Genomic DNA, 57,413 nt, shown 5'->3' with positions numbered 1-57,413 from the left:
CCGTCCGATCCGCGCGGGACGGCGACCTCGATCAGGATCGGTTGATTGGCGGCGAGAGCGCGCTCGAGAACGGGTCTGAGCGCGACCGGTTTGTGCACGCGATGCGCCTCGACACCACAAGCGCGCGCGAACCTCAGGAAATCGGGATTGACGAGCTCGGAACCCAGCAGACGCCCCTCGTAGAGCGTCGCCTGGTCGCGCAGGACATTTCCATAGGATCCGTTGTTGAAGACGATCGTGACGAGATTGATCCCGTATTGGACGGCGGTCACCAGCTCCTGGGCGGCAAAGAGAAAGCCGCCGTCCCCGGTGACCGACACGACCGCGCGATCCGGGCACGCGACCTTGGCCCCGAGCGCAGTCGGAAATCCGAAGCCAAGCGTGCCCTGATAGCCTGCCGATATGAGCGTGCGCGGCTGATAGACGGGAAAGCCGAAGATCGAGGCAAACCCGACCTGACTGAGCTCGTCGACGAAGATGCCGTCGTGCGGAAGCACGTCGCGGATAGCGCGTAGATAATCCACCTGCGGCTGGACGCCCTGAATACTCAACGCTGCGGCCGACTTGGCGGCGGCGATCAGCGCCTGCCGCCGTGGTGCGACCCCGCCCATCTCCAGCGCGCACAGCAGGGCGCGAGCCCCGCCCGCAGCATCCGCATGCAGATCGACATCGGTCTCGATCCGATCGAATTCGGCCGGATCTATATCGACACGGATGATCTTGAGATCCTTCGGACGCCAGCGCCAACGAATGTCCAACAGTTCGAAGCGTGATCCGATGACGATGGCAAGGTCGGTTTCCGGCCAGAGCCTTTGACCCGCGGCAACGGTGAACCCGAGCGGATGATCGTCCGAGACGACACCGCGTCCGCCCCGGAAACTGACGACGGGCGCGTTCAAACGTTCGGCGAGCGCCGTAACCTCGGCGTTTGCATCGAGCGCTCCGGATCCCACGAAGATCATCGGTGCGTTGGCCGCATTGATCAAACGCGCAGCACGAACGACTGCGTCGTGGTCTATTTCAGGCGCCTGCAACAGCGGAAGTGGTGCCTGAGGCGCGATCTCCGCCTGCCTGTCGAAAAAATCCCACGGCGCCTGGATCGCGGCCGCCCCGCGCCGCCCTGACTGCATCGCTTGGAAAGCGTCAGCCACCGCGCCAGGCGCCGCCTCGGGCAACGCGACATGCGCTGCGTATTTGGTCATGCTGCGCAGAATTTGGAGCTGATCCGGCAGTTCGTGCAGTGCACCGCGTCCTCGATCCTTAAAAGCCGAGGGCACGTCGCCGGTCAGCGCCAGGATCGGTGCATTGCAGCTATGGGCCGTGAGCAAGGCGGCCGACGCGTTCAGGATACCCGGCCCAGGCACCACGGCGAAGACGCCCGGCCGCGCGCTCGCTCGCGCGTATCCATAGGCCATGTAGGCCGTCGTCTGCTCGTGGCGCGCGCCGATCGTCCGGATCGCTGCAGCTTCGCGAGCGAGCGCATCGCTCAAGCCGTAGATCTGCGCGCCGGGCAAGGCGAACACCGTATCGACACCATGGGTCTTTAGTCCGCGTACCAACGCGTCTCCACCGGTCATGGTCTCGGCCGCCGGCCCCTCTTTCTTCGCCATCCTTTTCCCATCCTGCTCGATGTCATGCGCCATGGACGATCCAGACCGATTTTTCGTGCGTATAGCCATCGAGCCAGCGCGGCCCGAAATCCTGACCGATGCCCGATTGCTTGAAGCCGCCGAAGGGCACGTTCGGGTCGATCGGCAGGTGACTGTTGACCCAGACGGTGCCCGCCTCGATCCGCGGTATGAGTGCGAAGGCCGCATTCAAATCCCGTGTCCAGAGGCTCGCGGCCAAACCGAGCTCGCTGCCATTTGCGAGCCGCAGCGCTTCCTTCACATCAGCGACCGGCGTCAGCGCAAGCACGGGGCCGAAAACCTCCTCGCGCGCCAGCCGACTGTCTGGAGAGGGGCTAATGACGAGCGTCGGCGGTACGTAGAAGCCGGAGGGGTTGGGACCGCCTTGCCCCTGGATCAACTCCAGGCGATCGTCTCGCGCCTCGCTCAGGAAACGCATCACCTTATCGCGGTGCACGGCTGAAACGAGTGGATTGATCTGTGCCGCAGGGTCCAGACCCGGCCCCACGACCATGCCGCGCACCGTCTGCTCGAGCCCGGCGGCAATCTGATCGAAAATGGAAGCTTCGATATAGATGCGGGACGCGGCCGCGCAGACCTGCCCCTGATTGGCGAATGCGCCAGTCGACAATCCTGCCACCGTGGTGTCGACGTCCGCGTCGGCCAGAACGATGGCCGGGTTCTTGCCCCCGAGCTCAAGCGTGACGTGCGTCATGGTGTCGGCCGCTCGGCGGCCGATGGTCTTTCCGACGGCGGTCGAGCCGGTGAAGCTGATCTTGGCGATCGATGGCGATCCGACCAACGCGTTGCCCGCCGTGGCCCCATCCCCCGTAATCACGTTGAAGACCCCTGGCGGCACGCCGGCCTCGATCGCCAGCTCGGCCAGGCGCAATGCCGTAAGAGGTGTGAATTCGGACGGTTTGAGGACGATGCTGCAGCCCGCCGCGAGCGCGGGCGCGATCTTCCAGATTGCGATCGCGAGCGGAAAATTCCAGGGAACGATCCCTGCGACAACACCGACAGGCGCACGCTGGGTATAGGCGAAGGCCCGCGATCCCGGCGGTGCACCCGAGACGTCGAGCGTCATCCCGGTGATCTTGGTCGCCAATCCCGCCGCGTACCGCGTCCACTGGACCGCTCCGGCAACTTCAAGATGCCGTGCGATGATGATCGACTTTCCCTGCTCCAGCGTCTCGAGCTGGGCGAGCGCGTCGGCGTGGCTGTCGATGAGATCAGCAAAACGCAGCAGAATGTGCTCGCGGGCGGCCGGTGTCAGCCCACGCCATCGAGCGTCCTCGAATGCACGCCGTGCAGAGGTCACAGCTTGGTCGACGTCTTGGGCGGTCGCCGCTGCGACCCGGGAGATGGCGCCGCCGGTCGAAGGATCGTGGACTGCGATGCCCGCTCCGCCCTGCGACGCGGTTTTCCCCTCCACGAACGCGCCATGGTCTCGTGCGAGGAACGCCTGCACACCAGGATCCAGAACGAAGCTTTTGCCCCCACTCATTTGACACCTCTCAATCCTCGGCCATCGGACAACGGTCGCGTTGTCGATCGAAGAGCAAATCCTACCCGGTAGAAGACGACGACGCTGCGGACGCTTGTCCCCGCGTGCATCTGGTCTGGAACGGCGCGTCCTCGCGGATCTTCGCCACCGCGATCTCGCAGCGCGATGGAGTTCGCAAAGGTCGAGCAGCCCATGTAGTGGAAGATCGGCTGGCTCCTGTAGCTGAACCGCGTCGTGCCGTCGGGCATCAGCCCCTTGCCCTGCGTGGCGCGGATCGCGGTGCACAGGTTGGTCTTGCCGCTCAGGCAGCTTTTGCACTGCCGGCATTCGGGCGTGTAGAGCGGGATGACGTGATCGCCGGGCTTCACCGAGGTGACGCCCGCGCCTACCTCGCGCACGATGCCGGCGCCTTCGTGGCCCAGCACGCTCGGGAACAGGCCCTCGCTGTCGAGGCCGTCCAGCGTATAGGCATCGGTGTGGCAGATGCCCGTCGCCATGATCTCGACCAGCACCTCGCCCGCCTTCGGGCCTTCAACATCGAGTTCGACGATCTCGAGCGGCTGCTTGGCTTCGAACGCGACGGCGGCACGAGACTTCATGACGATTCCAGCCCGTTGCGACCTACGAAGGCAATGCGTGTCTTCACTTTCAGCGAGCGGCGTCGGAATCATAGATCGGGAGCCGGAGCGTTTCGTATCCCGGAATGATCGACGCCAAACTGACTGCGAACCATCGATGGCTTGCAAGGCCTGCCAGTCTGGACCGCGAGCCAGACGCGACCGGGCTCATGACGGCGCCTCGTTCAACCTATCCCGGCTACGAAATACGCGATCCAAATTGGCTGTCGAGGGTGATTTCCGGATCGCCGAACCACGCCGCCATCGCCTGAGCGATAAGGGTCGTGCCGGAAGTCGCCGCGTGCGCGCAAAGCGGCACGGATGACCTCACTCGTTGCTGCAGCCTTGGCGAGATAGCGTTCCTGAAGCGCGGGTGCGGACGCGACTATCGCGCACGCTGGTTCGTTCAGTGGGTGATTTTTTCAAACAGAGGGACAAGGGACAGAAAAGCGCGGCGGACATGGTCGATCGGCGAGAGTCCATCGGGTGCGCCGCATATCGCGTCGTTATATTAAAAACCCCCGGAAACTAAAGGTTTCCGAGGGCCTATGATCCCTCGAGATTGCGCTGTGGCGGGCCCGACAGCAACCGAAGCTAGGGGAGATAATTTGTTGATTTGCAAAAATATTTTAAAATTTTTATTCACGATACCCCAGTAAATACTCCAATATTTTTCCAAGAATCCGTGAGAATATATGATAAGGCAGTTCGGTTGCGATGCCAGAAAGTCGCACCCAAGCCACCCTATCATCAATTATTTTTGCATATTTTCCGTCTTATCACGGACATCCTTCGCTTATCAGGTCGGCCCAAGCTTGAAAGAGAGGGGCGCGCGGTCTCGTATATTTAGCACGATTATAGGTCCATTCTGAGGCCGATAAGCCAATTGGCAGATGGCCTAAAGCCATATCGATCGATAAGCGATCCCCTTCGCGTCCCTCCAGAGCGGCGCGTTCATTCAGAATAGTCGGGAATGCCGATCGCCATCCACGCGGGACCATGCGGTTCTGATATCGACCGGCCTTTATTCTTTTGTATAGCGAGCTGAGAGCCGCATCCGTCATCGGCGCACGACACGAACGTCGACTGGTGAACACAAACTCGAAATCACCGGTGAGACGCCGAACGGCACGCAACGTCTCGATCGCCTGTCGGGACAGAGGGACGAGGTGGTCAAACTCAGGATTCTCCTTGTTCCTACGCTGACGATTCATGCCCGATGCCGGAATCCGCCAAATCGGATTGAGGTTGGGATTCGTGCATCGCCCCCAATCGATCCCCTCGAAATCCGACCATCTCGCCATGCAAAGAGCTCCCACACGCACCACCGTCAGAGACAGCAACCTCGAAGCGAGCTTGATCATATTGCTGGCGGTGGACTGATCGGCGGCCTGTTGAAGCTCTAACAGATCGCGGACCCTGGTCATTGCGGGCTGCCGAGTTACCGACGGTGTGGGTTTCAGCGCTGATACCAGATATTGAACGGAGAGCACTGGCTCAAGCGGGATAATTGCCTTGGCATGTCCCCGTTTCAGGATTGCCAGGATATATCCCCGAACCCGCTTAGCCGTTTCGATAGACCCGCGCGCCTCGATGCTTCGCAGCAAGTTCAGAACCGCCTGACCGTCGACATTTCCAACGGCCCTTCGGCCAATGAACGGAAAAACGTGCTTCTCGAGCCGGCTTCTTGCCCGAACTGCATTGGCAGGCGACCAGAGCGCCTGGTGATCCGAAAGCCACTCCCGAGCTAAAGCTTCGAACGTACGCGGCACGATTGGGAGCGGCGATTGCCATTCTGTACCTGATCCCGAACCGGGTTGATGCCGGACTGCAGCATGACGCGGGCCTTATCGCGCTTGCTGCGTGCTTCCTTGATCCCGACGTCTGGGAAAAGGCCGAACCGGAGCCCCCTTCCCGCCCCGCGTATCGATATTTGAAACGCCAAGATTTTGAGCCTGCTGGGGTAACATAGAGATAGAGCCCGAGTTGATCCGCTAGCTTGTAGCCACGCTCTCGCGCTTCAGCCTGGCGCACCTGTATTGCCGTCAATGCGATATTCGCCTCCTCTTGTTACGCAGGGGGCGATCAATCTCAAATACATTGACGGTCTCTTTGCGTGGGAGAAAAGCGCAAACCCGGCTCGCCGCTCGCACGATCTAAGACAGCTCTTGGCCGTTTGGAGACTGACGGTTTCCAGGAAGCTATCGAGGATAGCGGTAGCTCGCGAGCCAGGCCGGGACGCATTTTGGTTCAGCGCGAATGCTCACCGTCGCAGGCCGCCCCTCAACGAGATGCCAAGACAGTTTGATCAACTTTACGAGACCGCACACCCTTTCACCTTCGGATTTTCGATTTGCTTTGGCTGCAATTTGCCTGCAGAATTGCGCCAGTTTCTGCCCTCTTCCGAATAGTGGATCTTCTGGCGCCAGGCCATGGACGCATGCTTGCGAGCCCAACGGCAACTCCGTGACCAGTCAGCGAAATTCGCCAACCGTCCTTCGAAGGCTGAATCGTGCAAGCACATCGATCATGATGCCTTGTTCGTGCTAAATCAGCACGCCGTCGATCCCATGGATCGCGATGACCGCCTGTTTGCCGGCCATGAAGCTTTCGTACTCCCATCGAGGCGGACCGAACGCCAGGAACCTTTCCTCGTAGTCGCCGGCCTTTGCGATCTGGCCGATCGCGAAATAGCAGTTCGCCAGCGTTGCAAAGATCCACTTGCGGTCGGATCGCTCTTCGAACGTCGAGGACCGGACGAGATCTTCGGCGATGTCGATCACCGCGCTGCGTACCTTCACGGCGCTCATCAGGTCGAACCGCGCCTCGTCCGGATCAGTCTGTCCGGGAGCGCGAAGCTCGTAACACAAAGCGAGATTCTCGCCGTTATAATAGTCGTTCCTGATCGTGAAGCCGCGACCGTAATATCTGATCGCGAGGTCGATCTGCCGACGCTCCCCGGTGAGACGCCACAATCGCTTGCAGATCGCTCCCATCAGGCCGGTCGTTTCGGGATCATTGGAGGTTTCGGGATCGAGTTGCAGCAGGATTTTCCTCGCTGCGACCAGCGCTTCTATACTGTCCGGCTCCTGCGACTTGTACGTGGCGAGCGCGAGCCGCTGGATCAAATAGGGCTCGACGATCGCCCCGGGCTCACCGGCCTTGAGGTCGATAGCACGGGCGAATGCCGCTTTTGCCTCTTCGAAACGGTTCGCTTCGATGGCGCTTTCGCCTTTTCGCATGAGACTCATGCGCTCGTCCTGCGCCATCTCGGCTCTTTCGACCAGCTTATCCAGCTGCGCAGCGCTGAGAGACGGCTGCGTCAGCTTCGGCAGGAAGGTATAAACCGGGCTGTCGGTCGCCATGCCGGCCAGAACCTTCCCGATCAAGGCCGAAAGCGCCGCTTCGGCGGTCCTGGCATCCCTGACGCCGATATCGTCGCCGAGATGGCGATATTTGAGTGTGTTGATATGGTTGAGATCAAAATAGACCCGGCCCTTGTCCTCGCTCATGATGATCGTCGCACGCGGCTTCAGTGCATGGCGAACCCCCAACTCGTAGATGGCGTTTACGTTGCCGGTCGAGATGTCGGCGATGACGAGGTCGGCATGGTACAGCATCTCGTACATGGGCAGATCTATCACGCCCGAATGCATGACCTCGTCGGCCCGGATGCATCGCATGCCGTGGGATAGCACGGCTGGCTCGATGATCGCCTCGTAGGTGGCGTCGAGATCCAGCGTCCGCCCGGATTCATAGTCGGTCTTGCGGCCGAACCCCATCACGACGAAGCAGATCTTCTCGGCGCCCTCAGGCATCGCGCTGTCTCCTTTATCGGTTACCCAGAAACTCTTGAAAATTCGGCCAACAAAACGGCGGCAATGTATCGTCATATCTCTTCCGATTTCAAGACCGATCTTCTACGATGAAGGATCTCTATTTGAATTTCGGGTCGTGTGCGGATCGGATTAACATGATATCCTAAGTGCAGATTCGAACAGCACGAATCATCCGCGAGGATTTCGACGTGGCCGATATCGCTCTGCAACATATTGATATCTCTTCCTCTGCGACGAGCTGCACGCGCTATGGGATTCCCGCGCTTCCGCGATCCACCCAGATTCTGCTGGTTGGCGAGAACGCGACGATGCCGGTTCTCCATGCGTTGTCGCCGGAACTGGATAAAGCGCTCGCCGACTTGCCGGGAACATCTTCCACGCCATGCAACGGCCCCGGTGGCCTGAATTGTGCCACATGGTCCGATCCGGCCTGCCAGCACCTTGTAGTTCTGGTCGGCACGTCGACGGGCCTCACGACCGGCCTCAAACGATATGCGCAGCGTTTGGCGGCAAGAGGCGGCGACTATGCGATCGTGCCGCTCCTCCCGCCCGGCGCGCCGGCCAAGGGGATTCCAGACAACTGGCAGATCCTGCGCCACGCAGGCGACGATGCCGTCGTCGCGGCGAACATCCTGCGTGCAGCCGGCATCGCTCGGGATCGGCCGCTGTTCCTGAGCTACGTGCGGTCCGACGCGCAGGCGCTGGTCGACGATCTCGCCGATGTCCTGACCCGGCGCGGTTTCCGTCTCTATGTCGATCGCTTTTCGGCGCAGCCGGGCACACGCTTTCCCGAAGAGATCGCCGAGGCGCTGACCGATGCCGGCGCCATGCTCCTCATCGAGAGCGCCGGCCTCCCTCGATCGCGCTGGACGCAGTGGGAGATCGCACTCGCCGCGCATTGCCGGATCGGCCGGATTGCCCTGACCATTCCTCAGGCACCTCAGAGCCCGGGCATACGGGCGCATGATCGCCACGCTTTGCCTCCATTGCTGCCCAACGGCTCGTTGAGTCCGGCCGATCTGGATGTGGCGGCCGATTTCGTGACGAAACGCTACAATATCGCGGCGATGGTCCGTGCCGCTGAATATCGCGCGCTGGTCGACCGGCTGATTTCCCTGCGGTATCACGGCCTTACCACGAGCAAGCTAAAATCGGGGGTTCTCGGACTCAGGCCGGACACCGCGCTGCTGGCGACAGGGCGGCCCGGCGCGGCGAGCGAGGCCCGTATGCTCGACGAAGCGGCGCCGCATCACCGCCATCGGATATTGCTCGGCCAGCATCGCTACATGAACGTTGATCGCCGCCGCGACCTGGCGTGGCTTGCCGGCAAGGCAAATCTCAAGCTTCGTCAACCAGGGGACTTGCCTGTCATGCTGGCCAATCTTGCCGCCGGGACAGCGCCATGAGCATCGCCCTGCTGATCGAGCCCACGACCGACGATCCGGCCGATGCCGTCGAACTGGCCGGCCTGATCGTCGAGGCGCTGTCGCGGCGGGGCAAGGGCGTGGTGCTCGTGTCCGACGCCTCCACCGCGCTTGCTGTGGGTTTGGCCCGTTATGGTGGCGCGTGGAGTGACGAGGCGGATGCTGTCGTCGCCTATGCGAGCCTGATATTGCTGCCGATCATTCCGGATCGGGACACGTTCGGTCAGGTGCTGCGGGGGGGTGACGGAGACGATCCGGTCGCAGGGCTCCTGCAACTGGGAAGCCTGACCGAAGCCGTCGTGGTGCCGGCGATTGGTCCGGCTAAGCCTGCCGATCTGAACAGACTCCTCGGTGCGAACGACGCCCATCCTGGCATGATCCTTTCCGGTGACGCCGGCCCATGGGCCATGCAATTCAAGGACGGCCAATGGTCGAATTGGCAACCGTCCGATGCCGCTGCGGAACTCGAACCGGGCATGCCTGGCGGGATGCGCGACGCCGTGCCGGAGGATTTCAGGCCGGCTGTCGAGGCCGCCTACCGGCGAGGGGCAATCGCCGCCGCCTGCCTCGCCGCGATCGACGATCTCCTGCGTGGCGCGGAACCCTGATCGGCGCCGAACGCTAGGCTCCGCCCGAGCCGAACCAGATTTCGTAGTGCAGTGGTCGGATCTTCGCGTCCGCATAGCGGCCCGACTGGTCGCTGAGATCGAAGGTAATACCCGTCGCCTTGCCGATCTCGGCCAGCAGCGACGGCGCCAGCGCGCAATCGGAGGCCGTGAAACAGCGCAACTGCGAGATCTGCGGTGAATTTGGCCTGAACTGGATGCCCGGCACGACGATCTTCTGCCCGTTCAGCGGCAATCCGGCGATCTTCGCTGCGACCGCCTGAGCCGCCAGACGCTGTGCCTCGGCCGCGATATGGAGATAGACACGCGGCGCCGGACCGGATGCGGCGGCATCCGGCTCGGGCGTCGGCGGGACCAGGGGCCGGGACTGGGCAGTCTGGACCGGACCGCCCGCGACAATTCGAAACGCCGCTGCAGCCTGCGCATCCGCCCCACGCGCGCCCCGCCGGATCGAGCAGGATCGACTATCTGCCTGCGCATCGCGGTTCGCACAGACCCATTCCCCCTCGCTCGGTACGGCGTTATCGGGTGCGATCAGGGTCGATTCGGCCCGGCTCGCAATCCATATCTTACGGCCGGTCCGGCTGCTCAGCCACACCAGCAGCGGCTTTACGAGCGCGGGATCCTTGATCAGGAGGCTGCCGTCATCTCCTGAGGTCGGCTGGCCGACACATTGACCATCCTTCTGGCACTGACCCCAGACGCTGCTCGCCACCGGCTTGGCGCCGATCGCGAGATCGTCGATGCGTGCCAGGCGGCGCATGTCGTTCCAGTGCCAGCCTGATTGCCACAGGCGTGCGCCATCGAATGTCCAGCCGCCCGCGACCTCCACCATTTCGGGGCAATCGCTGCACGCGCGGCCCCGGCCGATGAGGCGCGGGCGGCTGGCCGCCGGCAGATCGAGCGCTTCGACCTGCGCCACGATGCCGAGCGCCCGGTTCGCGCTGGGCCGGAAGAGAGGCGCCCAGGCAAGGCGACGCCAGTTGGCGAGTACCGGATCGACCCAGCCGTAGGACAATGTGCGTGGCCCCGGCCGGACGGCCGCCACGCCGCCACGGGCATCGGCGAACAGCATCCAGTGATGATAGGGCGACAGCCGCACCGGACCGCCAGGCTGATCCGGCGAGCGGGCCGTCCCGCCCCCTCCGCCGATGAGCGCCATGCCCTGCGCGGAGGCGGTGAGCATGTTCGGCGTCTGGCCGTCCATCACGACATCCGCGCCAACCGGATCGGACGCAGACGTACCCGCCGCGATGGCGTCGTGCAGGGAAAGGTGGGCAAGTAGGTGCAGAACGATCGCTGCCACCACCAGCAATCCTGCGCCGATGATCGAGAAGCCGAGAAAGAGGTAGCCCCTCCCGTCGTCTGCGGGTTCGGCGGGTACCGGGGCGGGCACCAGGTTCGGCTCCTGCCCATCCTTACCCTCCGGCATGGCCACCATTGCTTCCCTCCCCGACGCCATCCTTACGGGCGCCACCAGCGCCATGAAGGCCATCGGCACGCAAGAATACGTCTTTTACTAGAGAGACAAGCATAGCATAATTGTCGCGCCGGGGGATTCGATAAAAATTATGCCAGTCGAGAACGTGTCATTCATGTTCGGTTGTCCGGGGCGAGTGGCGACGTGACCGTCTTCCTGAGCCACGCCGGGGCGGACAAGCCTAAGTTGGCATCGCTGGTTCGCGCCCTGGTGATGCGAGGCCTTCCCCTGTTCATCGATCATCCGGAAAAGATCGATCCTGAATATTCCACGAAGGACATGTGCGACCGATGCGGCATCGAAGCCCTCTGGACCCAGGCACAGGACCAATGGGACGAGGCACTCAGGGACAAGATCGACGAAGCGGAGTGCGTGCTCGCGATCCTTTCCAAAGAGGTCATCAATGAGCATCGTGAGATGGTTCTGGAATGGGGGGGCGCTAACCAGCTCCGCAAACTCGTGCTCTGCGCTATTGAGGAGTTCGATATAAGCAAGCTGCCGTCGGCGATACGCACGACGGACGTCTTCGAGCTCTGGAACGTCCCGGAAGGCAAGATGGAGGCGGGCTACGATCGTCTGTCCGATCAATATATCAATCGCGTCATCAATCGCGTCCGCGCTGGCGGATCAGCCCAGGACCGGATGCGCCAGCTCGGCGAGCAGCTGCCGGCCGGTGTCGCCCGCAACGAACAAAGGAAGGCGATCCTGCGATCCTGCGATCGGATCAGGAACGGGCGGGGCATCGTGCCGGTGATCGTGGTCGGCCCGCTCAACGAAACTCCGAACGGCTTCATGAAGGCGCTGGGCCTCAGTGACGACGGCTCGGGCAGCGAGGATCATTTCACGCTCAAGAACATCAGCTGGCCAGAGGGCCCGATCAAAGACGACGCCTTTGTCCGCAGCTATGCCGAGAATGTTGGGAGCGGCATCTGCGGTTCGATCAGCGCCGGCGTGCAGAGTGTGCAGGAACAGATCGGAAAGATCGGTCATTGGGTGGTTGCCCATTCGCGGTGCGATATCCTGGTGCGCGACCTGTCCACCGTCCAGATTGCCGACTGGCTGCGCTATTGGTCCGACTTCTCGGAAGAGGCGCCGGCCACGAAGATCGTGCCGTTCCTAAGCCTGTTCCTCAAGCGGGCAAAGCCCGGCTGGGAGGACTGGCCGCCGACGGAGGATGAGAATGCCACCGAGCGCGAACGCAACGCATTCATATTGCGGCAATTGCGGGAGGCGAGCAAAGGCGCGCCGCCGATCGAGGTACGTTTCGACCTTCCCGATCTGACCAGACCGGTCAAGCTCAGCCATGCGCAATCGTGGGCCGAAAATCTCGCCGAGACGATCGTCAGTCCCCAGCGGCGCGATCTGATCTTGGACGCAATCAACGGTGAGCTCTATGGCGACGACGATGCGGTGAATTTCGGCGTCAATTACGAGGCGTTCGTCAAGGTCATGAAAAAAGCACTGACGGATTGAGCACCCGAAAAACGGTGGAGGACAAGATGGCGGCGATCAACTACTTCACGCTCGGTCTAAAGGATGTGGATCCCGTCCAGGGGACGCAGATCGGGACGATCGATCGCACCCCGCCGACCGGCAGCTACCGCCCCTCGGACGGCTTGCGCAAGGCGGTGGATACCGCGCTGATCCTTGGCAAGCCGCTGCTGCTGATGGGTCCGCCGGGCACGGGCAAGACCCAGCTCGCACCCGAGCTCGCCGCCAACCTCTCCTGCGCCTTCCGCAAATTCGAGACGAAATCGACCAGCGAGGCGCGCGACCTGTTCTATACCTACGACAACCTCTCGGCCTTCAAATCCGGCACCGAGCCGTTTGATGCGCGGCAGTTCATCACCTTTCAGGCGCTCGGTACGGCCATACTCGACGCGTTTCCGCGCGATCATCCCCGGGTCGAGGCGCTGCTCGGCCTGGCAGACGACAAGAAAGGTGACGGAAAGGCGCGCCTTCGCCGGCGCACCGTCGTCCTGATCGACGAGATCGACAAGGCGCCGCGCGATTTCCCCAATGATCTGCTCAACGAGATCGACCGGCTCTATTTCAAGGTGCCGGAGCTGGGCAACGCCATCTCGCCCGGCGGCGAAGGCGATGCGATCGACCCGAAATATCGCCCGATCGTGATCATCACCTCGAACGACGAACGCGGCCTGCCAGCCGCTTTCCTGCGCCGCTGCCTGTTCTTCTACATCGAATTCCCGACGGAAGAGGAAATGCGGGAGATCGTTACCTCGGCGCTGGCCCACCGGCTCAATCTGAAGCCGGGAGACGATCTGCCGGTCGCGATCAGGGATGCCGTCGCGCTTTTCTACAAGCTGCGTGGCAGGGCGTCGACCGAGGGGCCGAGCACCGCCGAGCTGATCGACTGGCTGGAGCTGCTGCTCGTCCGCAGGCTGGACCCCAAGCAGCCCCTCGCTAGGCAAGCCGGGGGGCTGATCGAAACGATCGAGATCGTGCTCGCCAAGACCGTCGATGCCCAGCGGCGGATAGCCGCCGAACTCAAGACCGCCATGCCGAAAGCAGGCTGAGGCGATCGTGCCGGAGGACCCGCCGCCCGACCCTTTCCCCGGGCCCGCCGCCGGATTTGCCGGGACGGTCACGATAGATCGGCCGGCGGCCGAAATACCGGTGGAGCTCGCGCGCGAGTTCGACATCCTGCTTCGCGCGTTGCGGGCCAACCGGATGCCAACCTTTGCTATCGGGCCGGAAGAGGAGACGAGTGCGCGCCAGATCATGCTGACGCTGCTCGCGCGAGCCGGGTCCGACCGGCCTTTTCGAACCCTCTCCGATTTCGCGCCCTATCTGTCGCCATTGCTGGCGCGCAGCGTGGAGGAACGCGGCGCTCTTGCGCGGATATTCGAAAGAAGAGCGCCGGCCGCTCCCCTTCGCGGGGATGCGTCGATCGCGTCGCCTCCGGTGTCGACCGATACGGAGCCGCTGGTCGAAAAGAAACCCGGACCGTTCGCTCGTTTCCGCTCATGGACTGCACGACATCCGATCATCCTCATCCTGCTGCTGCTGCTGCCCTTCGCCTTGTGGATCGGGAAGCGCATCAGCCAGCAACCGCACACTCCCCTCACCGTCGCACAGGCCGTGAAAGCATCGTCATCCGATCCAAATTCGCCGAACACGCCGCCGTCACCGCCGCCAGTCGTGCATCCGGAAACGGTTCCGGCACCGCGGCCTGCCGCTGGATCGCCCGGCGGCGTCGCGCGGCTGATCCAGGCGTCGGAGCTTCGCGACGGGGCGCCGACACTGGCGGAGCTTGCGCGCTCGCTGGCACCCAACGCGCCGCAGCCAATCACCGCCGTGGAATATCTGCGTCGGCTCCGCGACATCACCGGCCTGCCCACCGAGACGCCTATCGCGATCGGCCCCGCTGGCGCGCTCACGCAGCTGCCTGGCGGTGACCGGATGAATGCACCGGTGCGCATCGCCTGGGCGATCCAGCAGATCGAGCAGCCGGGGTCCTTCGATACGGCATCGATCGCCACGGCCATCGACAGGAGTTTTCCCTCAGATACGCTTGGGAATATCGGCAATCCGGCGATAAACCTCGCGCTCCTGCACCAGTCGGAATGGCAGGCGCAAGGGTGCGACAATGTGCGGGCCGCGGACGCCGGTCGAGCGAGCCAGGCGGCTGATCTGCAGCGTTGCTTCGCGAAATATGCGCCCGATGCCAGCATCACCGCGCGCGCCTTCTCCATCGCGACCGGGTGGAGCCCGCCCAATGCCCCGTGGCGGTCGCAACCACCGGCGGTCGGGCACGTCGCGTCTCACGTGGCGATTCTTGTCGCCATCGCGGTGGCGGTGTTCTTCGCCCCTGTCATCCTGCATCTGCTCGATCCGCATCGGGCGTTCCTCAGACATCGGCAGCCCCGGGTGCGGCCCCACCAGTCCCCGCTGCTGCGATCGCTGCCTGATGCGCCGCCCGGCGCACCCGATCACTTCCGGGAAGCCCGCCGCCTCATGCAACGCCGTGAGGCCCGGCCGACGCGCGTGATGGATATTCCCGCCACGATCCGGGCGACCATCGCCGGGGGCGGGGTGGTCGACCGGCCGCGCTTCGGCCTGCAGCGCCAGACCCCCGATTATCTCGTCCTGATCGATCGGCACGCGGTGAACGATCTGGAGGCCGATCGCCTCACCGCGCTGATCGCCCCGCTCCAATTCGGCGGCGTCGGCATCGATACCTATTTCTACGACGGCGATCCGTCCTGGGTCTATCCGCAGAACGGTGATGCCACCCTGCACATCCGGCAAATGCGGGCGCAATTTCCGTTCCATCGCCTGCTGGTGCTCACGGCGGGCGAGGCGCTCATCGATCTGGCGAACGGACGGGCGCGGGGCGGCTATGCGGAGCTCGCCCACTGGCGCAGGCGCGGCCTGCTGACACCGGTTCCGCGTGCCGAATGGGCGCGCGACGAACTGCTCATGGCACAGGCGCTGGGCGTGCCGGTAGGCCGTGCGACGAGCGGCGGACTGGTCTCCTTCGCGCGCCGGCTTCTTGCCGACCATCCCGATCGCCTCGTGCCGCTCGACAGTTCGGGGGACGAGCGCGCTCCGCCGCTGCCGGACAGCCTGAGGACGCTGCTGGACGACGTGTCCTACAGGAGCGACGACGACGGGGAGAGCGAGGGCAAAAGCGAAGCTGCGCGCGCGGCCACGATCCTCGACGAGCTCTCATGGTATCTCGATGGGCCGGCGTTCGAATGGCTCTGTGCGATGGCGATGTATCCGGTCGCGACTTTCGATCTCGCGCTCTATCTCGGCCAGCGGCTCCGGGAGAAGGCGGACGATCGCACTTCTCCTCCGCTCTACACGCCACGGCGGCTGGCGATGATCACGCGCCTGCCCTGGGTTCGGCTGGGCCGCATCCCGGTCTGGTTGCGGCGTGCCATGCTGGAGAGCTTTGCCCCGGCACGCGCGACCGAGGTTCGCGCGGCGTTGGTGACGCTGATCCAAAGTGCGCGCGCGGATACCGGCCGCGTTGCCGGTAACCGCAGTCGCTTCGGCGAGGAGCGCAACGTCGATCCCGCGCCGGATCGCGTGCTGGACGACGAGGTACTGCTCGAATTCCTGCGGCAGGGTGAACCCGAGGATTTCGAGATCGTCATTCCGCGCGAGCGCGCGCGGACTCTGGTCGAGAGGTTCAAGGAACTCGACTGGCTGTTGATCGGCACGGTGGTGATTGCGCTCGGCTACGGGATCGCGGCTTATTGCGCGGCGCCCGGGCAGAGTTCCGGCCCGCCGTCGCGCGGGCTGTGGCTCGGTGCCGCAGCGGTCGGCATGGGGGCGATCGTTTCCGTCATGCTGATGCGGCCAATGACGGTCTGGCGCGGAGCGCGGGCGGCCTTGATCCGGCTCGCACCCATGCTGCTGGTGCTGGGCCTGGCATCCATCGGGGCAACCCTGATCAACCTGCCGTACTTGTCCGCCCTCCGTATTGGCTCGATCGACGCCCCGCTCGCGACGGATCTGAGCCTGCTTGTATTGCTGATGCTTGCGCCCGCCGTCTATCGCCGGCTCGGTGGCAGGGAGCTGCCGCCGCGACGCTGGTTCGCCCTGTTCACCGTGCCCCTGCAGGTCCTGCTCGTCCTGCTGATCGTCGGCGCCGCAGAGGCTGTGCACGCCTGTGTCGGGCCGGCGGTCGTGGCGATCGCCAGTCTGGCGTCCTTCGTGGCAATCTGCTGGCGGTCGCGGCATCCCTTCGCGAGGATCGAGAGCGACGAGAGCCGGATGCGCCGCGCCCGGCCTGCCATGGCGGGCATGCCGCTGGTGTTGGCCCTCTTGCTGCTCGTTCCGGGCGCGTGGCTTGCATGGCGTTCCCACGCCGATCGCCAGATCGTCGATTCCACGCCGGACGTCGACCGCGTGATCGGGGTCTCGGCCGGGGGGCTTGCCGCGAGCACGACGAAGAATGGCCACGCTGTCATCGTGCAGCCGATCGACGGGCGGGGAAAAGCCGAGATCTGGAACGCGGCACCTTCCGATCCGGCTCTGCCAGGGCAAGGCCCGGAGGAGAATCGTATCGTCGCGCTGGCGGTGTCCGGCGCGTCCGGGGCGATCCGTCTCGCGGTCGGCATGACGGACGGATCCATCCAGATGCTGCCGCGTGGCGGGCTCGACAATTGGGACCCGCCTCGGAGCGATGCGAAGCCGGACGCGATCGCCGCCCCGCGCCTTGCCTTCGCGAGCGACGGATCGCTGGCCTTCACCCGCGTCGGTGCCGATGGCCGCGGCTGGATCGGCATCATCCCGCCGGAGGGCGGGCCGTACCAGAGGATCGACGGCGATTGGCCCCGCGTGACGGCGATCGAGGGGATCGGCAAAGACACGATCGTCGCCTCGCTGGCCGACGGGCGGATAGTCGCCCTCGTCAAGGCGGCGGGTCAGACGACCTGGCAGATCGCCGGCGACACCGTCCTGCAGACCCCGCTGCCGGGCGGCGCGCGCCTGATCCGGGCTGCGGGCACAGGCTTCGTCGCCATCGCCGATGACGGCACGGCGGTGCGCGGCGATGTGATGAATGGGACGCTCGCGACCGGTCCCGCAGTTGCGATGAAAGAACTCAACCTCGGGCCAGTGGTGACATCATGGACGGTGATAGCGGCGGAGGCACCGCCGCCGCCCGTCTCCCTAGTGGGAAACCCCTCTGCCAAGGCACCGCGACGCACGATCGCTGGACGCGGCAAACGCACAACCCCGCCTCGTGCAGTCGACCTGCCCCCGGGGGGGCATGTTGCGCCGGTCGTTACCGGAACGGGGGGTGGTGTCGAGGTGGTGCCGACCACCACCGGCACTCCACCACAGCAAACGATCCTGTCTTTCGATGACGCGGTCTCGCGAATTCTCCAGACCAAAGGTTCTCAATATGAGATACCACTCGGCGCCGTCATCCATGGTGGGGCTCAGGCCGCGGGTTTGACAACACCGGAACGAATGGCAGCGTTCCTTGCGGTGACTGCCCAGAATACAGCTGACTTCACAACCCTCACGGAAAATCTGAACTACCGTTCCGATCAGCTGCTGGCGCTTTTTCCGTTCTCTTTCAATGCGGAGCAGGCGGCCAGCTATGCGGGCAACCCTGAAGGGATCGCCAACCATCTGTATGCCAATAAGTTTGGTAATGGCGACGAGGCCAGCGGCGACGGCTGGCGTTACCGAGGGCGTGGGTTGGTTCAGATCGCCGGCCGAGACCTTTATCGGAGAGCAGGTCAACCGTTGGGCATAGATCTCGTCAATGATCCGGACTTGCTCGCAGACCCCACGGTCGCGGCGAGACAGGCGCTCAACGACTGGCAGTCCTGCAAATGCTCGGCGATCTCCGATTCCGGCGGCATCACTGCGATCTGGCGATACGTGAATGGCTCGTCCCAAGTTGGATTGAGCACCGTCAAGCGACGCTACGACACTTATCTCCAACAGCTCCGGGCAGCGCAGACGCCAGGATCGAATTAGAGCGCGCCGCGATAGTCAGGGCGTGAAAACCCCCGGATTCCAGTCTGCGATCCTGAGCTTCTGCTTCGCAACAGCCTTGCCGATATCGAGCAGATCCTTGATCGTATCGGTCGCGTCCATGCGCTTCACGCGCTCGGGATCGATTTTGTGGAGTCCGAGCGCGTCCAGCCCTTCCCGCGAGAGATCGGCGTTGTAGCGGGCATAGCGGAACAGTTTCTGCCCCGACGGGCCACGCGCGCCGTGGAGGTCGCCCAATTCGCGGTCGATCAGGTCGCCCGCAACACAGTTGCCGAACATCCGACACAGCGTATCCTGCTCGTTGAGCGCAGCGAACATCAACGCGGACGGGATTGTGCCCGCGTTGAACAGCAGGTTCATGTCGCGCGGCGCGAGGTCGGCATGCGCATCCGGGCTCGATCCGGTGCCGATCGAGACGAGCAGCAGCTTATCGTCACCGGTCACCCAGCCCTGGCTCTCCGCCGGTGCGAACGGCCAGTAGCATTCGGAAGTCGCCATCAGCGCCATCTGGAAAGCAGGATTGTTATAGGTTGTGACGCCACCGTCGACGAATACGAAATCCTTCTGCGCGCCGGTCTTGTTGATCGTGATGACCTCGGGCGGGAAATAGGTGGGCGCGGCGGTGCTCGCCCGGATCAGCTGCCAGAGCGGCAGGCTTAGATTGCAGTCGTCCCGGTCTGTCCTGTTGTATTTGGCGAATGGATTGTTCGAGATCGGCCATGGCGAATCGGTCGTCGCATTGCGCATCACCAGCAGAAGCAGCGTGCGAAGCCGGTTCGAGCCCAGTCGGGTATCCCTACCGAAAACCTTCTGTAGCTGCACGGCCAGGGGCTCGGACTCAAAATGATACCTCAGGCGGCGCAAAAGCGACGCCGGCTCGAACATCGCGGCACCGTTGTTTCGATAAAAGGCGAGGACCTCTTCAACCGTCAGGCCACAGGAAAGCCCCGCGGCAATGATGCCGCCGGTGCTGGTGCCAGCGATGTAGTCGAAATAATCTGCCAGAACGAACTCGGGCTTGCCGCTCAAATTCTTCAGCTCCTGCTCGATCGCCGCCAGAATCCCGAGCGATAGCACGCCGCGGATCCCGCCTCCGTCGATCGACAGCATCTTCTTGGGCCCGGGTTTCAATATCCGGTACGCAAGATCGATCGCCTTCTCGTCCGACATGATATTTTTCCTAATAAAGCGATACGAAATGCCGTTCATTCGCCTGTTGGTCGCCTTATATACAATATTCGGATAAATCCATAGCTAGGCAAACAGGCCACAAGTCAAATTCGCATTTACATATTAATTAACGTGCGAGTCTTCGGAAGATACGGCGATTACCCAAACCCTAGAAAAGCGCCGGATCCTGATCATTTGAGCGGCGATCCAGCTATCCCGTTTGTGGGTGTCGACCAAGTGCTGACCAAGCGAAGCCACCGGTCATCTCTAGCTTGCACTGCCAGGCGTGAGAGCTGGCCGTCGGCTATTAGGAAGCGCTCAAAGCTCGGGAACGGCCGGGATTGGGCGCGGAGCGGATCGGCTCCTCGCTGCTGGCGAAGAGCCGACGCCTTCAAATTCCAGTGCCCTCCGCGAGGGTCGGGGCAACATCGACACCGAGATACCGAACCGTGTTGTCGATCTTACTGTGACCGAGCAGGATCCGGACTGCCCTCAGATTTCCGGTCGCCTTGTAAATGATCGACGCCTTGGTCCGCCTCGGGGAGTGCGTACCATAGTCCTCGCGCCGAAGCCCGACGCCAGTTACCCACTCGTCGACGGAGAGCGTATCGCCGCGTGCTAAGGTGGTCGGAATGATCGACGCGGCTCGGGAAAACATAGGCGCCCAGCGCACCGCCGCGACGCTGCAACCAGGCTCGAGCATCCGACAGCAACTCGAACTGCACCGGCCTCCCAGTCTTCGTTTGCGTCACGGTGGCCCGCGTTCGGATCTGGCCACCGCTAACGATGTCGCCGATTTTGAGGCGTACGACGTCGCACCCCCGAAGTTTGCTGTCGATCGCGACATCGAACAGCGCTCGGTCGCGAAGGCGACGATGATGATCCAGATAGAAGCGGATGCCCCATATCTGTTTCGGTTTCAGCGCACGCTTCGCACCAACGTTGCGCCCGGCGTTCCAAGGCTGCCGGTCGCCAGCGCCGGATCATATTCTGAAGTGCCCATCGTTCTTCTCCTACGGCCAGATCGGCCAAGGCAAAAACGCGGAGGCAGTCTCTCCATCGCTATCGAGAAGACCGGACCGGACCTGCGGGTGACGACCACTTGTCGTCGTTCCTCCCCCCAGATCGCGATCCCGAAAGCTGACCGGCAGCTTTGCCAGTCCCTCGCGATGGCCATCGGTTCAGCGAACGGCGTGGCCTGGTGGTTAGCTGTCAGGCGACTTTTCGGAGAGAAGGGTAAGCAAGCGATCACTGAGCGATGGGTCCGGATCGGGCTGATGCAAACCTCAAACGAGTCCTAACTCAACGAGGCTGCGTCACCGTCTCTAGTGTCACATGCAGCGTGCGGGATGGCCCACTCTGTAAAGGCGCATAATGAGCGCTACTGACGAGGCCGCTCGGATCGCAGAAATCCAACATAAAGCTGGTCGGGGTATTGTTCTCTTCCTTGCGACAGCTCTCGATCTTGCCGGCTGGATTAATCACAAGAGTCCAGCGGCCGAGGATATTTCGAAGCGCGGCTGCGGGAATAGGGTCGGCTACGGCAGGCCGACCAGAGGCATCTTGTACGAAACGCACCTCGACGGAACGCAGCTTGGCGAGGGGGCTGGCAACAACCTGAGAAAGCAAAGCCGCTCGACCGAACGCGGTGCATCCGCCTATTCGGCTGACCTTTGGTGGCCCCTCGGTGCAATTGATAACACTGCCGTCCCCATTGAGCTCGACATGGACGAAGGCGACGGAACTTTCCCAAGGCATCGCATCTTCCGGAAGTGTCCATCGCACGACAGACGAGTAATATGCCCGAATTGGCTTGCTGTCCTGACCGATCGCCGGTTTGAAATGGGCGTTGGTCAGAACGGCGTCGCAGGTAGCAACATCAAGCTCCTGAGACCCGGAGGAGTTCAGGATGCCGCAAGCATCCGGTTTACCGTTCACATCGATTTCTACTCGGAACGCAACATCGCCTTGAGTTCGGTCGGCCATCGCTTTGGCAGGATAATCATCCGAGCTTACCCAGTTGCCGGGCTCGATCGGAACAGCGGCTGCGCTCGCGCTTATTGCCGCTGCGGCCAGCAGAAGCGGCAGCACAATCAAGAGCCCGCTCCGGGAATTTGCGGGGGCGAACAAATCGTGGGGGTGGCGAGCCAATCCACATCATCATCGAACGGTAGCTGCTCCGATGCTTTTAGGGTGGCACCAGGCATTTCCTCCGCGATGTTCGACATGTTGTTGTTGAAGTTCGGAATGACCTGATTGACGATCACAGCCTCCTGCGGCGATGCCTCGGGTTCATAACTGTGCGTGCTCATCACCGTCCGCACGATGTTCCCTTTCATGCCCGATGCGCGCCAATAGGCTACACCTCCAAGCCGAACATTCATCGGGTCTGCATAAAGCGACCAGCGGAAGGATGATCCTGCGGGCGGCAGGTGGATCGTGGTCGCCCAGCAGTGAAAACGCGGAAAGATCACGCTCCAATTGGCATGTTGATCTTGGTCGGCCGGACGTCGCTTGATATCCGGTGCGTAGAAGCCAGCGCCCATGATCGTGAGGTTGTGCCCCGACTTCGTATCGCCCTTCCAGCCGGGATTGCCACGCCCCGTGACGCCAAGGCTCAAGGCCATCCGCTCATTGTCGTAGCTCCAAGTGACATTGTCGGGGGTGAGCCAATCCACTTGCTGGCGCCAATAGGCCTTCAGCTGTCGGTCGCGATCGTCTTGGGAAAGCGCGGCCAGATTGGTATCCAAAGCGAAAGCCTCGTCTCCCCGCAGGATCGTTCGGATCGACACTTTGGCATCCTTGTCGAAACCGGCAGTCGCATCGATGTCATAGATGCCCGTAACCTGCGGGAAGGCGACATCGCTCGGCGCGATGTGCTCCAGCCCGACATTCGGGGTAGCAAGCGGCAAGGCCCAGCGCCAAGGCACCGGAAGGGTCTGAAGGCTGTGATCACCCATGCGCGTCCCGTCGAGCCAGACCGGCTTCCCGCCGATCATCGCGCGAACAACTGCATGATCGAACAGCTGCGGATTGGGCAGCCGCTCATCCAATCCGTCGCCGCCCTGCGAATTGACCAGCACGACTTCGGCCTCGATTCCCATTGCGCGGAGTATCGCGACCAACAGTACCGATTTCGCCTTGCAGTCGCCGAAACGCCGCTGCCATGTAACGTCGGCCGCTGCGGGCATGTAATTGCCGCCGTTAAGCCCGATGAATACGTAGCGTATACGGCTCTCGACCAGTTCAAGCGCTGCCAGAGCGCGCTGGGAGGGGTCTAGGGTTCTAGCGGCGATCGCGGCCACTTCTGTTTGAATTGGCGATCCTGGGGCCAGAACGGCAGCATTTTCGAACGCCGGCGCCATGCTGCTGCCGACGTCGGCCCAGTTTCCGAAATCGGAGAACTCGATGAGTCTCCGGATGTTGTTGCGAGGCGGCGCGCCATCCGTCGGCAGCGCGCCGTCGGGATGGCGTAGCACAACCTCCGCGACGCGCTCTCCACCTTGCGTCAAGGGAAGTACTGGTCCCAAATCTTTGGTCGTCTGCAGCCTTATCGCGCCATCAACGGGCCAGATAAGGCGGTTGCGGAAAACACCTGGGGAACCAAGCACGGGCAGCGCCATCAGGCCGGCAACCTTGCCACCGAAGATTGGCTCGCGACTGGTGACGGTAACAGCAAACGCAATCTCATCGCCGACCTGCAGCCCCGGCACCTGAAGCGTTGCGGTACGCTGACCGTCCAGCATCGACTGTTCGAGTTGCACTTCGCGCTGTAGCACCGTGAATTTGGCCGTGGCCAGCACGTTGGTTGTCTCTCCGTCGTGCATCAACTGTAGCGAATGCACGGTCAGGGATCCGCTTCCCGGCTGCCATACGGCCGTGATGTTGCCGGCCGGAAGGCCCTCAGGTTTGAGGATCTTGATACGATAGGCTGTATAGATTTCCTCAGTGCCATCTCGTGCAACGCGAACCTGATTGTCTAAGTAAACAAACTTGAACGGTGCGTCGGACGACGGCGTGGCATCGTCCCCAACCGGCGGCGGCACGACCCAGGTGGGGGCTGCTTTGTATACAACAGCCTGTGAGCCGGTAGGCGCCGGAGACCTAGCGATCACACACGATGACCAGAGCGCGCCTATCAGACCGGTGGCCGCTAAAGCGCTACGCAACAAGGCGCTCACTCCCCCTTTTGAAATTCCCCACGGCGGAGCTTCGACCAGTCTTGGGAGCAACGCAAGTACGTTCGCAGACTGCACTGGCGCGCGCTGATCTGGCCCTTCGACTCCTCAATCTAACGAGTGGCAGATTTTGGGTCAGCCGGGTTCGTCAGCAGATGGCGGCAAATGGGGCGGTAAAGGCCCGGCCGCTCTGCCGTCCGTGAGCGGTCCATCGGCTGTGCAGCGATCCGACAGACCCACCACGGCCGCGATCGGCTCGGCATGGTGGATTGCTTCCAGGCCGTTCTTGGCGATCCGCTCTCATATAGCGGTCGTTCCGGTTCAGACTGCGGTGCTGACCGCACCCGAGCAGATATCGCCGTTCCCGCTTTCGAACGGCGATCCCAATACCCGACCGGCAGCTACCCGCGCGACCCCCTTAAGCCGTCCACCGCGTTGAACGCCGCGGACTGGGTGGATATCGGCCTGGCAGGTCTCCAAAAGGCATTTGCGGTAGCTGCCGTTAGCGAGCGTTGCGAACCGACCGAGAAACGAGACGGCGATGGCGTCCCGCAAAATGCCCCCCTTCCATACCAATCATTCCGAGGCTGGTGGTGGCGCCATGTAGTCCCGAAAATGCGTTATCATTCCGCCCCGGTGGGTGATGAACCAGATATACGCAATGTCCAGCGACGTGTCGTCGGAGAGGCGATGATGGTGCCCGCTTGCCTCGACGATCAGTTCGTCGCCGGCTTCGCGCACCCGGATGTCGTCGATCGATCCGAAGCGGATCATCTCGGGAAGCCGACTCATATAGGCGGCAATCTGGTCGCGCCCCTCGAGCCTCCGCGGGCCACCGGCCGCGGCAACGGGAAATTCGTGGACGGCGTCCTCCGCGTAGATCGCCGTGTAGGCCTTGATATCGCCGGCTTGCAGCGCCTCCAGAGCGTGATCCAGCCAGTCGGGTAGGGAGTTGGTTGGCGACATGTGCAGCTCCTGCTATAACTTTCGGACCATGAGTCCGCCGCCAGATAGCATAACGGACCACGAGTCCGAAATAGGGAATGTGCGTCGTGGCCGGCCCGTGAGTCCGCCGCATGAATTGCTCGCAGCGGCCGATGATCTGTTTGCGAAAGCCGATGCGCCTGCACGGATCACGATGGACTCGATCGCCGCTTCGGCGGGTGTCGGCAAAGCCACGCTGTTCCGCGCTTTCGGCAATCGCGACGGGCTGCTCGACGCGTTGTGGGCCCTCAAACTTGCGCCCGTGGTGGAGGCGGTCGAGGCGGAAGCCGGGCTGGTCCGTCGCCAATCCGATCCGCTGGAACGGGCGATCACCTTCCTCGACGCGCTTCTCCGGTTCAAGCTCGGCCATCGCCATCTGATCCGTGCACGGGAAATCTCCCCCGGTCTGCTCCAGTCGCCTCGGTATCAATGGATGCATGCGGTTCTGTGCGAGGCGATCGGTCAAGCGGCGCCGGACGCCTCCTCAGCGCGCTGCGTCCATGCCGCGCATACACTGCTCGCCGGGCTGCATATCGACCTGATCGAAGAAATGCTCACGAGCGGCCTGACGATCGAGACGTTGACGCAGGCGCAGGCGGATCATGTTCGGGCGGTCATAACGGGCCTGCGTAGCTCATAGGGGGCACGCCCTGCGTCACGGACCTTCAGACGGTGAGCGAGCGCCTGCATGGTCAGCATAGGTGCGCCCGATTGTTCGACGGCTACGACCGGTTCCTTCAGCGCCATATCGTCAATTGGGCGAGAACCCTTAGGCCGCGATCACGAATGCGGTCCGACAGCTATCCGAGGTTCATTCCCGGAAGCTGCCCGAGCGCTATCTCCCATGAGCGGTCGTTCGAAGCAGCGCTGCCACGCTCATGAACCAACGACAGGTTTCAGGATCTCAGTAGCAGGAGCCGAATTACGATAAATGGGCGCCTTTATGTACGGCTGCTGTGTTGATCCTTGTGTTCGCGAGACCATTTTGGAGCAGCTGCCTGGACTCTGATACCTGATCGATCGGAGCCATCTATCGGTCCAGACCTTGATCGCGGCTTCAGTGCAGGGATCATTTTCACTCTTGCATCGCGTGAGCCTGCCAAGCCCAACTCCGTACGAAGGCGATCAATGCGGGTGAATTTGCGCGCTCCCATGACATCCTTCCATCGAAGTTCGTCGTGCCAACGAGATACTAGTGGGACTGACTCCAGATCGATCATCCGGCCATTTGCTGAACGATCGCCCCGGTGCAGGTTGTCTCAATATCCCCGCGATCGAGCATCGCGGCCCGTGCCTTGAGTTCCTTGCGCATATCCTCGGCGAATTCCGACCCGTATTTGCGGATCAGGACCTGCGACCTGGCAGTTACCAGTTCGAGTGCGGCGATCGCGGTCTGATTGGTGGCGTAGTGCCGCTTATGCTCCATTTTCGCGAGATCAAACCCGCAGCGATATGGCAATTGAATGCCTGTCTCCACCTGTCCTCTCCCTCGTTGTGCGGACAAGATATCACATCTGACAGGGAATGCGCTGCTTGCGATCGTTGAATGTCCGAGCCTAAGTGCCTCTGAGCGCCAGATCTCAATTTTCCACTTTGATCGTTGGCCCCGGTGCGGCGCGGATATGGACCTCGCGCTGGGGATAGGGGATTTCGATCCCATTCTCCTTGAACGCAAACCAGAGGCGATTGAGGACGTCGGACCGGACGTTGCCGACCCCCGCCTCCGGATCGCTGATCCAAACCAGGATCTCGTGATCGACCGATGAGTCTCCGAAGGCTGTCAGCCAGACGCTCGGCTTGGGATCGGACAGTGCCCGTGGCGACGCCATCGCCGCTTCGATCATCAGTTTCTGGGCAAGCTTCAGGTCGCTGTCGTAGCCGACCCCGACCTTGATGTGGACCCGCACGTTGCGGCTGGAGAAGGACCAGTTCTCGACCGGATCCGTCATCAATTTCTGGTTGGGGAGGATATGTTCCTTGCCGTCGCGGGTGACGACGGAGACGGCTCGCACACCGATCCTCGTCACCTGCCCGAACGTGTCGCCGACCGCGATCACATCGCCCGGCTTCACCGATCGGTCCATCAGGAGGATCAACCCGGCGATCAGGTTGCCGAAGGTGGTCTGCAGACCAAAGCCGATGGCGAGTCCTGCTGCGCCAGAGAAAACCGTAAGCGCCGTCAGGTCAATGCCGAGCAGGTCGACGCCAAACAGGATCGCGACGGCAATCACCGCGATACTCGCCAGCTTCTGGATCAACGCGCGTTGCGAGACGTCGAGCGCGTGCATCCGCCCGATCGAGTGCATCAGCACGCGGTTTGCGATCCGCGCGATCGCATAGAGGATCACCGCAACGACGACGAAATTGACGACGCCGAGGAGTGAGATGCGGTTTTTGCCGACCGTCAGGCCGATCCCGTTGAGGCCTGCGATCAATGGCTGCATGCCGCCCAGCGTGCCGGCCGTCGTCGCCACCAGGCAGACCGTCGCGATGATTGCGGCCGCCCCGGTTCCGAGGCTCAGCGCTTTGGCCAGCCGATAGGCCAGCACCCCGAGCGAAACACCGAGCCCGACTGCTACGATCATCAACCCAAGCGGGCTGAGCCGAGCGGAATTGCCGGCGATGAGGAGGATCAGGCTGACGCTTCCGAACTGGCTCAGCGCCGCCGCGAGTTTCTCACCGAAATCGTCGCTGCGCCCCATCCAGCGACGCGACAAGGCGGCGATGCGCGGCCCGATGCGCGTGCCGGCCAGCCAGCCCAACCAATAAGCACCGACAACGGTCACGATGGCGAGAACAATCGAGCCCAGGTCCGGTGAATGCGGGATCGGGATGCCCCAGCGCTGCAACCAGCCAAGCCAATTCATCCCGCCACCTTTCCGTCGAGCCAGAGCCCTCCGTCATCACCTGGCGTTGGAGATTGGGGCTTGGTCAGGACGGGCTTGATGTCGTCCAACATCCACGCCCGCGCTCGATCTCTCTTCGACCGTGCTGTCCCATGATTGCGGACTCGTGCCACGTTAGTGGCCAACGGCAGCGCTGACCCTCCACACAGCGTTGCCGGCGTCGTCGGCTATGATCAGGGCTCCGGTTCGATCGAGCGCGACGCCCACGGGGCGCCCTCGCACCGACTTCTTGTCGGACGCGAGGAAACCCGTGACCACGGGAATCGGCGCGCCGCTCGGCTTTCCGTTCACGAAGGGCACGAAGATCACCTGATATCCGTTCAGCGGGTCCCGATCCCAACTCCCATGCTCGCCGACGAACGCGCCGTTGGCGAACTGCGGAGACAGAGTCTCGCCCTGGCTGAAAGTGACGCCGAGAGCTGCCACGTGAGAGCTGAGCCCATAGTCGGGCTTAATCGCCTTCGCGACCATCTCCGGTTTCTGCGGGTGGACGCGTTCGTCGACGTGCTGGCCCCAGTAACTGTACGGCCACCCGTAGAAGCCGCCGCCCTTGATGGATGAAAGGTAGTCGGGGACCAGGTCCGGCCCGATCTCGTCGCGTTCGTTGACCACGGCGAAGAGCTGGCCCGTTCCCGGCTGGATGGCGAGGTTGGTCGGGTTGCGCGTGCCCGTCGCGTAGATGCGCTTCGCGCCGGTCAGCCGGTCGACCTCGTAGATCGCAGCTCTGCCCTCTTCGACCTCCATCCCGTTCTCGGTGATGTTGCTGTTGGAGCCGACGCCCACGTAGAGCTTCGATCCATCGGGGCTTGCGACCATCGACTTGGTCCAGTGATGGTCGATCGGGCCGGCCGGTAGGTCGGTAAGCTTCGTTCCCGGCACCGTGATCTTCGTCTGCCCCGGCGTGAAGGGAAAGGTGATGATTGCATCGGTATTGGCCACGTAGAGCGTGCCCGCGACCCATACCACGCCATAAGGCGAATGCAGGTTGTCGACGAGTACCGTGCGCAGTTCGGGCGTGCCGTCGCCATTGGCGTCGCGCAGCAGTGTGATGCGATTGCCGCCCTTGTCGGCCGCGCCGGCCCGCGCCTTCACCTTGCCTTGGATATAGTCCTTGGGCCGGAAGGGCTTGGTGCCGGGGCTGTTGCTCTCGACGACGAGCACGTCTCCGTTCGGCAGCGGATAGACGATCCGCGGATGCATCAGGCCAGTCGCCATGGCCTGGATATGCATCCCGGCCGGTACGCTTGGTGTTTCGCCCGCCTTCCAGCCGACCGCCTTCGGCACACTCATCGGGGGCAGGAGAAACTGGCCGGGCGCCGGAAGATAAGGGTCCGGCCCGTATTGCTTCGAAGGATCTCCGCCCTTGCCGCTGCATGCACAGAGCATCGCGAGGACCGTGAGCACGCAGGCGGAGCGGATCGGCCGGGCCTTCATGCGATTTCTCCCCGACCGGCGAGGCGGGTCGCGGTAACGCACCAGCCGCGCAGCCCCGCGACGGCCAGCAGGATCGTCACGATGGCGGAAATGGTGATCCCGCTGGGCACAACCGAGGTCCATGCGTCACGGGTGTGGATGAAGACGTTCACGATCGACAACACGGCAGCGACCGCCAGCAGCCCGAAATCGAGCCAGCGGATCGGGCCGCCTCGCCCCAGCGCGAAATCGATGATCAGGACGATGGCGGAGACCAGCGCCAGGATCAGGCCGCCCGTGATCAGCCATGCCGAGAAGTTTGCCCACTGCATGAGCGAGTTGCTCGAATACATGAAGTCGGTGAACAGCGCCGCCATCAGCAGCGCCCCGCCCAGCCCTACGAAGAAAGGATGGAGCGGCCGCACCACCCGTGTGACGGCAATCGGCTCTGCCATGCTCATCCTCCCTACGCGGCACTGAGGCTGAGCGCCATCGGTGCCGTCAACGTTGTTCCGGGCTCGTTATGACTGCAAAACGCGGATCAATGGCAGGCTGTTCCGCCGGATTTGCTTTGCCGCTTTGTCGGGGCCTTGAAGGGGAGGCTCAAGATAGTCGATGTGCAGCAGGAAATCGACGATTGCGCGGGCCCGATTGGGGCTCATGAAGCCGAACCCCGCGCAGATCTGTTTCAGCATTGGAATAGTGAGACCGCCGGTGGCATCGAGATAAGCAGCCGATATCGCCGCGACATAGTGACCGGCATCCTTGAACACCGCGCCGAGGCGATCGTCCTGGTCGCTCAGCGCCAGCATGTTCACGGCAAGCCGTCGGGCGGCGGTAGCGAACTGAGGGTGCGCGGCGACCGCGATCCAGCGCGGCGGCAATTTCTTCGGGTCGAACGAAAAGACGACTTCCATCGCAAAGCCCCCCAGCATCTGCGACCCAGGGTCGCAAGATAGCATGGGGGAGCATTCCATCGAAATTGTTAGTCTTACGAAACGACCGAATCGGCCGTTATTGAGTTTGCATCAAGGCACCTGACGCGTCATCTCGTTCGTTTGCACCGCTACTTCAGGATCGCTTCGCGCATCATGAAGTCCGCCTTGATGGTGCGGATCGCACCGCGCGCCGCCTGCTGCTGCGAGGCTTGGGCGAGAGAGCCGAAGATCTTCTTTTGAAGTGCATATTGCTCCGCGACCGAATGATCGAACACAGCCATGTTGGGATATTCGATCGCAAGCATGACATCGCCTTCGCCTTCCCGCGGATCGGTCACGAGTAGGACCTTGTAGCTCTTGATCACACCGGCCTTTTGCAGCGCTTCCTCCTGCGTTTTCCACTGGGTCGACAGCCACTGCATGTAATCATCGAAATGACCGTCGGCAGTCTTGATTTCAGTAAAATCCCAGACTGTTCCGTTTTCATAGGCCGGAGCGTCGGGGTCGGCGGCACACGCCGGGATGGAAGCTGTCGCGAGAGCGACCGCGGTGGCGATGAAGATGGGAAGGCGCATGGCAAACCCCCTGTTGCTGTGACGCAATACCGAGTCGGCTTCGGCTCGTGGAAATCAGGGCTGAACTTTTGAATTCGATGTCACAAGGTAACAAATTTGACCGTGATCCGGTCAAATTTGTTACGTTGCCGCTTCCTCCATTGGAGACCTAGCTTCCGATCCGGTTGCGGTTGCAGCACTCTGCAATCCACCCCGTGCGTAAAGATGTCGATGTGGCATCGAAGAAACTCGGGGGAGCCTATGCCAGCAATCGACAGCGAGACGCCCGGCGGGTCTGGTCTGGTCCGGCCGATCCCGGACGCGCTGATCGGATTGCTCGGCTGCGCGATGTTGCTGAACTACGCCGACCGCGGAAGCCTCTCGATCACCGCGCCAGTGCTCAAGGAAAGCTTCGGGATCGACAATGCCGCGATGGGGCTTCTCCTTTCGTCCTTTTTTTGGAGCTATGCCTTCTCTCAGCCGATCGCCGGTTGGATCACGCAGCGTTTTCCGCCACGGACCGTGCTCGCGTCGGGCGTTGCTCTTTGGTCGGTGGCGACCATCGCCTGCGGGTTCGCAACAAGCTTCGCGCTACTGTTCACCTTCCGCCTCCTGCTTGGCATTGGCGAGAGCGTCATCTTCCCGGTCAACGCCTGCATCTACTCACGAGCGCCCGAAGCCCAGCGCGGTCGGGCCAACGGGATGATGGCAGTAGGCTCGTATATCGGGCCGTTCATCGGCACTCTGGCGGGTGGCGTGATCCTCGCCAGTCTCGGGTGGCGCGCGGTTTTCTGGGTCCTCGGCGGCGTCAGTCTGATATGGGTACTGCCGTGGCTTGCCATGAGCCGCAGCCTGCTGCGCTATTGCGCAGAGCCGCATCCGGACCCTGCCAATTACCGCGAAATCCTGGGGACGCGCGGGCTCTGGGGTGCTTCGCTCGGGCAATTCTGCTATTCCTACCAATTCTATCTCGTCCTGACCTGGCTTCCGCTCTATCTCGTGAAATCCGCGCATTTCTCGATCGCGCAGATGACCGCCATCGGTGGGACACTCTACATAAGCCAGTCGGTCACTGCCGGTTGCACGGGGCTCGCCAGCGATCTTTTGGTAACGCGGGGCTTCGCGCCCACGGTCGTGCGCAAGTCGTTCCTGGTTTTTGGGCTGACGCTGACCGGCAGTTGCCTTAGCCTGATCAGCATCGCTCCTGCGCAATCAGCCTTGCTGCTCGTCCTCGCCGGCGTTGGCAACGGCTTCACCGGACCGATGGTCTTTTCGATCGGACAGACGCTCGCCGGGCCCCGCGCCGGGGGACGCTGGATGGGTATCCAGAACATGATCGGCAATTTCTCAGGGATCACCGCGCCGATCGTGACCGGGATTGTCGCGGATCGCACCGGCTCGTTCGCCGGCGCTTTCATCCTTGCCGGTATCATATCGGTCGTCGGGATCATAAGCTGGATATTCGTGGTGGGGCCGGTCTGCCAGACGCGCTGGCAATCGCGGCGGGTAACGCTTGGGCAGCACAAGCTGGCCGTATGAAGACGATGTCTGGAAATGGCGTGATTCGTCTAGAAATATTCGGTGACGCCGCCATGGACTTCATGCGAACGCCGAACGGTAAGGCCTTTGCTGCCACACGGGATCGCCGCATCTACATCGTCTGGATCGCCTTGGTCTGGGCGGGGATGTTGGCGGGCTTCGTACCCGATCTCGCTCGGTTCGAGACAGAGACGCACCCCCGCTCCTGCGCCACCTGCATGCAATGCTCTATTTCGCCTGGCTGATCTGCGTGACCCTGCAGATCGCGCTGATCGAGTTGGACAATCCGTCGCTGCGTCGCAGGCTCGGTTGGTGGTTCGTGGGACTGTCTGCGGCACTCATTCCGCTGGGACTATTGGCGGCGATGGCCGACATGTCCCGATCCGCAGCGGCAACACACTATGAACCGCAATTCCTGGGGCTTGAATTTCAATCTCTGTTGGTCTTCTCACTCCTGCTTTGTTGGCCACGCGGATGCACCGGGACCTCGCCGCGCACAAACGTCTGATGATTCTGCTTACCATATGCTTCCTAGATCCCGGGACATCGCGAGCATGGGGGTTCTTCAGTCCGATTCACCCACATGGCGCCTTCGGCTGGTGGCTGCACTTCTTCTGGGGCAACGCCGCGATGTTACTCGCGATGATGGGCTGGGATGTATGGCACCACGGCCGGGTCCATCCCGCTTTGCTGACTGGCGGGGCCTTGATCGCTGCGGGCGAGACCGCAGCGGTCTTTCTCGAATTTTTCCCATGGTGGCATGAGGTCGCCGCTGGTCTCGTCGTGGCCCTGGGGACGGATTTGATGAACGTGCCGGCCGAATTGATCCTGCCGCCAGTAAGTACGGGTGATGGGAAATGCCCATGAAACAAGGCTCGGCTGCGCTCATCGCATTGGCGCCGAGGTCGCTACGGGTATCGTCATCCGCGCCGCCAACCGCCCGCTTCTGGCCGATATGTTTCAACTGATCCTGCCGCTCGGGACATTGTGGCTGAACGCGCTCCGGATGACGCTCGTGCCTCTTGTTTTCGCGATGGTCGCCCAAGGGATGATCACGCTCGATCGGAGCGGCGGGGCCGGTGGTCGGCTGCTTGGCATCACGCTGCCGCTCATTCAGGGGCTGCCTTTTCTCGCTGCTGCTATCGGGATCGGGCTGAGCGTCGCATCCAACGCGGTCTGGCTGGTGACGCGTGGCGCGCTCGGCGGAATAGCCGCCACCCATATCTCAGCCCACACCTTTCGTATTTATGGGTGATGCGGCGACCGAACCGACCAGATCGGACCGGTAGCCATAAGGAACGCGCCCCAAACTCGGGAATGACCGACGTTGGCGCTGAGAAGCTGGGCAGCGCTCGACCATTTGGTGCCGTTTGAGGGACGCGCCACCATTCCCGTGATCTGTTAATCCAAAGCGAGAATCTACCGTCCGATGGCGACCGCCGAATGGTCCTCGCGCGCGACCGGCATGCCGCCCTCCTTGCGCTCGGAATAGCGGTCGACGAGCTGGGCGACGTGCGGGCGCATCAGCATGGTCATCCGCACGAGCTCCTCCATTACGTCGACGATCCGGTCGTAATAGCTGGACGGCCGCATCCGACCGTCATCGCCGAACTCCTTATAGGCCATGGCGACCGAGCTCTGGTTCGGGATCGTGAACATCCTCATCCAGCGGCCGAGCAGGCGCAGCGTGTTGACGCTGTTGAAGGACTGCGATCCGGCCGAAACCTGCATAACGGCAAGCGTGCGGCCCTGCGTGGGGCGCATGCCGCCCATCGACAGCGGCAAGTGGTCGATCTGGGTCTTCATCACGCCCGTGATCTGGCCATGGCGCTCGGGGCTGCACCATACGTGCCCCTCACTCCACATCGACAGCTCGCGCAGATCGTGGACGGCGGGATGATCGTCGCCTGCCGCTTGGTCGGGCAGCGGTAGATCGGATGGGTCAAAGATTCGCGTCTCGGCGCCGAACAGCTGCAGCAGGCGGGCGGCCTCCTCGACGCAGAGCCTTGAGAAGGACCGCTCGCGCAGCGAGCCGTAGAGCAGCAGGATACGTGGCGGCGGCCGGTCGAGCCCAAGTCCGCCCCCCGGCCGGTCGATGACGAACGATCGGTCGAGGGCAGGCAGATGGTCGGGATCGGACAGGACGCGGACGCGGCTCATATGGTGGCCTTCAGTTTTTCAGTGAACAGCAGATCGGTTGCGAAGTGACCCGCCAAGGCACCCACGATCTGCACCACGATGAAGCCCGGCACGCACGCGGGGGCGATGCCGGCGAAGCTGCCGCTTAGCGACCGTGCGATGGTGATCGCGGGGTTGGCGAAGCTGGTCGACGACGTGAACCAGTAGGCAGCCGTGATGTAGAGCGCTACGCTAGCCGGAAGGCTCTCCGGCCGCATCTTCGCCGTGCCGAGGATCGTCATGATGAGACCGAAGGTGGCGACCGCCTCGCCGGTCCATTGGCCGGGCCCGGTGCGAATCTTGTGCGAAAGCTGCAGCATCGGAACGTCGAACATCAGGTGGGCGAGCCAGACGCCGAGAATGCCGCCGACCAGCTGGGCGATGGCGTAGCCGATACCCACCTTAGTGCTGACGTGGCCGCGCAGGCGCATCACGAGCGTGACGACCGGGTTGAGGTGTGCACCAGAGACCGGGCCGAGCATGGTGATCAGCACGAAGAGGATCGCGCCTGTCGCGAGTGTATTGCCGAGGAGTGCGACAGCAACATTCCCGCTGGCCAGCCGCTCGGCCATGATGCCGGAACCGATGACCGTCGCGAAGAGGATGAGGCTGCCGAGCGCCTCGGATAGAAAGGCGCGGCGGATCACGTCTTGCTGACGCGATGGCCCGCCGCGTCGACGACCAGCTCGCCGTCCTCCTTGGCGAAGGCACCGCGCTGCGCGTCGGGCAGAATGTCAAGTACCGCCTCGGACGGCCGGCAGAGCTTCACGCCGAGCGGCGTCACGACAAGCGGCCGGTTGATGAGGATTGGGTGCTCCATCATCGCGTCAATCAGCGCCGCGTCGGTCAGGGACTGGTCGTCGAGGCAAAGTTCGGCGTAGGGCGTGCCTTTCTCGCGGAGCAGCGCTCGAGGCGCCATACTGGCGCGGTCGATCATCTCGACGAGCAACGCGCGCGACGGTGGCGTCTTCAGGTACTCGATCACGTGCGGCTCGACGCCGCTGTTGCGGATCAACTCGAGCACGTTCCGCGACGTGCCGCATGCCGGATTGTGGTAGATTACGATGTCGGTCACGGCCGGTCCTTCAGCAGCAGGCGAGGTCGGCAAGCAAAGGCTCGCATAGTTCGGGACGGCCCTCGCAGCAGTCCTTCGCCAGGAAGGTCATAAGAGCACGGAGCGTGTCGATGTTGGCGCGTTGGATCTGTTGCCGGCCCTGTCGCTCGGCAATCACCAGCTCGGCTTTGGCGAGCACAGCGAGGTGAGTTGAGAAGGTGCTTTGTGTGAGCCCACTTGCCTCGACCAGCGCACCAGTCGGCAAACCGTCCGGCTCGTGGCAGAAAAGCAAGCGGAAAGCGTTGAGCCGGGTTGGGTGCGCCAGAGCCGCGAGCGCGGAAATTGCCGAGTCCTGATTCATAGATCGGGAATATCCGATCAGTATGCGGCAGGCAAGACCTATCAACTTATCCCGATGCGAATGGCGTCAGTTATGGCTGGTCGTTTTCCTCGGAATAGTCCGACCGCTTTATCCCAGTCGGCGCCATCGCCAGCCCAGTGCGACCATCGCCAAACGTGTGAGCTGACCGTCAGCAATTGGGAAACGCTCAAAAAGTCCGGGAACGGCGGCAATTGGGCGCCTACCGGCCATCGATCCCGATATGTTTCATGAAAGACTTGATCCGGAGTAGCCCCACGAAGTCCAGCATCAAGGGCAGCACCGCATGCAACATCGTCGCGGCGCGGTCCTCGGCGAAGCGTCCCGCACTCATTTCCAAAAAAAGCTGGGCCTCATTCCGCGCGATGAAGTCCGCGCCCTCAAGATAGAAGGCGATGTTCTCGGGTGGGAAGCCGGTCTCTTCGACGAAGCCGACCTCGCGGACGTGTCCCCATATCTCGACGAGCCTGGCATCGGCGAAGCTGATCATCACGCCATCTTCCGAATCGATGAGGGTCAGCATTCCCATTCGGGCGAACGCGCTCGCATCGTGCTCGGCTTTCGGAAATTTTTCGAGAAGCGAGGCGAGCGGGATCAGACGCGCCTCGCGCATCCCGAGACGCATCGCGAGCAGTTCCTCGAGCTGGCGATAGGCGACGGCGGGGCCGGCCTGCGCCAATCCATTTCCGTCGAGCGCGCCCTTGATCTCTTTGAGCGTCAGGCGGGACGTCTGCTGGAGCTGCCGGACGGCGGCAATCGCCGCAACATGGTTTTCGCCATATTCCGCACGATTCCGGGCAGGCCGCTCCGGCTCTGGAACAAGCCCCTCGCGGATCAAGATCCTGATGACTTCGCGATCGACGCCCGTGCGCTCCTCGAGTTCCCGCATCTTCATAGCCAGGCCCCTATCCCAACGCGGATGTCATGACGCAACTCCCAGCGCAGGAGCAAAGCCGTTGCCGACCTCTCTTCGTGCGTGTATATTACACGTACGATCGCGGGGATGGTATCCGCGACAATCAGGAGAGGCTGACGTGGCCACAATGCCGGAAGAGATTTCGCCCCCGATTTCCCGCGCCCGTGCGCCGCGCCCCGAGCACGTGCCCGCCGACCGCGTACACGAGATCGACATGTACGCGCTCGATCACATCGAAGAGGGGTATCACGAGGCCTGGAAGCGCGTGATCGACGCCGGTCTTCCGGATCTGGTCTGGACGCCCTTCACCGGAGGTCACTGGATCGCCACCAACGGCGATACGGTCCGTGAGATCTACAGCGATCCGGCCCGCTTCTCGAGCGAGGTGATCTTCCTGCCCAAGGAAGCGGGCGAGAAGTACCAGATGGTGCCGACCCGCATGGATCCGCCCGAGCATACGCCCTATCGGAAGTCGCTCGACAAGGGGCTCAACCTCGGCCGGCTGCGTAAGTTCGAAGACCAGGTCCGGGGCATCGCCGCCGAACTCATCGAGGGTTTCGTCACGGACGGCGGATGCGATTTCTCCGCCGATTATGCCAACGTCTTCCCGGTGAAGGTGTTCATGGCGCTGTGCGATCTGCCGATGGAGGACGTGCCGCTCCTCACCCGTTTCGCCAAGATGATGACCCGGCCCGAGGGCAACACTCCCGAAGAGATGGCCGCTGAGCTCGAGGCAGGCAATGACGGCTTCTTCGCCTATGCCGCGCCGGTGATCGAGGCCCGGCGGGGCAAGGATGGCGACGACCTGATCAGCATCATGATCAACACCGACATCAACGGCGCCCCGATCGAGCATGACAAGGCGGTCGGCCTGATCGCTCTGCTTCTGCTCGGCGGCCTCGACACGGTCGTGAATTTCCTGAGCTTCATGATGATCTATTTGGCCCGCCACCCCGGCCTCGTGGCCGATCTGCGCGCCGACCCCCTGAAGCTCATGCGCGGGGCCGAGGAGATGTTCCGGCGTTTCCCTGTCGTCGCCGAAGCGCGGATGGTCGCGCACGATCAGGTCTATAAGGGGACGACGTTAAAGCATGGCGACATGATCCTGATCCCAACGGCGATGCATGGCCTCGACAAGGCGCACAACAGCGACCCCCTGACGGTTGCCCTCGATCGCCGGAGCATCGGCCACAGCACATTCGGCGGCGGCCCCCACCGCTGCGCCGGCATGCACCTCGCGCGCATGGAGGTGATCGTCACGCTCGAGGAATGGCTGAAGCGCATCCCGGAATTTCGGATCAGGGAGGGGGAGGCGCCGATCTATCATTCGGGCACCGTCGCGGCCGTCGACAACGTCCCGCTCGTCTGGTCGGTGCGTCCGTGAGCGCACTTGGGGTCAGACCGTAGTTCGTCCTCTCAGACCTGCCCGACGTTCAGGGCTATCATCAGGACGGTGGCGTCCGCACAGAGTGTGTTCCCGTCGCGAATCTCCAACCTGAGGAAGCGTTTGCGTCCCTCCTCTCGCTCGATCACGCCGAAAATGTCGAGATCGGTATCGGTCGGCGTGATGGAACGATAATTGGTGTTGAGGTAGGCGGTGCGCGCCGTCGATCGTCCGCCCAGGTGACAGAGCCGGCCGGCGACCTCGTCCATGACGAAGGCTACCGCGCCGCCGTGCGCGGCGCCGTTGCTCCCCAGGAAATACCTGTCGAAACGGACGCGCGCCCTGAGTTCGGTCTCGCCCAGCCACGTATAAGCGACCGCAGGGCAGGTAACCTGCCCCCTGCCCTGGACATCCGGTCGCTGCGCATAGACCTGCCGGTCCTCGTCGACCTGACAGGTTGCGAGGACATCGCCCCATTCGGCCAGGGTCGCTTCCAGATCGTCGATCTGGGTCATGCTCGGGCGCGCTCCGGCCAGTCCCGCCAGGAAACCACGCAGGCTGGCGGTCAGGCGCCCGTACCGGCGATCGTCAAACGCGTCGGCCGGACGGCTCCACACGCTGCGCCAGATATCATCGTTCATGCCGGACCCTGCGCCCCGACACCGAAGAGCGGCACCCAAACCATCGTGAGCTGGAGCAATGGCTGGTGATGGCGGCGTTCAGACGGCGATCGCCGCGAATGGAGAGAATTGACCATAGCCACCCTGGAAGAACAGCAGGGGCTTCTGATCATGCGCCGCCTCCAGCGAGTGAACCTGCCCGACCACGATATAATGATCCCCCGCCTCGTGGACCGCGTAGAGGTCGCAATCGATCCAGGCGACGCTTCCGTCGATGATCGGCAGCCCGGCGCCGGAGGGCCGATGGCTGACCCGATCGAACTTGTTGCCCCCCTTCGATGCCAGCGCGCGGCAGACGTCATGCTGGCCATCTGACAGGATGTTCACGCAGAAACGCCCCGCTTGCTCGATCTTCGGCCAGCTGGTCGACGTCCTATCCGGGAAGAACGCGACGAGCGGCGGATCCAGCGACACCGACGTGAACGAGCCGACCACCATCCCGACCGGCTCGCCATCACAGCAAGCCGTGATCGCGCATACGCCCGTCGGGTAGTGCCCCAGGATACGGCGGAATTCGCTGCTGTCGAAGCTCAGTGACATCGTCCATCCCTGTATAGGAGCGCCAGCCCGGCAAGGCCAACCCATCACAGCCTAATTATCATTAGGTTGAGCGAGATCGCAAGCCCGCCACCGCAGTTCGTTTCTGAACAGGCGCAAATAGGCCCATGTTGTGAAGTTCGCGATAGCTCGGGGTCATGGCGCGATGCGACTTGCGGTCAGTCCGAATTCGGATCGCCACGCAGATGGCGTGGGGTGCGCAACGGCATGCAGATACTGGTGACGATCATCTCCATCGTGTCTTCGAGTGCATGCTCGAAACGCTCCTCGATGTCTTCGTTCGCGCCGTTGCCGCGATGCGTGACGAGCATGTTGAGGAACATGAGGCAGCCGTTGACCAGCCTCCTCTGCGCGACGGGCGTGGGAAGGTAGCCTAGCCGCTCCCGCAGCAGATCGAGCGCACGCTGGAGATGCGGCGGCGACTCGCTTCCGAAGTCCCCGAACATCGTCGATCGGCTGCGCAGCAGGTACTGGCTGAGGAAGCTCGCATAGGAATGGTTGCCCTCGGCATCCTCGAGATCGAGCTGCGGCAGCATGATGACATCGAGCAAGGTCCGCGCGTCGGTCAGCTGCCCTTCGCGTTCGGCCTGCTCCAGCATCGCCTGACGGGCAGGCTCCATCTGCTGCATGCGATAATCGAAGATCGCCTTCACCAGCCCTTCACGGGAGCCGAAATGATATTGGACGGCATAATGATTCTTCTGGCCGGCCTTGGACGCGATCTCCCTCATCGAAGCGCCGGCGATGCCATGGTCGGCGAAGACGACCTCCCCGATGAGGATCATCCGCTCCTTGCCGTCTCCGCCCTCCCGATCCACCATCTTGCCTGTGCCGCGCCGCCCGCCGTCAGACATTATCCCGATCACCCATCTAAGCGGCCGTTTTAACTTCGGCGCCTGCAAGACCCGTTTCCTTCGCCTCTAGCACCACATACAAGGCCCGAAGCGCAAGCGAATTAGGTCTTCTGCGCGATCCGCTGCGTGAGTCCCTCGCCGCGCTCTAAGCAGTTGACTTAGATTACCGCTAAGCGCATGACTTAAGCATCGGCCGGAGCACGCGGCCAAAGATCAGGGCGCAACGCGCCGGCGACCAGGAGAGAGACGCCATGGCAATGGAAACGGGACTCATCTTCCACCCCTATATGCGCCCGGGCCGCACCGCGCGTCAGACGTTCGACTGGGGCGTGCAGAGTTCGATCGCGGCCGACAAGGCCGGCTTCACCTCGATGATGATCTCCGAGCACGCATCGCAGATCTGGGAAAACATCCCCAATCCCGAGCTGATCATGGCGGCCGCCGCGCTGCAGACCAAGACGATCAAGTTCGCGCCGATGGCGCACCTGCTGCCGCACCAGCATCCGACCAAGCTCGCCATGACGATCGGCTGGCTGTCGCAGATCCTCGAGGGCCGCTACTTCCTGGGCATCGGCGCGGGCGCCTACCCCGCCGCCTCCTACATGCACGGCATCCGCGGCGACGACATCAACTCCAAGCACCTCAACGACATGGTGCGCGAGAGCCTTTCGATCATGGAGAAGATCTGGAAGCGCGAGCCCTTCTTCTACGAAGGCAAATATTGGGATGCCGGCTTCCCGGAAGAGGAAGTCGCGCTGACCGAGGAAGACGAGCAGCACAAGCTGGCCGATTTCTCTCCGTGGGGCGGCTTTCCCGAGGTCGCGGTCACCGGTTTCAGCATGGAATCGCCGTCCATGCGGCTGGCGGGCGAAAAGAACTTCAAGCCCGTCTCCATCTACTCCGGTCTCGACGCGCTCAAGCGCCACTGGGAGATCTATTCGGAGGCCAATATCAAGGCCGGCTTCACGCCCGATCGCCAGCGCCACGCGGTCTCGCACACCATCTTCGTCGGCGACACCGACGCCGAGGCCAAGAAGGAAGTGATGGAAGGCCCGATCGGCTATTGCTTCAACAAGTATCTGATCCCGATCTGGCGGCGCTTCGGCATGATGGACGGCTTCGCCAAGGATCATGGCATCGATCCGCTGGCGGCCGATCTCGAATTTCTGGTCGACAGGGTGTTCATCGTCGGCTCGCCCGACACCGTCGTCGAGAAGACCAACGAGCTCTTCTCCAAGTGCGGCGGCTGGGGCACGCTCCAGATCGAGAGCCACGATTATTATGACGATCCGTCGCCCTGGTTCCATTCGCTGGAACTGGCGGCGAAGGAAGTGGCGCCACGCATCACCCTTCCCGGCGAGCCCGTGGCGTCCAAGGAGACGGTGGCAGCCTGAGCGCTATCGATGGCAGGTGGTGGCGACCGATATCGCGCCACCTGCCGAAGATCAGCGTGCGGCGAATCCGCTGATCACCATGCGGGCAGCCTGCTCGGCGATCTGGGCGGGCCCGAGTTTGCCGGGCCGATACCAGGACGAGCTCGAATTCAACATGGCGATCAGGAATTTGCGCACGACCGTCGGATCGAGATCGGCATCGGCGCTGCCGTCCTTCTGCGCCGCGACGATCAGGTCGCGCCAATAGTTGTCGAACCCCGAATAGGCGGCGACGACGCGCTTCTTCATGTCGTCGGGAAGGTCGTCGAAGACGCGGGCCACTGCCGAGGAATAATCGTCTCCCGTCAGGAGGAAGTCGATATGCGACCGAATGGCGGTTTCCAGGCGCTGGATCGGCGATGCCCCGCTGCCGAGGACTTCGACATGCGACACGATGTGTCGGGTGTTGTGGTAGATGCCCTCCATCATCACTTCCTCGACCAGTTCGTCCTTCGAACCGAAGTGGTGATAGAGGCTCGGCGCCAGCATCCCCGCAATTTTCGCGATCTCGCTCAGCCTGGCGCCGGCGAGGCCGCGCGCGCGCAGCGTCGCGGCGGCGGCATCCAGGATTCGGGTACGCGATTGGTCTCGTTCAGCCATGTCGATTCCTTAGCGCCGAACGGCGGTTTGGGAAGAGCATCGTGAGGCGAGGCGAGGCACCGTCCCAGCCGATTCCAGAAGAAAGAGGAGAATGTTGATGTCCCTGCAGGGCAAGAGGATCATCGTGACCGGTGGTGCGCAAGGGATCGGCGCGGCGGCCGTCAGGGCGTTCGTCGCGGCCGGTGCCCGGGTGTTTTCGCTCGACGTCGACGAGCAACAAGGCCCGCAGACGGCCGAGGCCGCCTCGTCGTCCGGCCCGGGGCAGGCGACCTTTCTCCCATGCGACGTCAGCAAGAGAGCGGAGGTCGATACCGCGTTCGACCGGGCCGTGTCGGCGATGGGCGGGCTCGATGTCCTGGCCCACATCGCCGGCGTCCACCGCCACGCGCCGACCCACGCCGTGCCCGACGACACGCTCGAATGGCTGATGGCGGTCAACGTCAACGGCACGATCTACACCAACGGCGCCGCCCACCGGCATATGACCGACGGCGGGGCGATCCTGAATTTCGGATCGGAATCGGGACTGACCGCCGAGATCAACAACGCCGTTTACGGCGCCTCCAAGGGCGCGGTCCACACGTGGACTCGCAGCGTCGCGCGCGAATGGGGTCCGCGCGGCATCCGGGTCAACGCGGTGCTGCCTTATATCGTCACGCCCATGTACGAGCGCTTCCGCGAAGCGCTGAGCCCGGATGAGCTGGCGACCCACGATCGCGCGACCGCCGAGCAGATCCCGCTCGGCGGCAAGTTCGGCAATGCTGACACGGATCTTGCGCCGGTGCTCCTGTTCCTGGCGAGCGACGCTTCGCGCTTCATCACCGGTCAGCTCATTCCGGTCGACGGTGGTCTGATCTCGGTTCGCTGAGGTACCCGGCCCCGGGCCTGCCCTCATCCCGGAAACGGGATGACGGGCAGCCCGCGGGTACCGGGGTTGTGGAGCTCGAACAGGCCGCCTGCGAGGGGCTCGCGCTGCCACATCTCGTCGGTGTAGCCGGCCGAGCCGGTGATGAGGAACAGGCGGTCCATTGCCTCTCCGCCGAAGGCAGGGCGCAGGCCCCGCCGGACCGGAAGCTGCCGCTCCTCGACCAGGCTCGCGTCGGGCGCGAAGCGGCGCAACACCCAGCTCTCGTAGAAGGCCATCCAGATGCAGCCCTCTACATCCACCGCCATGCCGTCGGGATAACCATCCTCCGGCTTGAACGTCAGGAAGTCCCGGCGGTTCGAAAGCGTGCCGTCCTCGGCGAGGTCATACACCCACGTCACCAGCGGCATCGAATCGTTCACATAGGCGGTCTTGCCGTCCGGGCTGAACGCCGGACCATTGGCCGTGACGATGTTGCGTTCCATGGTGTGGATCGAGCCGTCCGCGTCCAGCCGGTAGAGCTCGCCGGTGCTGCGCTTGTCGAAATCCTTGAGGCTGCTTTCCTTGTCCTCGGCGGTCGTGCTGTCGTCCCACTGGCTGGAATCGCACGATCCCGTCCAGTAGCGGCCCTTGCGGTCGGTCACGCCGTCATTGAGCCGCGCGATCCGCCGGTCGGGGATCGGATCGGCGAACGCCTGATAGGTGCCGCCTTTCGGATCGATGATCGCGAGACCTTCGCGACAGGACGCGATGAAGCCCCCCTTCTCCCGCAAGGCGATGGCGCTGATCCATTGCGGCGACACCCAGCTGCCCCTGTCGCCGCTGGCGAGATCGAACCAGTTAACGCTCGGCGCATCGATATCCACCCAATAGATGCATCCGTCGCGCGGATCCCAGATCGTGCTCTCGCCCAGAATGGCCTTGGCCTCCCATAGGCACGTCCAGTCCTTGCCATCACCCATCCGTTCTCTCCTTTGGCTCAGAGCCTGACGATGCCGTCGCCGAATGGCGCGTCGCGGCGGCGGACCGCCTCCTTGAGCCCTTCGGTGCGGACCGTCTCGTTGAATTCCGCCCGGCTGGATGCCAGGTGACCGCGCGCATCCATCTCGGCGGCCATGCGCTGCAGCGTCCGCATCCCCATCAGCTCGAGGCCGATATTGACGATGCGCTTGTTGGCGCTGAGCAGATCGGCGTCGATCAGCGCCAGCCGTGCCGCGAGTGCTTCGACCTCATGATCCAGCTGATCGGCCGGCACCGCCTTCAGCGCCAGGCCGATCTTCACCGCATCGGTGCCGAGGATGGAGTCGCCGGTCAGCAGCAGCCGCTTGGCCCATTGCGGCCCCACCAGATAGAGCCACATGTGGCTCGGCAACGAGCCCTGCGAGCGCGCCGGCGGAAAGCCGAACTGCGCATCGTCCGCGCACACCACCATGTCGCAGAGCAAGGCGAGGTCGGTGCCTCCCGCCAGGCAGCGGCCGTGGACCTGCGCGATGACCGGCTTGTGCATGTCGAACAGCGCCATACGCAGGCGCTGCGCTTTCTCCTGCGCCCAGGCGTCGTCGTCGAACTTGGCGCGGCCACGTTTGTGGTCGACCTGCCCAGGTATCGGCTGATCGTAACGCTGGAGATCGTAGCCCGACGAGAAATCCGGTCCCGCCGCGCGCAACACGACACAGCGGACGCGATTGTCCTCGTCGGCCTCCCAGAGACGCTGGTTGAGCAACTCCATCAGCGGCTCGGACAAAGCATTGCGCTTGGCGGGCCTGTTCAGCGTGATCCAGGCGGCGCCCTCCCTGATCTCGTACAGGATATCGGGTTCACCGTCGCTCATCCTCGCCTCCTCTTTTGTCGCGCCACGCCTCGACCATGGCGTTGATCGTGCCATGGCAATGGATCAGCGCCGGTTCGAGCCGACCATAATGGACATGACCGATCGCGCCCGATCGAAGATTGTCCTGGATGTCCTTCTGGATCGGAAAATCCTCCTCGAACGCAACCTGCAGCAGGATATCGAAATTGCGCTGCCAATGTGCCCGCTCCTCCTCGCTTGCCGGTTCAGAGGGCGAGAAGATGCTGGTCACCACCCTCGTCGAGAAGCAGTCGATCGGCTCGAAGCGCCAGGTCTCGATATGATCGCCCTGATAGGACAGGAGGGCGTTCGGCAGCAGGACGTATTGCGCCGCCGCGTGGGGGAATAGCCGCCAATCCGACGGCCGGCAGCTTTCGAGCTGATCGAGCACCGACCGCCGCAGGCCGATCGGCCGCGCGACCGGGCCGAAGACGTCGAACAATTGATGGGACAGGAACGTCCGGTCGATCGAGTTCCGATGCACGAAACGCACGTGATAGGGCTCAAGGAAGGTATCGAGCAGAAGCTTCCAGTTGATCGGCCAGACGGTCTCGCGTCGATCGAACAGGTGCGCGCTCTCGATCCCGTAGCCCGCGAATTCGCGCTCGGCACCGTGCAACAGGTCGGCGGCGTCCACCGTCGCGCCCTCCAGCGGATGCACGAAGATCAGGCCATGGGCCTCGACCACCGAGCGAACAAGCAGGCCGCACGGATCGGCGACATCGTCGAAACCACCTTCGTCATGGGGACGTGCCAGGAGGCTGCCGTCTGTCCCATAGGTCCAGGCGTGATAGGGGCAGACGATCGGCCGACGCCCCTGCGAACCATCGCCCTTGAGCAAGGGCGCGGCACGATGGCGGCAGGCGTTGACGAAGGCGCGCAGGCTCAGATCGGGCTGCCGGACGATCAGGATCGGGACGCCGCCGCAATCGCGCGTCAGATAATCGCCGGGACGGGCGCATTCTACGGACAGCCCAACGAACTGGGCGCACTCGCGAAACAATGCCTGTCGCTCGTCCCGGAACCAGTCCTCGTCCACATAGCGGCCGGCCGGATTCGCCATCGAGCGATCGGCGTGGCTCCAGCGAAGGCGCGGATCGGCCTCGCGCAGCCGCTCGACGAGCTTGATCTGGATATGTCGATCCATCGCCGGGGCCGGTCCCGCAGGCTCCTAGCCCGCCGTCATGCCGGCACGGACACCTGCCCGGCGCCGGCCGCCGACACGTCGAGATCCTTGAGCTGCGGCAACACCTTGCGCGCGAACAGTTCGTAATTGTCGCGTCCCACCTCGAACGGCATGTCGCCGAACTGGGTGTAGATGATGAAGCTGCCAACATCGAAGCGCTCGACCATCGAACGCAGCTTCTCGGTGACCTCCTCCGGCCGCCCCCAGATCTGGAGATCGGCGAGGAAGTTGTTGAACTTCTCGATGCCGTTCTTCTCGACGCTGGCCGCGAGCGCGCCGTAATATTCATAGCCCTCGATGTTCGCGAACTCCTTGTTCCCGAACTGGTAGAAGGCCGAGGTCGATCGGGCATATTCGACGAGATACTTGTCGCGCATCTCCTGCGCCTTGGCGGCATCCTCGTTCACCGCGACGAAGGCGACCACCACCGGCTTCGGCGCGGGACGGCCGCCCGACACTTCGAGGAAGCGTGTTCGATAGGCCTGCAGATCCTCCTCCACCCGGTTCCAGGGCTTCTGCGCGATGATCATCAGCCCGACATTCAGGCTCGCCATCAGCTTGACCGATTCCGGCGAGACGGCGGAGGCGAAGACGCGCCCGTTATAGCTGGCATAGGGGCGCGGGCGCAGCTCGACAGGCGACTGCTTCAGATATTCGCCGTCATATTGCATGACGCCGGTCTCGAGGCCCGCGAGCAGGCATTCGGCATATTCCCGGAAGCGCTTGCGCGCCTCACCCATCGGCACGTTGAAGCCGTCGAACTCTTCCTTGCCGAGGCCGCGCCCGATGCCGAGGATCGCGCGCCCCTCGGAAAATTGATCGAGCAGCAGGAAGGATTCCGCGATGCGGACGGGGTTCTGCCAGGGCAGCACGGTCACGGTGGTGCCGAGCTTGATCCGCTTGGTCTTCGCGGCGACCCAGGACAGGAACTGCGGCACGTTCGGGGTCATCATGTAGCCGGTGAAATGATGCTCCGGTGTCCAGACCGAATCGAAACCCTGATCCTCCGCGCGTGCCGCCAGGCCGAGCTCGTGCCGGAAGACGTCGCTGTCCGTCACCCGGTCATGCAGATTCTGGAAAGTGAGCCCCAGCCCAACGTGCATCGCATATCTCCACTGATCTGGTCGTAACCTAACGACAATTAGGCTATCTTGGCAAGGGGCGAATTGCTTGTTAGATCGAATACCGAGAGCACCGGGCCGCCACGGCGGCGGATGGCGCACAATGCCGTGATTTTAAGATGTTTCGTAATGTTCGAGGCCGGATTCGGAAGGCCGGACGAAGGCGCTGAAAATCAATGTGGACGGAGATGGCAATCAGCCCTCCCTCTAACGACGATTATGCTGGATTGACTCTGGAGAGGAATGGAATGCGGCCGGGTACAGAAGCGAAGCGCCGAGCGATCGCGCTACGTCACCCTGTCTGGGTGGAACAATCGCTCGACGCCTATCTCGATCGCGCGGCACATGATTTCGCGGGCGAGCCGATGGTGCTGACGGATGCCGTCACGCTCACTTATGCCGATGTCGCAGCACAATCGCGGCAGATCGCTCAAGCACTGCGAGGCCATGGCATCGCGCCGGGCGAGCGGGTCGGCATGGTCATGGCCAACCACCCGATATCCGTGCCCTTGCTTTTCGCGATCTGGCGGGTCGGCGCGGTCGCCGTGCCGATGAACACGCTCTATCGCCCCGCCGAGCTCGAATATGCGATCCGGGAGGCGGATTGCGCCTTGCTCGTGATCATGAAGAGTTTCGGCTCACGCCAATATGCGGCCGATCTCGATCATCTCGTGCCGGGATGGCGCGAAGGCCGGAACGAGAGCCTGCCGACGCTTCGCGCGGCGATCGTGTTCGACGAGAGCGAGCCGGATGCGCTGCTGCGGCGACAGGCCGGGATCGAGACAGACCCGCCACCCGCCGACCCGATCGATCCGCACAGCCCCGCCGTGATCATGTTCACCTCGGGGACGACCGGATCGCCCAAGGGGGTCGTGCAGACCCACGACAATCTCCTGCGCGCGGCCTATGCCGGGGCCTATCACCAGGCGTTCGAGCAGGGGCGCCGGGCGGTCTTCTCGCTGCCGCTTTACCATTCCTTCGGGCTGGTCGTCGGGCTGCTCTCCGGACTCATCGTCGGCGGTGCGATCGTGCCGCTCCTCAAGTTCGAGCCGGATGCGATCCTGCGCGCGGTCGAGCGTCACCGCGCCACCTTCCTGATGGGCGTGCCGACGATGACGATTGCGCTCATGGAACAGGCCAAGATCCAACATTACGATCTTTCCAGCCTGACCGCGATCCACAGCGCCGCGGCGCCGACGCCCAGCTGGGTCTGGCGCGATATCCAGGAAACGCTGGGCTGCGACGAGATCTTCACGAGCTACGGCCAGACCGAGACCACCGCTACGATCATCTGCACCCTGCCCGGCGATCCGATCGAGATCGTCTCGTCGACGCAGGGTCGCGTCGTCGAGGCGGGCGTCGCCGGCATCGCGCAGGAGGACGGACGCATCGCCCAGTTCAAGATGATCGACCCCGAAACCGGCGAGGATGTGCCCTGGGGCAGCGCGGGCGAGATCTGCACGCGAGGCCCGATGAACAGCCTCGGCTATTTCCGCCGCCCGGAGGAAACTGCCAAGATCATGCTGCCCGGCGGCTGGATCCGGATGGGCGATCTCGGCCAGTTCCGCGACGACGGCAACCTCTTCCTCACCGGCCGTTCCAAGGAGCTTTACAAGAGCCGCGGCGAGCTCGTCTCACCCAAGGAGCTCGAGCAGGTCCTGACCACCCATCCCGCCATCTCGCAGGCCTTCCTGATCGGCATGCCCGACGACCGCTGGGGCGAATGCGGCTGCGCGTGGATCGTGCTCACCCCGGGCGAGCAGATCGAAGCGCAAGCGGTGATCGACTATCTCGGCGAGCGCGTCGCCAGGTACAAATTGCCGCGCGATGTCTGGTTCGTCGAGGACGCGGACCTGCCCAAGACCGGCACCGGCAAGGTGCAGAAGAACGTGCTGCAACAGATGGCCGCGAAACTCATCGAGGAGATCGCCCATGCTGGATGACGCCATCATCGAGAAGGATACTATCATGGAACAGGCGCCAGGCGCCGGGCCTGCGATCCCCGCATCCCTGTCGACGATCGAGGAGATCATCGAGGATGCGATCAACGGAAAACCCTACATCCTCGTCGACGCCGACGATCGCGAGAATGAGGGCGACGTCATCATCCCGGCCCAGTTCGCGACGCCGCTGGCGATCAACTTCATGGCGAAGCACGCCCGGGGGCTGATCTGCCTCGCCATCACGCAATCGCGCGCGGAGCATCTGAAGCTGCCGCCGATGACCGTGAATAATCAGTCCGGGCACGGCACGGCCTTCACGATCTCGATCGAGGCGCGCGAAGGCGTCACCACCGGCATTTCCGCGCAGGATCGCGCCCACACCGTGGCCGTCGCGGTCGACCCGAGCAAGGGCGCGTTCGACATTGTGTCCCCGGGCCACGTCTTCCCGCTCGTCGCCAGGGACGGCGGCGTCCTCGTCCGTGCGGGGCACACCGAGGCCGCCGTCGACATCGCCCGGATCGCCGGGCTGACGCCGGCCGGCGTGATCTGCGAGGTCATGAACGACGACGGGACGATGGCGCGCCTTCCCGAACTCCTCCAGTTCGCCGCCGAGCATGGCCTGAAGGTCGGCACGATCGCCGATCTGATCGCCTATCGCAGGCGTTCGGAGAAGCTCGTGTCCCGCGTCGAGAGCGCGCCGTTCAGCAGCTTCTATGGCGGCGATCTCACCGTCCATATCTACCGCAACGAAGTGGACGGCGGCGAGCATGTCGCGCTGGTGAAGGGCGAGATCGATCCGTCCAAGGACACGCTCGTCCGCGTTCACCAGGTCGACCTTACCGCGGACCTGCTGGGTTGGTCGACCGCGCATCGCGATTATGTGCCGCGCGCGCTCGCCGCGATCGCCGCCCATCCCGGCCAGGCGGTCGCCGTCTTCGTGCGCGACCCGAGCCCGGACTCGATCTCGAAACGCATCGCCGGCGGGCGGAAGACCTATCACGACACCAATGCCACGCGCGATTACGGCATCGGCGCACAGATCCTGCTCGATCTCGGCGTGCGGAATATGGTCCTGCTTACGTCCAGCACCGCAAAACTCGCGGCGCTGGAAGGCTTCGGCCTGACGGTCGTCGAACGGGTTCCCATGCGAGATTAGAAAGCGCCCAAGGGCATGACAGTATTCTAATCTGCATTTCATCTGAAAACTGAAACGAAAAAGCTGTGGCCTGCCCAACGGAGACGAGGCGATTGGCCCATCACGCCAACAGCCAATCTCTGCCATCACTCAAATAATCCAGTATTTTGTTATATTTATCTGCCTCCGCAACGGACTACGCCGCGCCACGGCGTGATTAAACCGCCTGCCTCTCCGCGGAGAATTACAGCTGACTTAAATGACGCTTGCGCGACTTACCTAATTGTGGTTAGGTACAAGGAACAACGACAATCGGCGATCGCCGGGCCAAGACACCGCACGAAGAGGCGGCAGATTTTTGGGGAGATTCGATGCACGGAACCGACCGAAAATGGCGACGAGGTGGCGGCACGCTTGTGGCCCGAACGCACTCTCGTCCACGGCACCGATTTACCGACAGACAAGCGAGTCAAGGCGACGACCGCGACCTGACCGACAAGAAGAAATCTTCAAGGGAGAGCCTGATGAGGAGCGAAACCGCAATGCAGACTGTTCGAAGTGCGTCCGGCCTGCGCGATCAGCGTGCCAAGCTTGCAATGTCCGCCGCCGCGACATCGCTCGTCGCAACCCTGCTGGCGGGTCCGTCGCTGGCCCAGTCCGCCCCCGATGCGGCATCCGCGACGCCACCGGCGGCTGCCGCTTCACCCGCGCCGGCAGCCGATGCCGGCGGCGACATCATCGTCACCGCGCAGCGCCGTGAGGAATCGCTCTCCAAGGTGCCGCTCTCGATCTCGGCGTTCAACAGCGAGGCGCTGAAGACCCGCGTCGTCACCCATGAGCAGGATCTCCAGTCTCTCGTTCCAGGCCTCGTCGTGAAGAGCGGCCAGAACCAGAACCAGGTGAGCTTCACGCTGCGCGGCCAGACCCTCGACGCTTTCTCCGGCGCGAGCCCGGCGGTTCTGACCTATCTGAACGAAGTGCCCTTCTCGGGCGGCAACTCCGCGACGGCTTTCTACGATTTCTCGTCGATCCAGGCGCTGAAGGGTCCGCAGGGCACGCTTTTCGGCCGCAACGCCACTGGTGGCGCCGTCCTCTACCAGTCGACCCTCCCAGGCAACGATTTCGGTGGATACCTCACCGTTCGCGGTGGCGAGCGCAAGCTTCGCCAGGTGGAAGGCGCGGTCGATATCCCGCTGATCTCCGACCGGCTCGTCGTCCGGCTGGCCGGCGACTATCAGGCGCAGAACGGCTATGTCCACAACCTGCTTGCCGGCGGCACGCTCGGCGATACCGACAACAAGTCAGGCCGGATCACCGTCGTCGCAAAGCCGACGGACTCGATCAAGAACGTCACCGTGTTCGAATACAGCCACTTCGGCGGCAGCGAGGCGGGAAGCGAACTCTACTCCTACTACAAAATGGGGCAGTCCAATAACGGCTTCGCTCTGACTACCACGCTCGACACGGTGTATGGACACGGCTTCTTCCCCGGCGTCGGCGACGGACCGCCCGGACCCGGCACCTTCCCGGGCGCGGTTGCGGGTTATTACGCCTGGCAGAAGGCGCATCCCTACGACATCTATTACTCGTATGATTTGCCGCATAGTTCGCATAATTACTTCCTGTCGAATACGACGACGATCAACCTGGACGATCACACGACGTTCAAGAACATCTTCGGATATCAGAGCAGCTTCTCGCGGACGCCCGGCATCCTCTCGGGAAGCCCGTTCGCCTCGCTCGATCTCTACAACACGACCGGCGCCTTCGCGGGCCCGCCGGGCGGCGAGGTGTTCCGGAACAAGAGCTGGTCGGAAGAGGCTCAGATCCAGGGAACGCTCGCGAACGATCGCCTGAAATATATCATCGGCGGCTTCTACAACGACGCCAAGAAGGTCGAGGGCATTCCCGTCATCGTCGGCGGCGATCTCGCCACGCCTTTGGGACAGGTTCTCTATCACACCCGCGGAACCGACAATTCGAAAGCCCTCTACGCCCAGGCGACCTACGATTTCTCCGATTATGTGCAGGGCCTGAGCTTGACCGCTGGTGGTCGCTATACGTGGGAAGAGGTCGGAGAGACGGCGTTCCCGGATCACGTCTTCGCGCCCAATTTTCCTCACGAGCTAAAGAATCTTCAGGCGCCGAGCTGGAACGTGAATATCCAGTGGCAGTTTAATTCGCATAACCAGATCTACTTCGCGCAGCGGGGCAGCTTCCGCGCCGGTAACTTCAACGGCGCTGTCGTCCCGTACAATCTGGTCAACTTCTTCAAGAACGAATATACGCACGACTTCGAGGTCGGCTATAAATTCAACGGCATGGTCGGTCGCCGCAGGGCACATTTCAATATCGCAGCCTATGACCAGATCGTCCACAACGCGCAGCACTCGCTCTACGCCGTTGTGGCGGGCGCACCGTCGGCCTTCACCGTCAACGTGCCCGAGGCGACGATCAAGGGTATCGAGGTCGATGGCGATATCCAGGCGACCGACTGGCTCCAGGTCGGCTTCGCCGGCGCCTATACCCATGCCAAATACACGAAGGGCCTCGTCGACCTGTCGGCGCAGACGGGTGTTCCGGGCTACACCATCCCGTTCGACTCCTATCCGGACTCTCCGAAACTGTCGGGCTCGCTGTTCGCCGATTTCAAGCTGCCGGTGCCGTCGGAGGTAGGCGACGTCCATCTGCGTGCCGACAGCTTCTCGCAGAGCAGTTCCTACTTCTCGAACAACAATTTCAGCATCACGCCGGACACCAAGATCAAGGGCTATACGACGGTCCAGCTTCGCCTGAGCTGGAACGAGATCATGGGGACCAAATTCTCGGCGGGCGTCTATGTGAAGAACCTGACGAACAAGCTCTATTACGCATCGGGCTATGTCGAGGGCAATTCGGGCGGCTTCAACACGGTGATCGTGGGTGAGCCGCGCACAGTCGCCGGAGAATTGTCAGTGAAGTTCTAGGATCGCAGCCCCCTGCGAGGCCGGGCGGACCCCTTGGGGTTCCCCCGGCCGTTTTGTCGGCGGGCCAGCGACCCCGCTGTAGTGAATCTGCGTAAAGGCTGTGGAGAATTTGCATGCGACGGTTGGATGGCAAGGTCGCGATCATCACGGGCGCGGCGCGCGGAATGGGCGAATCCCACGCGCGCATCTTCGCGCGTGAAGGCGCAAAGCTCGTCATCACGGACAGGAATGCGGAAGGCGGCCAGGCGCTCGCCGACGAGATCGGCGGCGATTGCCGCTTCGTGCCGCAGGACGTGACCAAGCCCGAGGACTGGGAGCGCGTCGTCGCCGAGGCCGAGAAAGCCTTCGGCAAGGTCGACATCCTCGTGAACAATGCCGGCATCCTCGGCCCCATGGCCACGACGGCGGATCTCGACGACGCCGGCTACGATCTCGTCTGCGCGATCAACCAGCATTCGGTCTTCTACGGCATGCGCGCGGTCGTCCCGGCCATGCTGCGCACGGGCGGCGGATCGATCGTGAACATATCCTCGATCGCGGGCATGGCGGCCAATTACGGCTTCCCGAGCCTTGCCTACGTCGCCAGCAAGTTCGCGGTGCGCGGCATGACCAAGGCGACCGCGATGGAATATGGCAAGCACGGCATCCGCGTGAACAGCGTGCATCCCGGCTTCATCCAGACGCCGATGATGGTCGAGGCGACCGACGAGGTCGGCGGCGATGCGCTACGCGAGATCCCGCTCGGCCGCATCGCCGATCCGGCCGAGGTCTCGGCGCTGGTGCTCTTTCTCGCGTCGGACGAAGCATCCTATATCACCGGCGCCGAGCATCTCGTCGATGCCGGCATGCTCGCGCACTGAAGCCTCACAGGCGAGGAACGATCATGACTACCGGCCGCGCCACTGTCCTTGTCGAGACCAACAAGCTCGAAACCTGGAACGTCGAAATCGCAGACCCCGAATATGGGGGCGCCCTCGTGAGGGTCGTCCTCGGCGGCGTGTGCGGCAGCGACGTCCATATCAAGACGGGCGAAGCGGGCATCATGCCCTTCCCCATCATCCTCGGTCATGAGGGTGTGGGCCGGATCGAGAAGCTCGGGGGCCTGGACACCGATTATGCCGGCATTCCGGTCAAGGTCGGCGATCTCGTCTGCTGGTCGCCGATCGCGGCGTGCCATCGTTGCCACTCCTGCACCGTGCTCGAAGAGACGCCGTGCGAGAATTCGCAATATTTCGAGCATGCCGAGAAGCCCAACTGGGGCAGCTACGCGGACTATGCCTGGCTGCCGCGCGGGCTTGCCTTCTTCAAGCTGCCCGACGGCGCCGATCCTTTGGCCGTGGCCGCGCTCGGGTGCGCGCTGCCGACCGTGCTGCGCGGCTTCGAGCGCTGTGGACCGGTGCGCATGGGCGAAACCGTCGTCGTTCAGGGTGCGGGACCAGTCGGCCTCTCCGCCGTGGTCCTCGCCGCGCAGGCCGGCGCCCGCGAGGTGATCGTCATCGACGGTGTCGATCGCCGGCTGGAGGTCGCGAAGTCGCTCGGCGCCACCGCCACGGTGTCGCTGCGCGACAGCCTCAAGGAGCGGCGCAGGCAGATTTACGAGCTGACCGGCCCGGCTGGGCCTTCGCTGGTGGTCGAAGCGGCAGGCTTCCTCCCGGCCTTTCCCGAGGGCGTCGATCTCGCCGGCATCCACAGCCGCTATGTCGTGATGGGCCTGTGGGGGGCGATCGGCACGCAGCCGATATCGCCACGCGATCTGGTGACCAAGAACCTCACGATCGTCGGCGCCAGCTTCCCGAAGCCGAAGCATTATCACGGAGCGATGCAACTCGCGGCGCAACTGCAGGACAAGGTGCCACTCGCGAGCCTGATCAGCCATCGCTTCGCTATCGAGGACGCGCATCTGGCGCTCGACGCGGTCCACAAGGGCGAGGTCATCAAGGCGGTGATCGATCCGGAGCTTTGAGCGCTACCGTCCTGACCAGACGGGCTTGCGTCGCTCGGCAGCGGCGCGCTCCCCTTCCCGCTTGTCCTCGGTCGATGCGTAACGCTCGATCTCCTCGAAGCGCGTCGCGAGCGCGACGTCGAGCGGATGGCCGGCCCGGGCGGTGACGGCGGCCTTGGCGGCCTGGACCGCCAGAGGGGACGCAGCCACCAGCTTGTCCGCCCATTTCTGGGCAGCCGCATCCAGCTCATCGGGAGGGACGACCTCATTCACGAGGCCGTATTGCATCGCTTGCTGCGCGGAGATCCGCTCGCCGGTCAGGATCATCTGAAGCGCGATACGGTGGGGAAGCTGGCGGATAGCGCGATGAACGACGCCGCACTCGCCGATGATTCCAACCTTCGTCTCCGGCAGACCGAACTGGGCGGTCTCCGTCGCCACGATGAGGTCGGCGCACATCGCCAGCTCGAAGCCGCCACCCACGCAATATCCCTGAACCGCGGCGACGATCGGCTTCCTGCATTCCAGATGCGGGCCGCCGATGCCGGTGATCCCGCCCCCCAGCGCCATCCGCCCGTCCCGCTCGATACCCTGGGAAACGTCGGCGCCGATCGAGAAGGCGCGTTCCCCGGCGGCCGAAAGGATGACCGCCCAGATTCCGGGATCGTCGTTGATGCGGGTCCACGCATCGTGGAGCAGTATGTCCATCTCAGGCGTGATCGCGTTGAGGCCTTCCGGCCTGTTCAGGCGCAGCCTCGCAATCCTGCCATCGATATCGAACTCGATATCTGCCACCGCGCCCCTCGCCACCAATCCCGAAAGCCTACCTAATTTTGATTAGGCACCGCTTCAGGTACGACGATGGAATGCTGGGTGCAAGCGCGGCTTCCTGGATCCAGATGCAAGCGCGCGACGGGCCTCAATGCCGTGCACCGGTCTGAGAGCAGGTTCGACGGGAGAAGCGGATCGTCCGCTAGTGTGACAGGTCATTTTAAGCATGAACGTCCAACATTGGGCGCAACTCGGGCTAGCTGAAACGGCCAGCCCAATCTCGAGGCCCTCCACTTGCGCACCGACGGAAGGGGCAGGCCACGAACTCGTTGATGTCGGACTCGTACCAAGCCACGGCGTTGGCGCCGATCCTGACGCTTGTCGGGAATGTCCCATCCGCCTGACGGCGGTAGATGGTCGGTGTCGAAAGGCCGGTCCGGTCGAGTACGTCCGGTAGGCGGAGCAGGCGATCGAGGCGACGATCTCGCACGGGTGGCGCCGCGGACACGTCAGCCATGGCCGCTCTCCGATTTCGCCAGCTGCTGGCCAAGACGCGCACGTGCCTTCGCAAACGCCTTGCCGTGTCGATGAACGACGCGACCATCGCCGGCACCAGATCCGCGAGAGCCTCCTCAGTCCCATAGATCTCCGCATAGAAGGTTGCATATTGCAGGAGCTGCTGGTGGAGCTCAGGCGGGAGCGAGAGCTTGAGCTTGAGCNGAGCTTGAGCTTGAGCTTGAGCTTGAGCTTGAGCTTGAGCTTGAGCTTGAGCTTGAGCTTGAGCTTGAGCTTGAGCTTGAGCTTGACCGCCGTCCTTTCCGGGAGCTTCGGAAGTCGGATTGCGGTCATCTCCGACCTCCTGCCTGATCGAAGACTAGCAAATTCCTTTGACTTTTATATTATTATACATGTATCACAATTTTTATTTAACTATAAAGACCTAAAAACATAGCAACAGCGCATATACCTTTCATTTAATTGCACGTTTTCATAGCGATCAAATTGCTGTCGATGCGATGGGCGAGTATTGGCCATAGCCGCCTTGGAAGAACAGCAACGGCTTATGATCGCGCACAGCTGCCAGAGAATGAACCTGACCGATCACTATAGAATGATCACCCGCCTCGTGGATCGCATACAGGTCGCAGTCGATCCACCCTACAATCCCTTCGATGATTGGAAGCCCAGCGTCGGAGGGTCGATGCGCAATCTGGTCGAATTTATCGGTGACGTGCGCCCCTGATTGTTACCACTCAGAGGTAGAGTCCGGCTCCTTCATGATGGTTGGTTGAGGGGATGGCAACGGGG

The 57,413-nt window shown here is 63.0% G+C and carries 49 protein-coding genes and 5 pseudogenes (1 of these 54 running past the window's edge); 19 read left to right on the top strand and 35 right to left on the bottom strand.

Annotated elements, in window-relative coordinates:
• The 7 genes and pseudogenes from HZF05_RS07620 to HZF05_RS07595 all read right to left on the bottom strand — a co-directional run.
• On the bottom strand, nt 1-1,643 hold the 5' portion of the coding sequence (locus tag HZF05_RS07620) for a thiamine pyrophosphate-dependent enzyme (RefSeq protein WP_220129761.1). The gene continues 37 nt to the left of window position 1, outside the view; only the first 1,643 of its 1,680 coding nucleotides appear in the window; it begins with the start codon at nt 1,641-1,643; its stop codon lies beyond the left edge, outside the window.
• A complete protein-coding gene (locus HZF05_RS07615) occupies nt 1,633-3,135 on the bottom strand; it encodes an aldehyde dehydrogenase family protein (protein ID WP_160365574.1) in 1,503 nt (500 codons plus the stop codon). The genes HZF05_RS07620 and HZF05_RS07615 overlap by 11 nt, the downstream gene beginning before the upstream one ends.
• A gap of 97 nt (nt 3,136-3,232) precedes the next feature.
• Nucleotides 3,233-3,734: pseudogene (locus tag HZF05_RS07610) on the bottom strand (alcohol dehydrogenase catalytic domain-containing protein); the annotation flags it as partial.
• Between the two features lie 797 nt (nt 3,735-4,531).
• On the bottom strand, nt 4,532-5,524 hold the full coding sequence (locus HZF05_RS07605; protein ID WP_246331763.1) for a tyrosine-type recombinase/integrase: 993 nt from the start codon (nt 5,522-5,524) through the stop codon (nt 4,532-4,534).
• Nucleotides 5,500-5,721, bottom strand: a pseudogene (locus tag HZF05_RS22395) (Arm DNA-binding domain-containing protein); the annotation flags it as partial. The gene HZF05_RS07605 and the pseudogene HZF05_RS22395, both read right to left, overlap by 25 nt.
• Before the next feature lie 20 nt (nt 5,722-5,741).
• Nucleotides 5,742-5,801: pseudogene (locus HZF05_RS22390) on the bottom strand (hypothetical protein); the annotation flags it as partial.
• Nucleotides 5,802-6,298: 497 nt separating this feature from the next.
• Nucleotides 6,299-7,570 carry a tetratricopeptide repeat-containing protein gene (locus HZF05_RS07595; RefSeq protein ID WP_160365571.1) on the bottom strand — a complete coding sequence of 424 codons (1,272 nt, stop codon included), beginning with the start codon at nt 7,568-7,570 and terminating at the stop codon, nt 6,299-6,301.
• Between the two features lie 209 nt (nt 7,571-7,779).
• Here HZF05_RS07595 and HZF05_RS07590 point away from each other — a divergent pair, with 209 nt between their 5' ends.
• Entirely contained in the window at nt 7,780-8,997 is a 1,218-nt protein-coding gene (locus tag HZF05_RS07590) for a TIR domain-containing protein (RefSeq protein WP_160365570.1), read from the top strand.
• Nucleotides 8,994-9,623, top strand: coding sequence for a hypothetical protein (locus HZF05_RS07585; RefSeq protein ID WP_160365569.1), 630 nt, complete (start codon nt 8,994-8,996; stop codon nt 9,621-9,623). The genes HZF05_RS07590 and HZF05_RS07585 overlap by 4 nt, the downstream gene beginning before the upstream one ends.
• A 13-nt stretch (nt 9,624-9,636) precedes the next feature.
• Here the strand turns inward: HZF05_RS07585 and HZF05_RS07580 are convergent, their stop codons facing one another.
• Nucleotides 9,637-11,082: a hypothetical protein gene (locus tag HZF05_RS07580; RefSeq protein WP_160365568.1), complete on the bottom strand. Its 1,446-nt coding sequence runs from the start codon at nt 11,080-11,082 to the stop codon at nt 9,637-9,639.
• 183 nt (nt 11,083-11,265) lie between these two features.
• On the opposite strand from HZF05_RS07580, the gene HZF05_RS07575 reads away from it, so the two are divergent.
• From HZF05_RS07575 to HZF05_RS22285, 3 genes are read left to right on the top strand one after another with little or no spacing between them, the layout of a single operon-like run.
• Nucleotides 11,266-12,594, top strand: coding sequence for a TIR domain-containing protein (locus tag HZF05_RS07575; RefSeq protein ID WP_160365567.1), 1,329 nt, complete (start codon nt 11,266-11,268; stop codon nt 12,592-12,594).
• Entirely contained in the window at nt 12,591-13,658 is a 1,068-nt protein-coding gene (locus tag HZF05_RS07570) for an AAA family ATPase (RefSeq protein WP_181638823.1), read from the top strand. Before HZF05_RS07575 ends, HZF05_RS07570 begins: the two co-directional genes overlap by 4 nt.
• Nucleotides 13,659-13,665: 7 nt before the next feature.
• Nucleotides 13,666-18,591 (top strand): glycoside hydrolase family 19 protein, encoded by a 4,926-nt coding sequence (locus HZF05_RS22285; RefSeq protein WP_220129760.1) that lies wholly within the window; start codon nt 13,666-13,668, stop codon nt 18,589-18,591.
• 15 nt (nt 18,592-18,606) lie between these two features.
• On the opposite strand, the gene HZF05_RS07560 is transcribed toward HZF05_RS22285, so the two are convergent.
• The 5 genes and pseudogenes from HZF05_RS07560 to HZF05_RS07540 all read right to left on the bottom strand — a co-directional run bounded on the left by HZF05_RS07560 (nt 18,607) and on the right by HZF05_RS07540 (nt 24,923).
• Nucleotides 18,607-19,818 carry a patatin-like phospholipase family protein gene (locus HZF05_RS07560; RefSeq protein ID WP_220129759.1) on the bottom strand — a complete coding sequence of 404 codons (1,212 nt, stop codon included), beginning with the start codon at nt 19,816-19,818 and terminating at the stop codon, nt 18,607-18,609.
• A gap of 352 nt (nt 19,819-20,170) precedes the next feature.
• Nucleotides 20,171-20,782 (bottom strand): annotated as a pseudogene (locus HZF05_RS21805) (tyrosine-type recombinase/integrase).
• 299 nt (nt 20,783-21,081) lie between these two features.
• Nucleotides 21,082-21,870 (bottom strand): energy transducer TonB, encoded by a 789-nt coding sequence (locus HZF05_RS07550; protein ID WP_343046849.1) that lies wholly within the window; start codon nt 21,868-21,870, stop codon nt 21,082-21,084.
• Nucleotides 21,871-21,872: 2 nt separating this feature from the next.
• Nucleotides 21,873-23,825 carry a DUF3857 domain-containing protein gene (locus HZF05_RS07545; RefSeq protein WP_160365564.1) on the bottom strand — a complete coding sequence of 651 codons (1,953 nt, stop codon included), beginning with the start codon at nt 23,823-23,825 and terminating at the stop codon, nt 21,873-21,875.
• 708 nt (nt 23,826-24,533) lie between these two features.
• The gene (locus tag HZF05_RS07540; RefSeq protein WP_160365563.1) at nt 24,534-24,923 is read right to left on the bottom strand and encodes a nuclear transport factor 2 family protein; all 390 of its coding nucleotides are present in this window, start codon (nt 24,921-24,923) and stop codon (nt 24,534-24,536) included.
• Nucleotides 24,924-24,951: 28 nt separating this feature from the next.
• On the opposite strand from HZF05_RS07540, the gene HZF05_RS07535 reads away from it, so the two are divergent.
• Complete coding sequence (locus tag HZF05_RS07535) at nt 24,952-25,581, top strand: TetR/AcrR family transcriptional regulator (protein WP_160365562.1); 630 nt, start codon at nt 24,952-24,954, stop codon at nt 25,579-25,581.
• A gap of 576 nt (nt 25,582-26,157) precedes the next feature.
• On the opposite strand, the gene HZF05_RS07530 is transcribed toward HZF05_RS07535, so the two are convergent.
• The 6 genes from HZF05_RS07530 to HZF05_RS07505 all read right to left on the bottom strand — a co-directional run bounded on the left by HZF05_RS07530 (nt 26,158) and on the right by HZF05_RS07505 (nt 30,773).
• A complete protein-coding gene (locus HZF05_RS07530; RefSeq protein ID WP_160365561.1) occupies nt 26,158-26,418 on the bottom strand; it encodes a hypothetical protein in 261 nt (86 codons plus the stop codon).
• Between the two features lie 103 nt (nt 26,419-26,521).
• Nucleotides 26,522-27,808 (bottom strand): mechanosensitive ion channel family protein, encoded by a 1,287-nt coding sequence (locus tag HZF05_RS07525; protein WP_160365560.1) that lies wholly within the window; start codon nt 27,806-27,808, stop codon nt 26,522-26,524.
• Nucleotides 27,809-27,961: 153 nt separating this feature from the next.
• Nucleotides 27,962-29,281 carry a PQQ-dependent sugar dehydrogenase gene (locus HZF05_RS07520; RefSeq protein WP_181638821.1) on the bottom strand — a complete coding sequence of 440 codons (1,320 nt, stop codon included), beginning with the start codon at nt 29,279-29,281 and terminating at the stop codon, nt 27,962-27,964.
• Nucleotides 29,278-29,715: a DUF2231 domain-containing protein gene (locus HZF05_RS07515; protein ID WP_220129758.1), complete on the bottom strand. Its 438-nt coding sequence runs from the start codon at nt 29,713-29,715 to the stop codon at nt 29,278-29,280. Before HZF05_RS07515 ends, HZF05_RS07520 begins: the two co-directional genes overlap by 4 nt.
• Before the next feature lie 66 nt (nt 29,716-29,781).
• Nucleotides 29,782-30,177, bottom strand: coding sequence for a hypothetical protein (locus HZF05_RS07510; protein ID WP_160365559.1), 396 nt, complete (start codon nt 30,175-30,177; stop codon nt 29,782-29,784).
• 149 nt (nt 30,178-30,326) lie between these two features.
• Nucleotides 30,327-30,773 carry a hypothetical protein gene (locus HZF05_RS07505; RefSeq protein WP_160365558.1) on the bottom strand — a complete coding sequence of 149 codons (447 nt, stop codon included), beginning with the start codon at nt 30,771-30,773 and terminating at the stop codon, nt 30,327-30,329.
• 102 nt (nt 30,774-30,875) lie between these two features.
• Between HZF05_RS07505 and HZF05_RS07500 the strand changes: the two genes are divergently transcribed.
• From HZF05_RS07500 to HZF05_RS07480, 5 genes are read left to right on the top strand one after another with little or no spacing between them, the layout of a single operon-like run.
• On the top strand, nt 30,876-32,291 hold the full coding sequence (locus HZF05_RS07500; RefSeq protein WP_343046848.1) for an MFS transporter: 1,416 nt from the start codon (nt 30,876-30,878) through the stop codon (nt 32,289-32,291).
• On the top strand, nt 32,288-32,536 hold the full coding sequence (locus tag HZF05_RS07495) for a hypothetical protein (protein WP_160365556.1): 249 nt from the start codon (nt 32,288-32,290) through the stop codon (nt 32,534-32,536). The genes HZF05_RS07500 and HZF05_RS07495 overlap by 4 nt, the downstream gene beginning before the upstream one ends.
• On the top strand, nt 32,515-32,799 hold the full coding sequence (locus HZF05_RS07490) for a hypothetical protein (RefSeq protein WP_181638820.1): 285 nt from the start codon (nt 32,515-32,517) through the stop codon (nt 32,797-32,799). The genes HZF05_RS07495 and HZF05_RS07490 overlap by 22 nt, the downstream gene beginning before the upstream one ends.
• A complete protein-coding gene (locus HZF05_RS07485) occupies nt 32,766-33,158 on the top strand; it encodes a hypothetical protein (protein ID WP_160365555.1) in 393 nt (130 codons plus the stop codon). The genes HZF05_RS07490 and HZF05_RS07485 overlap by 34 nt, the downstream gene beginning before the upstream one ends.
• Nucleotides 33,142-33,546, top strand: a complete 405-nt coding sequence (locus tag HZF05_RS07480; protein ID WP_160365554.1) for a cation:dicarboxylate symporter family transporter — start codon at nt 33,142-33,144, stop codon at nt 33,544-33,546. Before HZF05_RS07485 ends, HZF05_RS07480 begins: the two co-directional genes overlap by 17 nt.
• Nucleotides 33,547-33,710: 164 nt before the next feature.
• Here HZF05_RS07480 and arsH read toward each other — a convergent pair whose 3' ends face one another.
• The 5 genes from arsH to HZF05_RS07455 all read right to left on the bottom strand — a co-directional run bounded on the left by arsH (nt 33,711) and on the right by HZF05_RS07455 (nt 36,797).
• On the bottom strand, nt 33,711-34,451 hold the full coding sequence (gene arsH / locus HZF05_RS07475) for an arsenical resistance protein ArsH (RefSeq protein WP_160365553.1): 741 nt from the start codon (nt 34,449-34,451) through the stop codon (nt 33,711-33,713).
• Nucleotides 34,448-35,116 (bottom strand): aquaporin, encoded by a 669-nt coding sequence (locus HZF05_RS07470; protein WP_160365552.1) that lies wholly within the window; start codon nt 35,114-35,116, stop codon nt 34,448-34,450. The genes arsH and HZF05_RS07470 overlap by 4 nt, the downstream gene beginning before the upstream one ends.
• Nucleotides 35,113-35,544, bottom strand: a complete 432-nt coding sequence (arsC, locus tag HZF05_RS07465) for an arsenate reductase (glutaredoxin) (RefSeq protein ID WP_160365551.1) — start codon at nt 35,542-35,544, stop codon at nt 35,113-35,115. The genes HZF05_RS07470 and arsC overlap by 4 nt, the downstream gene beginning before the upstream one ends.
• Before the next feature lie 10 nt (nt 35,545-35,554).
• The gene (locus HZF05_RS07460) at nt 35,555-35,884 is read right to left on the bottom strand and encodes an ArsR/SmtB family transcription factor (protein WP_160365550.1); all 330 of its coding nucleotides are present in this window, start codon (nt 35,882-35,884) and stop codon (nt 35,555-35,557) included.
• A 220-nt stretch (nt 35,885-36,104) separates the two neighbouring features.
• On the bottom strand, nt 36,105-36,797 hold the full coding sequence (locus HZF05_RS07455; RefSeq protein ID WP_160365549.1) for a MerR family transcriptional regulator: 693 nt from the start codon (nt 36,795-36,797) through the stop codon (nt 36,105-36,107).
• A 148-nt stretch (nt 36,798-36,945) separates the two neighbouring features.
• On the opposite strand from HZF05_RS07455, the gene HZF05_RS07450 reads away from it, so the two are divergent.
• Entirely contained in the window at nt 36,946-38,202 is a 1,257-nt protein-coding gene (locus HZF05_RS07450) for a cytochrome P450 (RefSeq protein ID WP_246331765.1), read from the top strand.
• Nucleotides 38,203-38,234: 32 nt separating this feature from the next.
• Here the strand turns inward: HZF05_RS07450 and HZF05_RS07445 are convergent, their stop codons facing one another.
• The 3 genes from HZF05_RS07445 to HZF05_RS07435 form a co-directional block, all read right to left on the bottom strand.
• Complete coding sequence (locus HZF05_RS07445) at nt 38,235-38,843, bottom strand: PaaI family thioesterase (RefSeq protein WP_160365548.1); 609 nt, start codon at nt 38,841-38,843, stop codon at nt 38,235-38,237.
• A gap of 78 nt (nt 38,844-38,921) precedes the next feature.
• On the bottom strand, nt 38,922-39,422 hold the full coding sequence (locus tag HZF05_RS07440; protein WP_160365547.1) for a flavin reductase family protein: 501 nt from the start codon (nt 39,420-39,422) through the stop codon (nt 38,922-38,924).
• Nucleotides 39,423-39,598: 176 nt separating this feature from the next.
• On the bottom strand, nt 39,599-40,294 hold the full coding sequence (locus tag HZF05_RS07435) for a TetR/AcrR family transcriptional regulator (RefSeq protein WP_160365546.1): 696 nt from the start codon (nt 40,292-40,294) through the stop codon (nt 39,599-39,601).
• Between the two features lie 251 nt (nt 40,295-40,545).
• Here HZF05_RS07435 and HZF05_RS07430 point away from each other — a divergent pair, with 251 nt between their 5' ends.
• Nucleotides 40,546-41,688, top strand: coding sequence for an LLM class flavin-dependent oxidoreductase (locus tag HZF05_RS07430; protein WP_160365545.1), 1,143 nt, complete (start codon nt 40,546-40,548; stop codon nt 41,686-41,688).
• A gap of 51 nt (nt 41,689-41,739) precedes the next feature.
• Here HZF05_RS07430 and HZF05_RS07425 read toward each other — a convergent pair whose 3' ends face one another.
• On the bottom strand, nt 41,740-42,327 hold the full coding sequence (locus tag HZF05_RS07425) for a TetR/AcrR family transcriptional regulator (protein ID WP_160365544.1): 588 nt from the start codon (nt 42,325-42,327) through the stop codon (nt 41,740-41,742).
• Nucleotides 42,328-42,424: 97 nt separating this feature from the next.
• On the opposite strand from HZF05_RS07425, the gene HZF05_RS07420 reads away from it, so the two are divergent.
• A complete protein-coding gene (locus HZF05_RS07420) occupies nt 42,425-43,195 on the top strand; it encodes an SDR family NAD(P)-dependent oxidoreductase (RefSeq protein WP_160365543.1) in 771 nt (256 codons plus the stop codon).
• A 23-nt stretch (nt 43,196-43,218) separates the two neighbouring features.
• On the opposite strand, the gene HZF05_RS07415 is transcribed toward HZF05_RS07420, so the two are convergent.
• Genes HZF05_RS07415 through HZF05_RS07400 form a run of 4 tightly spaced genes read right to left on the bottom strand, consistent with a single transcriptional unit; the run spans nt 43,219 to nt 47,330 of the window.
• The gene (locus tag HZF05_RS07415; RefSeq protein ID WP_160365542.1) at nt 43,219-44,154 is read right to left on the bottom strand and encodes an SMP-30/gluconolactonase/LRE family protein; all 936 of its coding nucleotides are present in this window, start codon (nt 44,152-44,154) and stop codon (nt 43,219-43,221) included.
• A 17-nt stretch (nt 44,155-44,171) separates the two neighbouring features.
• Nucleotides 44,172-45,023: a crotonase/enoyl-CoA hydratase family protein gene (locus HZF05_RS07410; RefSeq protein ID WP_160365541.1), complete on the bottom strand. Its 852-nt coding sequence runs from the start codon at nt 45,021-45,023 to the stop codon at nt 44,172-44,174.
• Nucleotides 45,010-46,188 carry an aromatic ring-hydroxylating oxygenase subunit alpha gene (locus HZF05_RS07405; protein ID WP_160365540.1) on the bottom strand — a complete coding sequence of 393 codons (1,179 nt, stop codon included), beginning with the start codon at nt 46,186-46,188 and terminating at the stop codon, nt 45,010-45,012. The genes HZF05_RS07410 and HZF05_RS07405 overlap by 14 nt, the downstream gene beginning before the upstream one ends.
• A 35-nt stretch (nt 46,189-46,223) precedes the next feature.
• Complete coding sequence (locus tag HZF05_RS07400; protein WP_160365539.1) at nt 46,224-47,330, bottom strand: LLM class flavin-dependent oxidoreductase; 1,107 nt, start codon at nt 47,328-47,330, stop codon at nt 46,224-46,226.
• A gap of 266 nt (nt 47,331-47,596) precedes the next feature.
• Here HZF05_RS07400 and HZF05_RS07395 point away from each other — a divergent pair, with 266 nt between their 5' ends.
• From HZF05_RS07395 to HZF05_RS07375, 5 genes are all read left to right on the top strand, one after another.
• A complete protein-coding gene (locus HZF05_RS07395; protein ID WP_160365538.1) occupies nt 47,597-49,291 on the top strand; it encodes a class I adenylate-forming enzyme family protein in 1,695 nt (564 codons plus the stop codon).
• A 25-nt stretch (nt 49,292-49,316) separates the two neighbouring features.
• Nucleotides 49,317-50,447 (top strand): 3,4-dihydroxy-2-butanone-4-phosphate synthase, encoded by a 1,131-nt coding sequence (gene ribB / locus HZF05_RS07390; RefSeq protein WP_160365593.1) that lies wholly within the window; start codon nt 49,317-49,319, stop codon nt 50,445-50,447.
• Nucleotides 50,448-50,950: 503 nt separating this feature from the next.
• Complete coding sequence (locus tag HZF05_RS07385) at nt 50,951-53,392, top strand: TonB-dependent receptor (RefSeq protein ID WP_246331760.1); 2,442 nt, start codon at nt 50,951-50,953, stop codon at nt 53,390-53,392.
• A gap of 113 nt (nt 53,393-53,505) precedes the next feature.
• Nucleotides 53,506-54,252 carry an SDR family NAD(P)-dependent oxidoreductase gene (locus HZF05_RS07380; RefSeq protein ID WP_160365537.1) on the top strand — a complete coding sequence of 249 codons (747 nt, stop codon included), beginning with the start codon at nt 53,506-53,508 and terminating at the stop codon, nt 54,250-54,252.
• 23 nt (nt 54,253-54,275) lie between these two features.
• Nucleotides 54,276-55,355, top strand: a complete 1,080-nt coding sequence (locus HZF05_RS07375) for a zinc-binding dehydrogenase (protein ID WP_160365536.1) — start codon at nt 54,276-54,278, stop codon at nt 55,353-55,355.
• Nucleotides 55,356-55,358: 3 nt separating this feature from the next.
• On the opposite strand, the gene HZF05_RS07370 is transcribed toward HZF05_RS07375, so the two are convergent.
• The 3 genes and pseudogenes from HZF05_RS07370 to HZF05_RS22385 all read right to left on the bottom strand — a co-directional run.
• Complete coding sequence (locus HZF05_RS07370) at nt 55,359-56,129, bottom strand: enoyl-CoA hydratase-related protein (protein ID WP_160365535.1); 771 nt, start codon at nt 56,127-56,129, stop codon at nt 55,359-55,361.
• Between the two features lie 232 nt (nt 56,130-56,361).
• The gene (locus HZF05_RS22280; protein WP_343046847.1) at nt 56,362-56,973 is read right to left on the bottom strand and encodes an AlpA family phage regulatory protein; all 612 of its coding nucleotides are present in this window, start codon (nt 56,971-56,973) and stop codon (nt 56,362-56,364) included.
• 129 nt (nt 56,974-57,102) lie between these two features.
• A pseudogene (locus tag HZF05_RS22385) lies at nt 57,103-57,324 on the bottom strand (flavin reductase family protein); the annotation flags it as partial.
• Nucleotides 57,325-57,413 lie beyond the last annotated feature (89 nt).

It is taken from the genome of Sphingomonas chungangi (genome assembly GCF_013778325.1).
Taxonomy (GTDB): domain Bacteria; phylum Pseudomonadota; class Alphaproteobacteria; order Sphingomonadales; family Sphingomonadaceae; genus Solisphingomonas; species Solisphingomonas chungangi.
Note: the sequence above shows the minus strand (reverse complement) of the source record. Positions and strands in the feature narration are given on the sequence as shown.

Excerpts from the sequence above, each read along its gene's own strand:
- HZF05_RS07540 (WP_160365563.1), bottom strand. The coding sequence starts at position 24,923 with ATGTCGCCAACCAACTCCCTACCCGACTGGCTGGATCACGCTCTGGAG.
- HZF05_RS07455 (WP_160365549.1), bottom strand. The coding sequence starts at position 36,797 with ATGAAGATGCGGGAACTCGAGGAGCGCACGGGCGTCGATCGCGAAGTC.
- HZF05_RS07525 (WP_160365560.1), bottom strand. The coding sequence starts at position 27,808 with ATGAATTGGCTTGGCTGGTTGCAGCGCTGGGGCATCCCGATCCCGCAT.
- HZF05_RS07615 (WP_160365574.1), bottom strand. The coding sequence starts at position 3,135 with ATGAGTGGGGGCAAAAGCTTCGTTCTGGATCCTGGTGTGCAGGCGTTC.
- HZF05_RS07405 (WP_160365540.1), bottom strand. The coding sequence starts at position 46,188 with ATGGATCGACATATCCAGATCAAGCTCGTCGAGCGGCTGCGCGAGGCC.
- HZF05_RS07510 (WP_160365559.1), bottom strand. The coding sequence starts at position 30,177 with ATGGAAGTCGTCTTTTCGTTCGACCCGAAGAAATTGCCGCCGCGCTGG.
- HZF05_RS07485 (WP_160365555.1), top strand. The coding sequence starts at position 32,766 with ATGCACCGGGACCTCGCCGCGCACAAACGTCTGATGATTCTGCTTACC.
- HZF05_RS07375 (WP_160365536.1), top strand. The coding sequence starts at position 54,276 with ATGACTACCGGCCGCGCCACTGTCCTTGTCGAGACCAACAAGCTCGAA.
- HZF05_RS07450 (WP_246331765.1), top strand. The coding sequence starts at position 36,946 with ATGCCGGAAGAGATTTCGCCCCCGATTTCCCGCGCCCGTGCGCCGCGC.
- HZF05_RS07535 (WP_160365562.1), top strand. The coding sequence starts at position 24,952 with ATGAGTCCGCCGCCAGATAGCATAACGGACCACGAGTCCGAAATAGGG.
- HZF05_RS07495 (WP_160365556.1), top strand. The coding sequence starts at position 32,288 with ATGAAGACGATGTCTGGAAATGGCGTGATTCGTCTAGAAATATTCGGT.
- HZF05_RS07520 (WP_181638821.1), bottom strand. The coding sequence starts at position 29,281 with ATGAAGGCCCGGCCGATCCGCTCCGCCTGCGTGCTCACGGTCCTCGCG.
- HZF05_RS07415 (WP_160365542.1), bottom strand. The coding sequence starts at position 44,154 with ATGGGTGATGGCAAGGACTGGACGTGCCTATGGGAGGCCAAGGCCATT.
- HZF05_RS07435 (WP_160365546.1), bottom strand. The coding sequence starts at position 40,294 with ATGTCTGACGGCGGGCGGCGCGGCACAGGCAAGATGGTGGATCGGGAG.
- HZF05_RS07515 (WP_220129758.1), bottom strand. The coding sequence starts at position 29,715 with ATGGCAGAGCCGATTGCCGTCACACGGGTGGTGCGGCCGCTCCATCCT.
- HZF05_RS07420 (WP_160365543.1), top strand. The coding sequence starts at position 42,425 with ATGTCCCTGCAGGGCAAGAGGATCATCGTGACCGGTGGTGCGCAAGGG.
- HZF05_RS07560 (WP_220129759.1), bottom strand. The coding sequence starts at position 19,818 with ATGAACGGCATTTCGTATCGCTTTATTAGGAAAAATATCATGTCGGAC.
- HZF05_RS07400 (WP_160365539.1), bottom strand. The coding sequence starts at position 47,330 with ATGCACGTTGGGCTGGGGCTCACTTTCCAGAATCTGCATGACCGGGTG.
- HZF05_RS07595 (WP_160365571.1), bottom strand. The coding sequence starts at position 7,570 with ATGCCTGAGGGCGCCGAGAAGATCTGCTTCGTCGTGATGGGGTTCGGC.
- HZF05_RS07430 (WP_160365545.1), top strand. The coding sequence starts at position 40,546 with ATGGCAATGGAAACGGGACTCATCTTCCACCCCTATATGCGCCCGGGC.
- HZF05_RS07585 (WP_160365569.1), top strand. The coding sequence starts at position 8,994 with ATGAGCATCGCCCTGCTGATCGAGCCCACGACCGACGATCCGGCCGAT.
- HZF05_RS07395 (WP_160365538.1), top strand. The coding sequence starts at position 47,597 with ATGCGGCCGGGTACAGAAGCGAAGCGCCGAGCGATCGCGCTACGTCAC.
- HZF05_RS07445 (WP_160365548.1), bottom strand. The coding sequence starts at position 38,843 with ATGAACGATGATATCTGGCGCAGCGTGTGGAGCCGTCCGGCCGACGCG.
- HZF05_RS07480 (WP_160365554.1), top strand. The coding sequence starts at position 33,142 with ATGGGAAATGCCCATGAAACAAGGCTCGGCTGCGCTCATCGCATTGGC.
- HZF05_RS07425 (WP_160365544.1), bottom strand. The coding sequence starts at position 42,327 with ATGGCTGAACGAGACCAATCGCGTACCCGAATCCTGGATGCCGCCGCC.
- HZF05_RS07385 (WP_246331760.1), top strand. The coding sequence starts at position 50,951 with ATGAGGAGCGAAACCGCAATGCAGACTGTTCGAAGTGCGTCCGGCCTG.
- arsH (WP_160365553.1), bottom strand. The coding sequence starts at position 34,451 with ATGAGCCGCGTCCGCGTCCTGTCCGATCCCGACCATCTGCCTGCCCTC.
- HZF05_RS07490 (WP_181638820.1), top strand. The coding sequence starts at position 32,515 with ATGCTCTATTTCGCCTGGCTGATCTGCGTGACCCTGCAGATCGCGCTG.
- HZF05_RS07410 (WP_160365541.1), bottom strand. The coding sequence starts at position 45,023 with ATGAGCGACGGTGAACCCGATATCCTGTACGAGATCAGGGAGGGCGCC.
- ribB (WP_160365593.1), top strand. The coding sequence starts at position 49,317 with ATGGAACAGGCGCCAGGCGCCGGGCCTGCGATCCCCGCATCCCTGTCG.
- HZF05_RS07460 (WP_160365550.1), bottom strand. The coding sequence starts at position 35,884 with ATGAATCAGGACTCGGCAATTTCCGCGCTCGCGGCTCTGGCGCACCCA.
- HZF05_RS07380 (WP_160365537.1), top strand. The coding sequence starts at position 53,506 with ATGCGACGGTTGGATGGCAAGGTCGCGATCATCACGGGCGCGGCGCGC.
- HZF05_RS07440 (WP_160365547.1), bottom strand. The coding sequence starts at position 39,422 with ATGTCACTGAGCTTCGACAGCAGCGAATTCCGCCGTATCCTGGGGCAC.
- HZF05_RS07580 (WP_160365568.1), bottom strand. The coding sequence starts at position 11,082 with ATGGTGGCCATGCCGGAGGGTAAGGATGGGCAGGAGCCGAACCTGGTG.
- HZF05_RS07505 (WP_160365558.1), bottom strand. The coding sequence starts at position 30,773 with ATGCGCCTTCCCATCTTCATCGCCACCGCGGTCGCTCTCGCGACAGCT.